The organism is Sneathia vaginalis (assembly GCF_000973085.1).
Classification (GTDB): Bacteria; Fusobacteriota; Fusobacteriia; order Fusobacteriales; family Leptotrichiaceae; genus Sneathia; species Sneathia vaginalis.
In genome coordinates, this window is sequence record NZ_CP011280.1 from 1,095,758 (window position 1) to 1,153,428 (window position 57,671).

At 28.3% G+C, this 57,671-nt stretch carries 56 protein-coding genes (1 of these 56 cut by a window edge); 21 read left to right on the forward strand and 35 right to left on the reverse strand.

All coding sequences use genetic code 11. The features are described from left to right. Window positions 1-137: 137 nt before the first annotated feature. The 7 genes from VC03_RS05410 to VC03_RS05440 all read left to right on the forward strand — a co-directional run bounded on the left by VC03_RS05410 (window position 138) and on the right by VC03_RS05440 (window position 7,349). The gene (locus VC03_RS05410; RefSeq protein WP_046329018.1) at window positions 138-929 is read left to right on the forward strand and encodes a YadA-like family protein; all 792 of its coding nucleotides are present in this window, start codon (window positions 138-140) and stop codon (window positions 927-929) included. Window positions 930-1,030: 101 nt separating this feature from the next. Continuing rightward, window positions 1,031-1,897 (forward strand): substrate-binding domain-containing protein, encoded by an 867-nt coding sequence (locus VC03_RS05415; protein ID WP_046329019.1) that lies wholly within the window; start codon window positions 1,031-1,033, stop codon window positions 1,895-1,897. Continuing rightward, entirely contained in the window at window positions 1,894-2,745 is an 852-nt protein-coding gene (pstC, locus tag VC03_RS05420; RefSeq protein WP_046329020.1) for a phosphate ABC transporter permease subunit PstC, read from the forward strand. Before VC03_RS05415 ends, pstC begins: the two co-directional genes overlap by 4 nt. After that, window positions 2,742-3,557 (forward strand): phosphate ABC transporter permease PstA, encoded by an 816-nt coding sequence (gene pstA, locus VC03_RS05425; RefSeq protein WP_046329021.1) that lies wholly within the window; start codon window positions 2,742-2,744, stop codon window positions 3,555-3,557. Before pstC ends, pstA begins: the two co-directional genes overlap by 4 nt. 2 nt (window positions 3,558-3,559) lie before the next feature. After that, on the forward strand, window positions 3,560-4,306 hold the full coding sequence (gene pstB, locus VC03_RS05430) for a phosphate ABC transporter ATP-binding protein PstB (protein WP_046329022.1): 747 nt from the start codon (window positions 3,560-3,562) through the stop codon (window positions 4,304-4,306). 11 nt (window positions 4,307-4,317) lie between these two features. Continuing rightward, window positions 4,318-4,977 (forward strand): phosphate signaling complex protein PhoU, encoded by a 660-nt coding sequence (phoU, locus tag VC03_RS05435; protein WP_046329023.1) that lies wholly within the window; start codon window positions 4,318-4,320, stop codon window positions 4,975-4,977. A 257-nt stretch (window positions 4,978-5,234) separates the two neighbouring features. Continuing rightward, complete coding sequence (locus VC03_RS05440; protein WP_046329024.1) at window positions 5,235-7,349, forward strand: hypothetical protein; 2,115 nt, start codon at window positions 5,235-5,237, stop codon at window positions 7,347-7,349. Between the two features lie 72 nt (window positions 7,350-7,421). On the opposite strand, the gene VC03_RS05445 is transcribed toward VC03_RS05440, so the two are convergent. Genes VC03_RS05445 through VC03_RS05470 form a run of 6 tightly spaced genes read right to left on the reverse strand, consistent with a single transcriptional unit; the run spans window position 7,422 to window position 11,863 of the window. Continuing rightward, window positions 7,422-8,417, reverse strand: a complete 996-nt coding sequence (locus VC03_RS05445; RefSeq protein WP_046329025.1) for an SIS domain-containing protein — start codon at window positions 8,415-8,417, stop codon at window positions 7,422-7,424. A gap of 11 nt (window positions 8,418-8,428) precedes the next feature. Then, window positions 8,429-9,406: an SIS domain-containing protein gene (locus VC03_RS05450; protein WP_046329026.1), complete on the reverse strand. Its 978-nt coding sequence runs from the start codon at window positions 9,404-9,406 to the stop codon at window positions 8,429-8,431. Between the two features lies 1 nt (window position 9,407). Then, entirely contained in the window at window positions 9,408-10,229 is an 822-nt protein-coding gene (locus VC03_RS05455; RefSeq protein ID WP_046329027.1) for a PTS system mannose/fructose/sorbose family transporter subunit IID, read from the reverse strand. Further along, the gene (locus VC03_RS05460; protein WP_046329028.1) at window positions 10,216-10,980 is read right to left on the reverse strand and encodes a PTS mannose/fructose/sorbose/N-acetylgalactosamine transporter subunit IIC; all 765 of its coding nucleotides are present in this window, start codon (window positions 10,978-10,980) and stop codon (window positions 10,216-10,218) included. The genes VC03_RS05455 and VC03_RS05460 overlap by 14 nt, the downstream gene beginning before the upstream one ends. Next, window positions 10,977-11,450: a PTS sugar transporter subunit IIB gene (locus VC03_RS05465; RefSeq protein WP_046329029.1), complete on the reverse strand. Its 474-nt coding sequence runs from the start codon at window positions 11,448-11,450 to the stop codon at window positions 10,977-10,979. Before VC03_RS05465 ends, VC03_RS05460 begins: the two co-directional genes overlap by 4 nt. Next, a complete protein-coding gene (locus VC03_RS05470) occupies window positions 11,450-11,863 on the reverse strand; it encodes a PTS sugar transporter subunit IIA (protein ID WP_046329030.1) in 414 nt (137 codons plus the stop codon). The genes VC03_RS05465 and VC03_RS05470 overlap by 1 nt, the downstream gene beginning before the upstream one ends. A gap of 183 nt (window positions 11,864-12,046) precedes the next feature. Between VC03_RS05470 and VC03_RS05475 the strand changes: the two genes are divergently transcribed. Both VC03_RS05475 and VC03_RS05480 read left to right on the forward strand, forming a co-directional pair. Next, window positions 12,047-13,294: a replication initiation protein gene (locus tag VC03_RS05475; protein WP_046329031.1), complete on the forward strand. Its 1,248-nt coding sequence runs from the start codon at window positions 12,047-12,049 to the stop codon at window positions 13,292-13,294. Between the two features lie 173 nt (window positions 13,295-13,467). After that, window positions 13,468-15,066 carry a hypothetical protein gene (locus tag VC03_RS05480; RefSeq protein WP_046329032.1) on the forward strand — a complete coding sequence of 533 codons (1,599 nt, stop codon included), beginning with the start codon at window positions 13,468-13,470 and terminating at the stop codon, window positions 15,064-15,066. Between the two features lie 129 nt (window positions 15,067-15,195). Here VC03_RS05480 and VC03_RS05485 read toward each other — a convergent pair whose 3' ends face one another. The 7 genes from VC03_RS05485 to VC03_RS05515 all read right to left on the reverse strand — a co-directional run bounded on the left by VC03_RS05485 (window position 15,196) and on the right by VC03_RS05515 (window position 21,697). After that, complete coding sequence (locus VC03_RS05485) at window positions 15,196-16,560, reverse strand: glycoside hydrolase family 1 protein (RefSeq protein WP_046329320.1); 1,365 nt, start codon at window positions 16,558-16,560, stop codon at window positions 15,196-15,198. Continuing rightward, window positions 16,550-17,857 carry a PTS sugar transporter subunit IIC gene (locus VC03_RS05490; RefSeq protein WP_200893819.1) on the reverse strand — a complete coding sequence of 436 codons (1,308 nt, stop codon included), beginning with the start codon at window positions 17,855-17,857 and terminating at the stop codon, window positions 16,550-16,552. The genes VC03_RS05485 and VC03_RS05490 overlap by 11 nt, the downstream gene beginning before the upstream one ends. Beyond that, entirely contained in the window at window positions 17,854-18,162 is a 309-nt protein-coding gene (locus VC03_RS05495; protein ID WP_046329033.1) for a PTS sugar transporter subunit IIB, read from the reverse strand. The genes VC03_RS05490 and VC03_RS05495 overlap by 4 nt, the downstream gene beginning before the upstream one ends. Beyond that, window positions 18,159-18,491 (reverse strand): PTS lactose/cellobiose transporter subunit IIA, encoded by a 333-nt coding sequence (locus tag VC03_RS05500; RefSeq protein ID WP_046329034.1) that lies wholly within the window; start codon window positions 18,489-18,491, stop codon window positions 18,159-18,161. The genes VC03_RS05495 and VC03_RS05500 overlap by 4 nt, the downstream gene beginning before the upstream one ends. Then, complete coding sequence (locus VC03_RS05505; protein ID WP_046329035.1) at window positions 18,488-20,371, reverse strand: BglG family transcription antiterminator; 1,884 nt, start codon at window positions 20,369-20,371, stop codon at window positions 18,488-18,490. The genes VC03_RS05500 and VC03_RS05505 overlap by 4 nt, the downstream gene beginning before the upstream one ends. Before the next feature lie 71 nt (window positions 20,372-20,442). Next, on the reverse strand, window positions 20,443-20,646 hold the full coding sequence (locus tag VC03_RS05510; protein WP_046329036.1) for an RDAC family protein: 204 nt from the start codon (window positions 20,644-20,646) through the stop codon (window positions 20,443-20,445). Continuing rightward, window positions 20,636-21,697, reverse strand: a complete 1,062-nt coding sequence (locus tag VC03_RS05515; RefSeq protein ID WP_046329037.1) for a M24 family metallopeptidase — start codon at window positions 21,695-21,697, stop codon at window positions 20,636-20,638. Before VC03_RS05515 ends, VC03_RS05510 begins: the two co-directional genes overlap by 11 nt. Window positions 21,698-21,770: 73 nt before the next feature. Between VC03_RS05515 and polA the strand changes: the two genes are divergently transcribed. Genes polA through prfB form a run of 4 tightly spaced genes read left to right on the forward strand, consistent with a single transcriptional unit; the run spans window position 21,771 to window position 26,371 of the window. Beyond that, the gene (polA, locus tag VC03_RS05520; RefSeq protein WP_046329038.1) at window positions 21,771-24,302 is read left to right on the forward strand and encodes a DNA polymerase I; all 2,532 of its coding nucleotides are present in this window, start codon (window positions 21,771-21,773) and stop codon (window positions 24,300-24,302) included. Next, window positions 24,303-24,983 (forward strand): AzlC family ABC transporter permease, encoded by a 681-nt coding sequence (locus VC03_RS05525; RefSeq protein ID WP_046329039.1) that lies wholly within the window; start codon window positions 24,303-24,305, stop codon window positions 24,981-24,983. Continuing rightward, window positions 24,973-25,296, forward strand: coding sequence for an AzlD domain-containing protein (locus tag VC03_RS05530; protein WP_052727716.1), 324 nt, complete (start codon window positions 24,973-24,975; stop codon window positions 25,294-25,296). Before VC03_RS05525 ends, VC03_RS05530 begins: the two co-directional genes overlap by 11 nt. After that, entirely contained in the window at window positions 25,283-26,371 is a 1,089-nt protein-coding gene (gene prfB, locus VC03_RS05535) for a peptide chain release factor 2 (RefSeq protein WP_046329040.1), read from the forward strand. The genes VC03_RS05530 and prfB overlap by 14 nt, the downstream gene beginning before the upstream one ends. Before the next feature lie 9 nt (window positions 26,372-26,380). Here the strand turns inward: prfB and VC03_RS05540 are convergent, their stop codons facing one another. The 15 genes from VC03_RS05540 to VC03_RS05610 form a co-directional block, all read right to left on the reverse strand. Beyond that, window positions 26,381-26,776 (reverse strand): gamma-glutamylcyclotransferase family protein, encoded by a 396-nt coding sequence (locus VC03_RS05540; RefSeq protein ID WP_046329041.1) that lies wholly within the window; start codon window positions 26,774-26,776, stop codon window positions 26,381-26,383. Further along, window positions 26,770-27,411 (reverse strand): pyroglutamyl-peptidase I, encoded by a 642-nt coding sequence (gene pcp, locus VC03_RS05545; protein ID WP_046329042.1) that lies wholly within the window; start codon window positions 27,409-27,411, stop codon window positions 26,770-26,772. The genes VC03_RS05540 and pcp overlap by 7 nt, the downstream gene beginning before the upstream one ends. 24 nt (window positions 27,412-27,435) lie before the next feature. Then, window positions 27,436-28,341 (reverse strand): DUF979 domain-containing protein, encoded by a 906-nt coding sequence (locus VC03_RS05550; protein ID WP_046329043.1) that lies wholly within the window; start codon window positions 28,339-28,341, stop codon window positions 27,436-27,438. After that, window positions 28,341-29,003, reverse strand: a complete 663-nt coding sequence (locus tag VC03_RS05555; protein WP_046329044.1) for a 5-oxoproline transporter, DUF969 family subunit — start codon at window positions 29,001-29,003, stop codon at window positions 28,341-28,343. Before VC03_RS05555 ends, VC03_RS05550 begins: the two co-directional genes overlap by 1 nt. Window positions 29,004-29,018: 15 nt before the next feature. Next, complete coding sequence (locus tag VC03_RS05560) at window positions 29,019-29,417, reverse strand: hypothetical protein (RefSeq protein ID WP_046329045.1); 399 nt, start codon at window positions 29,415-29,417, stop codon at window positions 29,019-29,021. Then, a complete protein-coding gene (locus tag VC03_RS05565; RefSeq protein ID WP_046329046.1) occupies window positions 29,398-30,288 on the reverse strand; it encodes a tyrosine-type recombinase/integrase in 891 nt (296 codons plus the stop codon). Before VC03_RS05565 ends, VC03_RS05560 begins: the two co-directional genes overlap by 20 nt. A gap of 1 nt (window position 30,289) precedes the next feature. Next, window positions 30,290-31,900, reverse strand: a complete 1,611-nt coding sequence (recN, locus tag VC03_RS05570; RefSeq protein ID WP_046329047.1) for a DNA repair protein RecN — start codon at window positions 31,898-31,900, stop codon at window positions 30,290-30,292. Next, a complete protein-coding gene (locus tag VC03_RS05575) occupies window positions 31,875-32,822 on the reverse strand; it encodes an alpha/beta hydrolase (protein WP_046329048.1) in 948 nt (315 codons plus the stop codon). The genes recN and VC03_RS05575 overlap by 26 nt, the downstream gene beginning before the upstream one ends. Then, window positions 32,819-33,739 carry an alpha/beta hydrolase gene (locus tag VC03_RS06620; protein WP_052727717.1) on the reverse strand — a complete coding sequence of 307 codons (921 nt, stop codon included), beginning with the start codon at window positions 33,737-33,739 and terminating at the stop codon, window positions 32,819-32,821. The genes VC03_RS05575 and VC03_RS06620 overlap by 4 nt, the downstream gene beginning before the upstream one ends. Beyond that, the gene (locus tag VC03_RS05585) at window positions 33,736-34,467 is read right to left on the reverse strand and encodes an NAD(+)/NADH kinase (RefSeq protein ID WP_046329049.1); all 732 of its coding nucleotides are present in this window, start codon (window positions 34,465-34,467) and stop codon (window positions 33,736-33,738) included. The genes VC03_RS06620 and VC03_RS05585 overlap by 4 nt, the downstream gene beginning before the upstream one ends. Beyond that, a complete protein-coding gene (locus VC03_RS05590; protein WP_046329050.1) occupies window positions 34,464-35,345 on the reverse strand; it encodes an alpha/beta hydrolase fold domain-containing protein in 882 nt (293 codons plus the stop codon). The genes VC03_RS05585 and VC03_RS05590 overlap by 4 nt, the downstream gene beginning before the upstream one ends. Before the next feature lie 75 nt (window positions 35,346-35,420). Then, on the reverse strand, window positions 35,421-38,072 hold the full coding sequence (gene adhE / locus VC03_RS05595; RefSeq protein WP_084710375.1) for a bifunctional acetaldehyde-CoA/alcohol dehydrogenase: 2,652 nt from the start codon (window positions 38,070-38,072) through the stop codon (window positions 35,421-35,423). 73 nt (window positions 38,073-38,145) lie between these two features. Then, window positions 38,146-39,294 carry an MFS transporter gene (locus tag VC03_RS05600; protein ID WP_046329052.1) on the reverse strand — a complete coding sequence of 383 codons (1,149 nt, stop codon included), beginning with the start codon at window positions 39,292-39,294 and terminating at the stop codon, window positions 38,146-38,148. A gap of 53 nt (window positions 39,295-39,347) precedes the next feature. Continuing rightward, window positions 39,348-39,680 carry an SdpI family protein gene (locus tag VC03_RS05605; protein WP_046329053.1) on the reverse strand — a complete coding sequence of 111 codons (333 nt, stop codon included), beginning with the start codon at window positions 39,678-39,680 and terminating at the stop codon, window positions 39,348-39,350. Between the two features lie 72 nt (window positions 39,681-39,752). Continuing rightward, a complete protein-coding gene (locus VC03_RS05610; RefSeq protein WP_046329054.1) occupies window positions 39,753-40,343 on the reverse strand; it encodes a hypothetical protein in 591 nt (196 codons plus the stop codon). A gap of 368 nt (window positions 40,344-40,711) precedes the next feature. Between VC03_RS05610 and VC03_RS05615 the strand changes: the two genes are divergently transcribed. The 7 genes from VC03_RS05615 to VC03_RS05645 are packed head-to-tail and all read left to right on the forward strand — an operon-like array spanning window position 40,712 to window position 48,671. Beyond that, window positions 40,712-41,683 carry an ABC transporter permease gene (locus VC03_RS05615; RefSeq protein ID WP_046329055.1) on the forward strand — a complete coding sequence of 324 codons (972 nt, stop codon included), beginning with the start codon at window positions 40,712-40,714 and terminating at the stop codon, window positions 41,681-41,683. Beyond that, a complete protein-coding gene (locus VC03_RS05620) occupies window positions 41,683-42,633 on the forward strand; it encodes an ABC transporter permease (protein WP_046329056.1) in 951 nt (316 codons plus the stop codon). The genes VC03_RS05615 and VC03_RS05620 overlap by 1 nt, the downstream gene beginning before the upstream one ends. Before the next feature lie 11 nt (window positions 42,634-42,644). After that, the gene (locus VC03_RS05625; protein ID WP_046329057.1) at window positions 42,645-43,745 is read left to right on the forward strand and encodes an ABC transporter ATP-binding protein; all 1,101 of its coding nucleotides are present in this window, start codon (window positions 42,645-42,647) and stop codon (window positions 43,743-43,745) included. Continuing rightward, window positions 43,745-44,677 (forward strand): ABC transporter ATP-binding protein, encoded by a 933-nt coding sequence (locus VC03_RS05630; protein WP_046329058.1) that lies wholly within the window; start codon window positions 43,745-43,747, stop codon window positions 44,675-44,677. Before VC03_RS05625 ends, VC03_RS05630 begins: the two co-directional genes overlap by 1 nt. Before the next feature lie 2 nt (window positions 44,678-44,679). Next, a complete protein-coding gene (locus VC03_RS05635; protein ID WP_046329059.1) occupies window positions 44,680-46,275 on the forward strand; it encodes a peptide ABC transporter substrate-binding protein in 1,596 nt (531 codons plus the stop codon). Window positions 46,276-46,286: 11 nt separating this feature from the next. After that, window positions 46,287-47,879 carry a peptide ABC transporter substrate-binding protein gene (locus tag VC03_RS05640; protein ID WP_084710376.1) on the forward strand — a complete coding sequence of 531 codons (1,593 nt, stop codon included), beginning with the start codon at window positions 46,287-46,289 and terminating at the stop codon, window positions 47,877-47,879. After that, the gene (locus tag VC03_RS05645) at window positions 47,880-48,671 is read left to right on the forward strand and encodes an HAD-IIB family hydrolase (RefSeq protein WP_046329060.1); all 792 of its coding nucleotides are present in this window, start codon (window positions 47,880-47,882) and stop codon (window positions 48,669-48,671) included. It begins immediately after the preceding gene. A gap of 38 nt (window positions 48,672-48,709) precedes the next feature. On the opposite strand, the gene rsmG is transcribed toward VC03_RS05645, so the two are convergent. The 7 genes from rsmG to VC03_RS05680 all read right to left on the reverse strand — a co-directional run bounded on the left by rsmG (window position 48,710) and on the right by VC03_RS05680 (window position 56,919). Beyond that, complete coding sequence (gene rsmG, locus VC03_RS05650) at window positions 48,710-49,351, reverse strand: 16S rRNA (guanine(527)-N(7))-methyltransferase RsmG (RefSeq protein WP_046329061.1); 642 nt, start codon at window positions 49,349-49,351, stop codon at window positions 48,710-48,712. Further along, the gene (gene mnmG, locus VC03_RS05655; protein ID WP_046329062.1) at window positions 49,345-51,234 is read right to left on the reverse strand and encodes a tRNA uridine-5-carboxymethylaminomethyl(34) synthesis enzyme MnmG; all 1,890 of its coding nucleotides are present in this window, start codon (window positions 51,232-51,234) and stop codon (window positions 49,345-49,347) included. Before mnmG ends, rsmG begins: the two co-directional genes overlap by 7 nt. Further along, window positions 51,231-51,881, reverse strand: coding sequence for a potassium channel family protein (locus tag VC03_RS05660; protein WP_046329063.1), 651 nt, complete (start codon window positions 51,879-51,881; stop codon window positions 51,231-51,233). Before VC03_RS05660 ends, mnmG begins: the two co-directional genes overlap by 4 nt. Window positions 51,882-51,889: 8 nt before the next feature. Then, window positions 51,890-53,224, reverse strand: a complete 1,335-nt coding sequence (locus VC03_RS05665) for a TrkH family potassium uptake protein (RefSeq protein WP_046329064.1) — start codon at window positions 53,222-53,224, stop codon at window positions 51,890-51,892. Window positions 53,225-53,267: 43 nt separating this feature from the next. Then, window positions 53,268-55,070 (reverse strand): peptidylprolyl isomerase, encoded by a 1,803-nt coding sequence (locus VC03_RS05670; protein ID WP_046329065.1) that lies wholly within the window; start codon window positions 55,068-55,070, stop codon window positions 53,268-53,270. A gap of 75 nt (window positions 55,071-55,145) precedes the next feature. After that, window positions 55,146-55,721 carry a hypothetical protein gene (locus tag VC03_RS05675; RefSeq protein ID WP_046329066.1) on the reverse strand — a complete coding sequence of 192 codons (576 nt, stop codon included), beginning with the start codon at window positions 55,719-55,721 and terminating at the stop codon, window positions 55,146-55,148. Next, on the reverse strand, window positions 55,711-56,919 hold the full coding sequence (locus VC03_RS05680) for an AAA family ATPase (protein ID WP_046329067.1): 1,209 nt from the start codon (window positions 56,917-56,919) through the stop codon (window positions 55,711-55,713). The genes VC03_RS05675 and VC03_RS05680 overlap by 11 nt, the downstream gene beginning before the upstream one ends. Before the next feature lie 121 nt (window positions 56,920-57,040). Here VC03_RS05680 and VC03_RS05685 point away from each other — a divergent pair, with 121 nt between their 5' ends. Further along, window positions 57,041-57,671, forward strand: the 5' portion of a protein-coding gene (locus VC03_RS05685) for a GTP pyrophosphokinase (RefSeq protein ID WP_046329068.1). The gene runs 65 nt beyond the window's last position; only the first 631 of its 696 coding nucleotides appear in the window; the start codon lies at window positions 57,041-57,043; its stop codon lies off the right edge, out of view.

A 57,671-nucleotide genomic window follows, 5' to 3' on the forward strand; every position in this document is an offset into this window, starting at 1 on the left:
AGTAAGGATATTGTGAAAGATAAGCATGTGTTCTATATTAAGTTAAATTATTGACAAATTTTTGTTTGAATTACACTTTTTTTTTTTTTTTTTTTTAAGAGTAAAATAGTATTTATCATGCCAAAAAAGGAGTATATATGAAAAAAGCAACAATAAGTTTAATATTTTTAATTGCAAGTAGTTTGACATTCACTAATCAATTACTTAATCCCAAACATCAATCAGGTAGTTATATAATAAATAATGATGTAGATACAAATAATCCTGCAAAATGGTCTCCATACCCTAGCAAAGCTGGACCACAACGACCAGTTACTATTGATACAACAGAAGCAGATAAAATAAGAAATGAAATAAAAAATAAAATTGAAAGTCTTGTAAAAAATGATAATGATAAGAGAGATATTGAAAATGCTCTTGAAATTGATAGCACAGATAATTTAAATAAATTAAAAAAAGCAAAAGAATATGCAGATATTCTATTTGAAGATTATGATAACAACATTCATTATCTTCGTAATATCTCTTTTCAACTTGATAATGATGATTTTGTGTATTTCATTAATCGTAAAAAAAGCATTGACCAAAAAATCGACACATTATCTAAAACTGCCAATCACGCTTTAGATGGTGTTTCATTAGCTGTTGCTATGGCTAATTTACCTACAGTATCAAGTGAATACAATCATAATATTTCTGCTTCATATGGTACTTATGCTGGTTCTCATTCATTTGCTTTAGGTCTTAGTGGACATATTGCTAATGATAGATTAAGTTACAAGCTATCTGGTGCTGTTAATACTAAAGGTAATCTTGCATTCGGTGTTGGAGTTGGTGTTAATCTTGGTAAGAAGAATCAATCTAATAAAGAATTACTTGATAGAATAGAAAAATTAGAAAATTTAGTTAAACAATTACAAAACAAATAAAATATGGTGCACCCGTTATGGGTGTATTTTTTTGTGAAAAAAATATTGATTCTTTACAATAAAATATCTTTTGATATAATACGGTTGAAGAAGGTGATATAATGCTAAGGAAAATTATTTTTCTATTCAGTATAAGTTTATTCCTCGCGTGTTGTATGCAGGATAAATTTAATCCTACTAAAGACATAAATGTCATCACAAGAGAGCAAGGCTCAGGTACTAGGGGTGCATTTATGGATATTTTCAAACTAGAATTGAAAGGTAAAAATCTTAAAAAAGATTTAATTACCAAACAAGCAAGTGTTGAGAATAATGCCAACACTATTATTCAGACTGTAAAGAACGACAAACATGCCATAGGATATGTTTCTTTAGGGTCAGCTAATAAGGATATTAAAATTTTGAAAGTCGATAATATTTACCCAGATATTGAGAATATTCAAAACGGTAAATATACTGTCGTCAGAAATTTTTCAGTGATCGTTAATAAAAGCGAGCACGATAATCCTTTATTCAATCATTTTATTTCATTCATTTTTTCAAATCAAGGACAAGAAATTATCAAAAAAAATTCATACATTCCTATTCCAAATCAATTTTTTTCAAATTATCCAACCCAGAAAGTAAAAGGAAAGTTAATTATCGGTGGATCAAGTTCAGTCTCACCACTTATGGAGAAAATAATAGAAGAGTACTGTAAGGTTAATAAAGATGTAAAAATCGAACTACAAATTAGTGATAGTACAATTGGTATAACAAAAACAGCAGAAAAGGTATATAACCTAGGTTTAGCTAGTAGAAGTTTAAAAGATGAAGAAAAAGCAAACCTAGAGGAAATAAGGATAGCGTTAGACCCTATTGTTTTAATTGTAAATAAGGAAAATACTACAGAAAGTCTCACTAAAAATGAAATAAAAAATATTTATTTAGGAAATATTAAAAAATGGATAGAGGTGACTGAAAAATGAACAAAGAAAAGGTAATGTCCTACGTTTTTTTAGCTATTTCAACTACAACAATATTATGCGTTGTATTAATTTGTTCTTTTCTACTAATTAATGGTTTCCCCGTGATAAAACAATTAGGTCTTAGAAATTTCATTTTCAATATTGATTGGGCTCCTACGGATATACCTGCAAGTTACGGTATATTACCAATGATACTAGGAAGTGTTGTAATAACAATAGGTGCTATTATCATCGGTGTACCTATAGGTATTATGACTGCAATATATCTTGCAAATTACTGTCCTAAAAAGATATATCCTTTTTTAAAAAACACCGTTGATTTATTAGCTGGAATACCATCAATAGTATTTGGTTTTTTCGGATTGGTAATGATAGTCCCATTTGTTAGAACAGTATTTGGATATACTGGTAAAGGAATATTAAGTGCATCAATACTATTAGGTTTAATGATTTTACCTACAATAATTTACATAACAGAAACTTCTATAACCACAGTACCCAAATTCTATTATGAAGGAGCATTAGCCCTTGGTGCTAGCCATGAAAGAGCGATATACAGTATAGTATTACCTGCAGCCAAGAGAGGTATATTCTCAAGTATAATCTTAGGTATAGGTAGAGCTATAGGTGAAACTATGGCTGTTGTAATGGTTGCTGGTAACCAAACTATTCTACCTACAAATATATTAAAAGGAGCTAGAACTCTAACAACTAATATAGTTATAGAAATGGGATATGCAACAGGATTCCACAGACAAACACTTATCGCAACAGGATTAATTCTATTTATTTTCATACTATTAATCAATTGTACTTTTGTATATTTAAACAGAAAGGATAACAAATGAAGATAAAAGACTATTTATTTAAATTTTTTGTGTATTCTTCTGCACTTTTAGCCTTTGGTATGTTTGTGTTTTTAATTATGTACATAGTGATAAACGGAATAAAGAATATAGATCTCTCTATTTTCTCAATAAACTATACTAGTGAAAATAGCTCTATTTTCCCATCATTTGTATCTACTATAGCCATAATCATACTAACATTAATGTTTTCAATACCATTTGGAATAGGTAGTGCAATATATCTAACTGAATATGCAAATAAAAGAAATAGGATTATTCAACTAATCTCTATTACTACTCAAACATTAGCTGGTATACCCTCTATTGTTTACGGTCTATTTGGAATGCTTTTTTTCGTTACAAAGCTTAAACTAGGCTTTTCAATAATATCAGGATCATTAACACTTGCGATAATGATTTTACCAATTATCATGGAAACAACAGAAAACGCATTAAACTCTGTTCCTGATAGCTATAGACAAGGTGCTTTTGGTTTAGGTGCTGGAAAATTAAGAACTGTATTTTCCATAGTATTACCTGCAAGTATGCCTGGTATACTTTCTGGAATAATACTTTCAATAGGTAGAATAATTGGAGAAAGTGCTGCCCTAATTTATACTGCAGGAACAGTAGCACAATTACCTAAAAGTATTTTTTCATCATCAAGAACATTAGCTGTACATGTATATAGTTTATCTAGTGAAGGCTTACATACCGATAAAGCATATGCAACAGCATTTATACTTTTAATACTAATACTAGGTATTAACTTACTTGCCAAAAAAATTACTAATAATTTGAAAAAGGGGTAAATATGGACAAAATACAAGTAAAAAATTTAAATCTCTATTACAACAAATTTCAAGCATTAAAAGACATTAATATCACAATAAAAGAGAATAAAATAATGTCCTTTATAGGACCATCTGGATGTGGTAAATCTACTCTTTTAAAATCTATCAATAGAATGAATGATTTAGTAGAAGATTGTAGAATTGAAGGTGAAATTTTATTAGATTCTAAAAATGTTAATGATATACAAGTTAATCAACTAAGAAAAAGAGTTGGTATGGTTTTTCAAAAACCAAATCCTTTTCCCATGAGTATATATGACAATATTGCTTTTGGTCCTAGAACTCATGGTATAACAAAAAAATCTGAGTTAGACTTTATTGTAGAAAGCTCTCTTAAAAAAGCTGCTCTTTATGATGATGTTAAAGATAGAATATACAAGTCAGCACTTGCATTATCTGGAGGTCAACAACAAAGATTATGTATAGCAAGAGCATTAGCTGTCGAACCTGAAGTTTTACTTATGGACGAACCTACAAGTGCATTAGATCCAATTTCTACTGGGAAAATAGAGGATTTAGTTAGAGTTTTAAAAGAAAAATATACAATAATTATGGTAACCCATAATATGCAACAGGCTATAAGAATAAGTGATGATACTGCATTTTTCTTACTAGGTAGAATAATAGAAGTCGGAAAAACTGATGATATTTTTAGTAACCCTCGTGATAAAAGAACAGAAGACTATATCACAGGAAGATTTGGATAGGAGTGAATAAAATGAGAGAAAAATATGATGAAAAATTAAACTTACTAAATGATAACCTTGTTAAAATGGGTGAAATGGTAAAAGAACAAATAGCCAATACTATACGTATCCTTGAGAATCAAGACAAAGAAATTGCTAAAGAAATTTTGCAAAATGAAAACGATATTAACTCAATGGAAAAAAATATAGAACGTTTATGCCTTAATTTAATATTACACGAACAACCCGTTGCCAAAGATTTAAGAACAATATCTTCAGCATTTAAAATGATAATAGACTTAGAACGTATAGGTGATCATGCAACAGATATTTCAGAAATAATACTTGAAACTAAAAAGACATTGAAAAATATTGAAAACTTTAAAAACTTCATTGCTATGTCTAATAAGACGACTGAAATGATAACTAACAGTATTAATGCATATATTAATAAGGATATTAACCTTGCTAATTTAGTTATTAAATCTGATGATGTAGTAGATGACTTATTCGAAAAAATAAAGAAAGAAATGATACATTTAATAAAAGATACTGATGAAGATGGAGAAAAAATAATAGAAGACCTATTAATAGCGAAATATTTTGAAAGAATAGGTGATCACTCAGTAAATATTGCAGAATGGGCGATATTTTCAATAACTGGAGAACATAAGAATTCAAAAATACTCTAATTCATGTTTTCAATTAAAAATTTTTCTTCAAAGTTAAAAAAGTACTTAATTCGATTTTTAAATATATAATGCATTAAACACGCTAAGTTCGATTGTGGTTAAAAAATAAACTTTTATTTATTTTCAAACCACTTTTTTTTTTTTTTTTTTAGACTAAAATATACTTGACTACTATAGAAATAATTAAAAAATTACTTTTTAAAAAGGAAGAAAAATTATAGAAAAAAACAATATTATTAGCAAGCGTGATTGCATCAATGACTACATTAGCAGTAGAATCACCAAAAGGATTTGTTGAAGGTACTGCTAAAGGTGGAGTAACATTTAGACAAAATGTAAGTAATGAAACTAAAATATCTGGTGATGTAGAAGAATTATCAGTTAAAGGTGAAGTAAAAGTTAATAGATTTACTTTAGGTGCTGTATTAGCTAACAAGGATCTTAAAGGTATATCAAAAGAAAATCCAATAACAACTGAAAAATATACTGATAATCTATTAGATCATTCAAGTGTATATGCTAAATATGAATTACCAGAATTTTCTGGAATTAAATCATATGTAAAAGGAACATTAAATCCTAAAGCTCCAACTGAAGATGGAAAACATAACTTCAAAAAAGGTAATGTTGAATTAGAAGGACAATTAGCTCACAGCTTCAGTAATGGTGCAGAAGTATCATTAACTTCAAAGACTAAATTCCCATTTGAAAAGAAAGATGGAGAATATGGTAAAGGTGTAGAATCAGAACACGTATTAAAAGTAGCTGCTAAAAAATTAAATAAATTTGAAGACTTAGAAGCAAGCTTAAAATTAAATCATACATACGCAAAAGAAGAAGCATTTAAGTTTGTTGATCTTTCAGCAAAAGGAACATATGCAGGATTAAAAGATACTAAGTTAACAGGTAAAGCAAACTTCAGATACCAAGTAAATGGAACATCAGATGTTAAAGACCTATTAACAGATGGACAAATCAAATTAAATAAAGATGCATATGCACACTCTTATGAATTAGATGGTAAATACACAGGAGTAAAAGACCTAGAATTAACAGCAGGAGCATTCGTACAACACGTACACTATGCAAATGCAGAATTAGGAGACTATGTTGCAAATCCATTTGAATACCTATATGCTCAAAGCTTAATTTCAAATGATAAAGACTTCTTCAAACACCATGCTGAAAAAATAGAAGCAGCTAAAAAAGAATTTGAAAAAGCTCAAGAAACTATAAAGAATACATCTAAAGAAGTTAAAGATGAATATCAAAAAAATGTGGATCTTTACGAAAAATTAGTAAGTGTAGAAACTAATTATTTAGATAATGTAGTTAAAAAAGCTACTGATGAAAAAAACAAATTAACAGGTGCTGAAAAAACTACTGCAGACCAATCATACAATGATCAAAAGAAGTTATATGAACTAGAAGATAAAATTGCTAAATTAAAAAATTTAAAAGATAATTATGAAAAAATTTATAATAATGCAAAGGCAGAAGTTAAGAATTCAGAATTTAAAAACTCTAAATTTAAAGAATTTACTGACGAAATTAGTAAATTAACTGATGAATATAATAAATTAGATGAAAAATTAAGTAATTTAGAAAATGCTGGAACAATTTTAGCAGATGCTGAATCTGATAAAAAAGATTTTGATACTGCAAAAAAAGAAAACGATAAAAACGATATGAAAAACGTACTTGGTGATTTAGCTTTTGTTAAACAAGCTGATGGAACATATTTAGATGTTAGTGACGATTCTTATGATGGCGAATATGGTGATAATGTAATATATGCAAATGAGCTATTTGATAAAATTAAAAATTCAGAATATGGTAATGCGCTAAAAATTGTAAATGCAGTTAATGATTTCTCAATCAGAGAAAAAGCATATAAACTTGAACTTGAAAGATACAAAGGTTTAAAAGCAAAATTAGACCTAGTTAACTTTGGATTCAAATTAGGAGCTAAATATACTGGTGTTAAGAACTTAACATTAACTGCTGATGGTGTATTTGGTGGAAGACATCACTCTGCATATGATCAATTACTTAAATTCCCTGCATACACAACTGGATATGTTAAATTACATGCTGGTGCTAAATATGACTTCAAGTTATTAAATGATAAATTAGTTGTAAGCCCAGAAGGTAATGTAACTGCTAAATTTACTGATATATATGCTGGAATATGCAATCCAAGCTTAGTATTAGCACCAAAGGTTTCTGTATCATACAAACCAATGGATGCATTAAAAGTTGCAGGATCAGTTGAATTACCAATTAACTTTGGATTAAATACATTAGGTGATTTCGGTTACCAAAGCACAAGCATTAAAGGTGCTTTAAACATGAAATATGAATGGAAATAAGTTATCAAACAAGTTTGATATATAATTGTTTTTTCTACCCCCTGGATTAGTCACCAGGGGGTTAAATTTTTATTAATAATCTAATCTTCTATAATATCTTCTGATTTCCATAGGGTGTCTTGTTTCTCTTTCCATATAGGCATCTATTCGATTTGTAACACCATGCATAACTAGATGAGATATATGTTTTCTAAATTTTTCTTTTATTCCTTTTAATTCATAGTTTTTAGTATCAATTATTGTATAATTTTCACATATTCTTGGTAAAAATTTAGCTACTCTTTCTGATAAATATCTATGATTATCCTCACCTATAAATACTGTAACTGGCGTTTCTTTAGTAACAATTTCAAACATTCCATGGAAAAATTCACTAGATCTTATTGATTTTGTTTTTATCCATAGTTGTTCTTCCCAGTAACACATTGCATATGAATATGTAGCACCCCATTGATTACCACTACCTATGAAATAGTGTATGGGATCATTACAATGTTTTTTAGCAAATTCTTTTGCAAATTCATCTGCTTCTTTTTCAACGTCAACTAGAACTTGTGGTAAATAGTTTTCTAGATTTTCATACAATTCTTCATATTCATTAAACTCATTATTGTTATACATAAATCTATCTGCAATCATGAAAAATTTTAATTGTTCGTTTGCCTTATATGTAATTACACTACTACATAATTTGTGAAGTTGTGTATTTTCATTATCAATAAATCCAATTATATTTGATCCAATTTCTTTTATTCTTTTAATTGCTTTTACTAGTTCTTCTGTACTTCCTGTTACTGAAGAAAAAATAACTATGGTTTTATCTGTAATTCTTTTATTAGGTGCAGCTAAGTATTCAGCAGCATTTTCAACAATTACCTCAATACTTGAATACTCTTTCATATGTTCAAATGCTTGCATACTAGATGCCCAAGTACCACCTATACCTATAAAGCAAATATTGTCGTAGCCTTTTTCACAAGCATTATCCACTATTTTATTTATATCGTTTCTTAATTTTAGTGCTCCTTTAACACTTTCTATTTGTTTTTCTTCATTAAATTTTAGCAATTTTACCCTCCTTATATTTTGCTTTTTAATACTTTATCGAAATCGTCAAATATTCTTTTTCCAAGATCTATTGATTTTAATTGTGAAATTCTATAACTTAAAACTTGTATTATTGTTGCCATATATATGCTTACAAACACAGTATTTTTTTCAAAACTAAATGTTTTCATAACATATTTTTCCATATATTCTTGTAACATCTTGCTTCTTATTTCATTACTATCTTTAATATTTAAAAACAATAATATGTGATCTTTATTAGCTTCTAAATATGGTCCATGCATAAATTGTTCTAATTCATAACCAATTGATGGAACTCTTACTGTTTCAGTGAATTTAGTTTCAAATTCTTTAGAAATACCATACAAGTCCCCATATGCAATACAACTAAATCTAGAACATTTTTTTAATTTTTCTCTTTCTTTATCACATAATGAATTAGCTATTTGAATAGCATTTGGTAAATCGTTAATTATATCACTTAGTTCCTTCTTATATGCAATTTTATCCACACTATTTGAATTTTCAATTGCCAATAGGTATAGATTTAAGACTGTTGAACTAAATCCTTTTGTAACAAAACCAACTGTTTCTTCTCCCATATTTAAATTCAAAAAATATTCACTTTCTTTTGCTAATTTACAGTTATCATTGCTTGTAATAGTTAAAATTTCTATATTTGTATTAGCTCTAATATATTCATATGCTTCTACGATAGAAGCACTTTTACCACTTTGTGTTATTAAAATTACTAAATCTATTTTTTTATCAATTTTTGAATAATGTACATAATTAAATGGTTCAACAATTGTAATAATAGCATCTAAAGTATTTTGCATAAAATATTTTGTTGCTAGTGCTGCATTTTTTGATGATCCTGTAGCTATTATTAATATATTCTTTTTGTTTCGTATATCAATATTTTTAAATTCTTCTAAAATTTTTGATAATACATTTTTTTCTTCTAAGATGTAATCGTACATTGTCATATTATAGCACCCCTAAAAATGCCATTATTATTCCAAAAATTGCAATTCCTAAAATAATAGATACTGGCTTGAATTTTTTACCTAGTAAGTAATATATTACTCCAAATGCTAATACTTGTGGAATACCTGGCATAATATCATTTAATATATCTTGTAACACAAATGGATTTGTCTTCCCTATTGTTAAAGGTATATTAATATCTATTAAACTTGCAGCCATACTTCCAACTACAAATACACCTAATATTGATGCTCCATAAGTTAATTTTGATAAATTACCTGATTTTTCAATATTTTTTAAACTACCTATACCAAATTTGTATCCTACAAAAGTTAATAAGTATCTTACAATTATATGTGGTATATTGAAGATTAATAGGAATAATATAGGTCCTAATATATTACCTTTAAGTGCTAGTGATGTTCCTATACCTGTAGCTACTAATCTTAATGTTCCCCAAAAGAATGAATCTCCTATACCAGATAAAGGTCCCATAAGTGCTGTTTTTATATTATTTACTGAATTTTCATCTAAGTTATTTTCCTTCTTATTTTCTTCTTCCATAGCTGCACTTATACCTAACATAAATGTACAAATATGTGGTGTAATATTGAAAAATTCTAGATGTCTTTTTAATGCTTTACTTAATTCTTCTTTTTTTGTATATATTTTTTCTAATACAGGTATTAATGCATATACATATGCTAAGCTCATTTGTCTTTCATAATTCCATGAAAATTCCATTTGAAATGATCTCCAAAATACTCTTTTAAGCTCTTTGTCTGTAATAACTTTATTTTCATTTTCGTTAAAAGTCTTCATCTGCTACACCTCCATTATTTGTTGCAATTCCATTTTTATTAATATTTACCATTACAACTGCTATAATAGCCCCTAAAATTGCCATACCTGTTAATGGTATCTTTAAGTACACAGTTATTACAAATCCTAAGAATAGGAATGGTGTTATTTCTTTGTTTAATAGTAATCTTGCAAGCATTGCAAATCCTAATGCAGGCATTATACCTGTTGCTACTGCTAATCCGTGTTTTATAAACTCAGGTATTGCATTAACTAATCCTGATACAGCTTCACTTCCAACTAAATATGATATAGTAACTATTAAACCTAACATTAATGATAGACCAAACCCTGCAAGAAGTTGCATTCTTTCTATACCTCTTACATTTGCTTCTTTTGCATAATCATCTGCCTTATGGTTTAATATTGGTATAAATAATCCTAAATAAACATTTTTCAAAATTAGTGTAAATGTAGCTATAGGTAATGCAAGAAGTAATGCTGTTTCAACACCTGCTCCTGATGATATCGCAAACGCAACACCTAATATACCTCCAGTTACTGGATCTGGTGGAATAGATGCTCCAACTGAAAATGAACCTATAAACGCTAATTCTAATGTTGCTCCCATAATAATACCCATCTTTATATCACCTAGTATTAGTCCTGTAATCATTCCAGTTACTAATGGACGTGATATTAGTGATGTTCCTAATGCATATTCGCATTGTGCAACAAAGGCAACTAAGCCTAGTAAAACTGCTGTCATCATATACTTTTATCCTTTCTATATATTTGTTTTTTATCTAATGGTAATTGTCGTATTTCAACTTCTATAGATTTTTCACATAATTTATCTAATAACTCTATTTCCTCTTCTGTTACATTTACAGCTTTAGAGATATTCTGTGTATTTTCAGTTGCTTTCGTACCACCTAAATTTATACTTTTCAAATTACAATTAACTGCAAGTTCATATGCATCCTTTATATTACTTACGATTATAATCAAATCATATTTAGAGGTTACTCCACTATTTATAGCATTAATAGAATCTGTTATGTTCTTTATAACCAACTTACAGCCTTCTGGTTTCGCTAATTTTAATGTAGTCTTATACACCTCATCATTAACTACTTTATCGTTTGCAATTAAAATACAATTACTTTGTAAATTTTTAACCCATGAAAACGCTACTTGACCATGTAATAACCTATGATCTACTCTTAGTAGTTGTATCATCAAAAATCCTCCTCACTTTCTTCTAATAATATTTTCTTACATTGTTTTAACTGATTTCTAGCTTCCATTACAGATAACTCTAATAATTCATTACAATTATCATTTTCTTGATCTGATACTAGTTCTATTAATAGTGAAAGATTTATACCTGTTACTAAAAATTTATCAACATCATTTACAAGACTAGACAAGTAATTGTTAACACTGCCACCAAAAATATCTGTACAAAATACTATTTTCTTATCCTTATACTCTTCAATAATATTTTTAACTGTTTTTTCTAAATTAAATTTTTCATCAACATAACAAGATACTGCAATTAAATTTTCTTGCTTACCTATAAGCATTTCAAGGCTATTCTTTATACCTTCTGCAAATTTACCATGTGTAATTACTACAAATTGTTTATCCATATACGCCTCCTTTACTAGTATCATACTTGATATAAAAATGAAGTCAAATATACTGTTTTTTTCGTTAATTAATTTTTTTAATATCTTCTTTTTACCAATATTCATGGTATACTATGAATAACAAACGAATTTACATATATATTTTTTTCGTTTTATTCAACTAAATTTTGAGGTGTTTTAATTATGAATAATGCAAATTACAAAATATTTTTTCCATTTTCTTACATAAAACTTTTTTACAACAGAAAATTTTCTAAAAATGATATTATCCTAAAAAACTATATCATAAAACAAATAATTACGAATCAAGAAAAAGAAATAACTCTTACACAAAAAGAAATAAATAAAATTCTAAAGCTAAATACATATGAAACTGTCGATGAATTTATGGATAAATTTAAAATTAAGCACTACACATTTCACATAGAAACTGATAATACCTATGATGGTTTCTTTAACATTTTAGATGGATTCATAAAAACTAACGATGTTTACAAGCTAATAATTTCTTCTACTTTTTTTGATATATTTACAAACCCAACTACAGAATTAAAAGAATACAAGCTAGATACATTATTAAAGTTTTCTAATACAAATATTTCTAGCCTTTACAGCTTTCTACAAAATTTTACAAAAGATGGTAAAGTTAGAGTGAACTTACAACAATTAAAATATATTATGGATATTGAAGAAAACAAATATACACGATTTTTTGATTTTGAAAAATTAATTTTAAAACCTTGCATAAATGAAATTGAAAAATATACAAATTTAAAGATTACATATTCTAAATTAAAGCAAAATAACAAAAGAAATGAAAAGGTAATGGGAATACTCTTTAACATTAAAGATTTAACTTCTGAAATTCTAGATAGAAGAATAAATAAAATTGGTGAGTTAATAAAAGTACACTGCAAAAATTATGATATAATTCTAAAATTCATAAAAAAGGAATTAGAAGAAAAAACGTTCAGCTATATTTTTGAAAACACTCAATACGCACTAATGCACCCTAAAAATAATTTTGAGCTTTCTTTAATATCAGCTATAAAATACAATTCCTACAAAAATGAATTCAATAAAAAAGTTCAAAGCTATTTGAATACATATAAAATAATTACATATGAAACATTACTATTAAACAATAAAACAGATTTCTATAATCTCTTCATTAAAGAACTAGGTAAATATGATATAAAGCAACTATCTAAAATTATACCCTTTTTGAAGCAATTATTTGATCTATATGACTATTCTATTACTCTTCCTTCTAGCATAAAGGAAAATAGATTCTATAACGAAATATTTTTAAGTTTAGATAAAAAAAATGAGTTCATATTTAAAGAAGGTGATGTGATAATTTTAGGAGAATATAACGGAATATTAAATAGCAATTTTTGTATATTACTAAAAATTTACTCTCAAAGTTAAAAAAGTGCTTAATTCGATTTGTGAATATATAATACATTAAATTCGTTAAGTTTGATTGTGGTTAAGAAATAAACTTTTATTTATTTCCAAACCACTTTTTTTTTTTTTTTAGCTAAAATATACTTGACTACTATAGAAATATTAAAAAAATCTTTTTAAAAAGGAGAAAAATTATGAAAAAGACATTATTACTAACTAGCTTAGTTGCATCAATGGTTGCAATAGCTGGAACAACTGGATCAGTTGAAGCATATAACGAAAATGAAGCTACATTTGTAAAAGGTGCAAAACCAACTTTCGTAGCAAAGAAAACAGGAGTTAAAACAGAAGTTAAAGTAGAAGGAACAGGATTTAGCTTTGGTGGAGAATTTAAAGCCGAAGATTTAGAATTAGGTAAAGTTACAAAAGCAAATTACTTAAATCATTCAAGTGTATGGGCTAAATATGAATTACCTGAATTAAAAGGAGTTAAATCATATGTTAAAGCAAGTGTTAGTCCTAAGTTTGATGAACAATTAAAGACATATGATTTAGCAGGATTACAAGCAAAATTATCTAATGCACAATCTGAACTTGCTGAAGCAGAAGCTAATTTTGACAATGTTGCAGATACTGAAGATAATAATTTAATTCAAGATGCATTTAATAAAGTTAGTACTGCAAGAAAAAATGTGAAAAATCTTGAAAGTGAAATACAAAATGCTAATAATTTAAAAACAATACCAGCTTATATAGATAAAGGAAGTGCAGAATTAGAAGGACAAGTAAGTTATAAATATAATGAATTTACATTTGGTCTAAATTCAAAGACTAACTTCCCATTGAGTAATGAAGAATATACATATGATGGATCAAAAACTCATAAGTCATCTGTTAAAGATTATGGAAAATTAGTTAAATCAACTCACAAACTATTCGTTGAAAGCGAAGAAGGTAAAGACGTATTCGTTAAAGGATTAAAAGACGTAAAAGCAAACGTTGAAATTAAGCATAACTACGCTAAAACAGTTACAAAAGCTGGAGATAGAGTAGACTATGTTTCAGGTGAAGTATCAGCAAAATATGATGCTGTAAAAGATCTTGAACTTGAAGGTAAAGTTGCATTTAAGAAGAATATATCTGCTGAAAAGATTGGAGACTATGAAGTTTTAGGAACCAAACTATTTAAAGAATCACCAGCTAGATACATACACTCATATGAATTAAAAGGAACATACACAGGTGTTAAACACTTAACATTATCTGCAAAACCTTTTGTTGCTCATGTAAATCTTTATAAAACAGTTACAGCTAACAAATTACAAAGATCTGACGTTGCTTTATACGGTATAGAACTTGGTGCAGAATACAAGATGTTAAATGACAAATTAACATTAACAGGTAAATCATTACTTGCAGGTAAACACGGTAAAACAATAAATGAAGCAGCAATAGCTGATGCTGACAAATTAGTTAAAATAAATGCAGGTGTATTTGTATTTGATACAAATGCTAAATATGACTATAGCGTAACAGATAAATTCACAGTAAGTCCTGAAGCTAATGCTAACTTAAAATTAGATGTATTTAAGTTAGGAAATTCTTTAGTTACTTTACCAGAATTAACACTAACACCAAAAGTATCAGCTGAATACAAACCAACTGACACATTAACATTAAAAGGTAGCGTAGAAGCACCAGTTAAATTTGGAGTAAATGCAATAAGTAAAAAGTTTGAATACAAACAAACACAACTTAAGACAAGCTTAAACTTAAAATATGAATGGAAATAGTTATCAACACGTTTGATATATAATTGTTTTTTCTACCCCTTGGGATTAGTCACCCGAGGGGTTAATTTTTTTCTTTTTTTTAGTATCTCAAAAAAATAGGAGTCACATAAAAATGTAACTCCACTTTTTCTACATATCTTCCCCATTTGATTGTATTACTTTATTGTACCAATAGAAGCTATCTTTCTTTATTCTTGATAAATCCTTAATATCTTTATTATCTCTATTTACATAGATAAATCCATATCTTTTATCAAATCCTTGGTGTGTTGAAATTAGATCTATTGCAGACCATGTACAATATCCAAATACGTCTACTCCATCATCAACGGCTTTTTTCATGTATTCTATATGTTCTCTTAAATAGTCTATTCTATAGTCATCGTGTACTTTACCATCTTCTAATTTATCATAAGCTCCTAGACCATTTTCAGTAACAATAAGTGGTAGTCTATATCTACCATATATTTCATTTAGTGTAATATAGAATCCTAGTGGGTCTACTTGCCATTTAAATTCAGTAAACTTCAAATACTCATTTACATATGACTTGTAATATCCTTTTTCTAAAAGAACACTGTCTAAGTCTTTTAACTTATCACTTTTTGCATCTGGATCTTCAACAGTGAATGAGTTATAGTAATTAAAGGCTATGAAGTCTGGTTTAGCTGCCTTTAGTATTTCCATATCACCTTTTTTAATATCTAACACATAGTTTTTATCATGTATATACTTTAACGCCATGTTATTATACACTCCAAAGCATGTAGCATCTAGATAAAGCCAATTTCGTATAGCATTACAATATTGACTAGCCAATACATCTTTAGGATTACATGATTTAGGATAAACTACTCCCACATTAAGTGCAGGCCCTATCTTTGCTTTAGGTAACATTTTATGGCATAGTATCATTGCTTTTGCTTGTGCTAAAAGCATATGGTGATTCTTTTGATAAACCATCTTATTTGACTTACCACCATCTATTTGTTCTGAATGAATTATCATAACATTTTGTTCATTTATTGTTAGCCAATATTTAACTTTATCTCCAAAGTGTTCAAACAATATCTTTGCATATTCTTCAAAGTATGATACAATTTCAGGATTTTCCCAACCACCTTTTTTTTCTAATTCATATGGTAAATCAAAATGATACATAGTAACTATTGGTTCTATACCATATTTTAATAGTTCATCTATTAGGTTATTGTAAAAATCAAGACCCTTTTGATTAATTTTTCCAAATCCATTTGGCAATATTCTTGACCATGCTATAGAGAATCTATATGCCTTTAATCCTAATTCACTAAAAAGTTTTACATCTTCTTTGTATCTATGATAGTGGTCAGAGCATACTTTAAAATCTGGTGTACCTTCTGGTACTTTTTTTACATCTTGTACACTAAGTCCTTTACCATCTTCATTGTATGCACCTTCTACTTGATAAGCACTAGTTGATGCTGCCCATAAAAAGTCTTTTTTAAAGCTCATTTTTTTCACCTTTTTCTCCTTGTTCCTTTTTGTATGCTTGTCTATCTAGACTAATTAAGAATGGAGCATAAATAGCTACTGAGATAATTATGATAACTACTTGAAGTAATGCTGTTCTTGGACCTCCAGAAATTAATCCTGATATGATAGGTGGTGTTGTCCAAGGTGGATTTACTCCTCCAAACAATGGTACTAGTCCAGATTTTATTGCTAAGTATGAAACAATTGATGAAATAACGGGAACTAATACAAACGGTATGAATAGTATAGGGTTATACACAATTGGAACACCAAACAATACTGGTTCATTAATATTGAATATTGCTGGAATAATACTTAATCTACCTATTTGTTTGTATTGTTCAGACTTAGCTCTAAATAGCATAGTTAATACCATACCCATAGTAATTCCTGCTCCTGTAACTGTAACAAAGCAGCTATTAAATTGATATGTAACAATATGTCCACCATTTGCTATTGTTAGTGCTTTACCTGATTTTACAATATCTAAGTTTGTAGATACAGCTGATAACCAAATTCCTGTCATAACTCCACCTACAACATTACTTCCATGTATACCGAACCACCATAGTAATGATGTAATAAATCCTATTACTATTACACCACCTAATGAATCAGTTAAATTCATTAATGGAACTTGTACTAAGTGGTAAACACAATCAACTAAGTCACCATTACTTACAACATGAATTATTGCATAGATTATTATTGATAATGTTAGTATGAAAAAGCTTGGTATTAGTGCTGCAAATGAGTTTTGAACACCTAAAGGAACGCTATCTGGCATCTTAATAGTAATTTTCTTATGTATAAATAAGCAGTATATATATGATGAAACTAAAGATACTATGATAGCAGCTATCATTCCACGTGAACTTAAAATATTTGCTAATGATAGTACACCTTCAACTTTTTTACCACCATCCATTACAAATTGATCAGATAATATTAAAAAGGCCATTATTGATGTTACTATGTTTCCAATAGGATCTACCTTATCATTTCTTGCATAGTAATATGATATAGTCGCAACGCATATTAATGCTAGCACATTAAATGTTGAATTAAAAACTTGATATAGATAAAAACTTATCCCCATATTTGCTAGTGCTTCTTTAATAGGTGTATAAGGGAATTCTGCGATCAATAGGAATACTGACCCAACTACTGTAGCTGATAGTATGGCAGTCATACCATCTTTTAATGCTACTACACCTTTTAAGTTAGAAAACTTATTTACTAATGGGATAACTTTTTTCATGAAAAACTCTTTCACTTTTTAGCCTCCTCTACTAATTTTAATGCTAATTTAAGAACATTTGTCCCATTCATCATTCCATAATCTTGCATTGGTATAACGGCAACGGGAACACCGTTTGATACTTTCTTTAAATCATCAAGCATGAACTCAATTTGTGGTCCCAAAAGAGCAACATCTGTATCTTTAACCTCATCTTCAAATTGTGTTGAAGAATATGCAGATATTTCTACATCTATGCCTTTTTCTTTAGCAACTTGCTTCATTTTATTCATAAGCATTGATGTTGACATACCTAATGCACAAAATAGTTTAATTTTCATATTTTTTCCTCCAATTCTTTTATTTTTTTATATACATCAATAATTTCTATTGCATTATCTTTTAGCATTAATGCCATGCTTAAATGGTCTTGAGCATGAACCATTAATATATTTGTTAAGCTCTTACCTGTCTTAGTTTCTTCTGTTAAAAGTTCATTTTGTATCTCGTGAGCATTTGAAAAGGCTTTATTTGCTTTTTTTATTTCTTCTTTAGCTGTATCAAAATCATATTCCTTTGATGCTTTAATTGCATTCATTGAATGAACTTTCGATTCCCCTGAACACATAATTAACTCCATTGCCTTTTCAGATATTTCTTCATATGTCATTTAGTATCTCCTCCTTCTTTAAGTAAATTCATGAAATTAGAATATGTTGGATTTTTTTGTAATCTCTCTAATTTCTCTTTAGAAAAAAACAAATTAAAAATATTAGAATAGATAATTTCACTATATCTATCAAAATCATTTATACAAACTAGAAGCACAATATTTACAAATTTTTTATCCCACTTTATCTTATTATCCAATACTGCAATCGCTACCTTATTAAAATTAAAATCCTTTGTCATTGGATGAGGAATTGCAATATTATTTAAAATCTCTGTAAATCCTAATTTTTCTCTTTCTAACACTTTTTGGTAAATAGGGAAAGTTGTGTTAGTGTGTTTTTTTATCATATTACATAATATTCTTATCACCTCATCTTTAGTAACAGTCTTATCTATATGTACAAAAAGATCTGAAGAGATAAAGAATTTTACCTTATCATCACCAATGAATAACTTCCTTATTTCATTTATTTCTTTTTCACTTAAGAAACAATTTACCTTATATACTTTTTTACCAACATCAACATCTAATTTCGTTGTTGTGAATAGTAAGTCATACTTATTTAAGTCTATAGATTTTAGTTCCATAACACCTACCGTATGTATACATTCTATATATTCAGAAAAAAGCTTCATGTACATATATTCCAAAAACTTAGAAGTTCCCCTACCTAATGGGCAGATTATTAGGACACGCTTTTTGTTTAATCTTTCGTTTTTTTCTATATACATCTCAAATATTACTGCTAAATATCCTATTTCATCTTCAGCTATATTACAGCCTATCTTTTTACTCAATATATTTGCCATATACAGTGCTATATTATATGAAAAAGGCATATTCTCCTTTATTTCATCTAAGATAGGATTAGTAAATGGTATATTAAATCTAAGTCTAATTGCTAATGGCACCAAATGTTTGTATAGATTGTCGTATAGCTCCTCATTTATTTTCAAGCTATATGTTAAATCGATATACTTAATTACCTCATCAATTAATTCATCTATTTCAATCGATCTTTCCTCACTTAACATAAAAGTTCTCTTTGAAAAGAAATGCAAAAGTATATATGAAATTTCATTCTCTGTTAACTTATATTTTGGATAATACTTCTTGTTTAGTGAGGTTATAAAGGAGATGATATTATCTGAATCTTTATATATTATTGAGTCGTTTATAAAGGTGGTTAGATACTTACCTTGTTCTATTCTTTTAAAGACTACATATATGGTAATCACTAAGTTTATATATGCAACATCAGAAAACACTAAATTATTATTTTGTATAAATTTCAATACATCTTTAGAAATTAGATTAAATTTTTCAGAAAATATATTCTTATGAAAGATATTTTTATTTAATTTTTCTTCTAAGAATCTTACAATATATCTTCTTATATCTATTTCTTCACCACATATGCTAAGACCATAGTATGGTGTTGATTTTAAATCTAGCTTATACTTTTTTAAGTTTTGCTTTATACTCTTTATATCACTAGATATTGTCCTATTAGATATATCTAATTCATAACTTAAATCATCAATTTTAATATATTCATTTGTTATTAATTTTGAAATTATGTAATTAGTCCTATCTAAGCTAGTATTTTGTATTTTTTTATTAAATTTGTCTGTATAATCTACTTTATTATTTTTTAACCTATAACCAACTCCTTTTTTTACATCTACATCTAGAATATTTCGCATATTATTTATTTTCTTTCTAACCGTTTTGTCAGAAATACCTAATATTTTTGCAAATTCATCGGATGTATGATAATTACCATCTTTTAAGATCTTATAAATTTGTAATTCTACATTCATACTTTCAACTTCCTTTTCTAAAACTAGTATAGCTTTATTTATTTTAAACTCCATAAAGTATATTCTGTTACCATAACGGTAATTTTTTCATGTAAACAAAAAAGTGCCCCCTTGGAGGCACCCATCTAGTCCTTATACACATACTTATTATCCGCACTCACACTTATCTTTATACCCCTATTTTCAAAGTGTTGGCGTATATTTTCTATTTCGTTTTTATCTTCTAGTTCTATAGCATTGCCTCCGCACGCATCTCTAAAATGTAATTTTGTTTTAATATTTTTTTGAAGTTCCAAAAACTCTTCTATAGTGAAATTCCTATTTCTCATACTTAGTTAACACCTCGCAACCATCTTTTGTAACTACAACATCATCTTCTATTCTAACACCTGCAATGCCTGGTACATATATACCTGGTTCTATAGTAAACACCATATTTTCTTCTAGTCTGTCATCAGTCTTTTCTGAAACATCTGGATATTCGTGTACATCAAGTCCTAAACCATGACCTAGTCTATGAGTGAAATATTCACCATATCCCGCCTCTTTTATTATATCCCTTGCTATCTTATCTACTTCACTGAATTTAACACCAGGTTTTGCAAATTTAATAGCTTCCATATTGGCTCTTTTTACTGTTTCATATATCTTTTCTGCTTCTTCACTAATTTGTCCAAATTTTAAGGTTCTTGTTTCATCTGATGCATAACCTTCATAATATACTCCAAGATCAAATAATGCTAAATCACCTTTTTGTAATTTAGTCATACCACTTTCTCCATGAGGATCAGCTGCATTTTTACCAAAAAGTACTATTGTATCAAATGACATTGCTTTTGCATATTTTTTCATTTCAAATTCTATTATTGCTTTTAATTCTAGTTCTGTTATACCTTCTTTTAGATTTTCTTTTGCTATGCTAATAGCTTTATCAGCTAAGCTTGCAGCTACTCTCATTTTTTCTAACTCAGAACTACTTTTGTACTTTCTCATGTCCTTTATATCTTCATCTATTCGTACACATTCTTCTATACCAAATATTTTTGATATTCTTTCTAATCTATCTACAACTAAATGTTCTTTTTCTATACCTACAGCTTTCAATTTACCTACTTTATTCATTAATAGCATATATCCATCTTCTGTATCTAGGTATTTCACAATTTCTATACTCTTGTCTACACTTCTTTTAGCATTTTCATATTCCATAGCTGGAACTAACATACTTACCCTATTTTTTTGTATGACTACCATAAGTAATCTTTCATGTGGGTCACAGCTCATATGTGTTAAATAGTACACATTAGTTGGATTTGTAACTAATATTGCATCTAAATTCTTTTCTTGTAATTTTTCTTGTATTTCCTCTATTTTTTTCATATTATCACCTATTCATATTATATCAAAAATTTGATATAATGAAAATGTATATTTAAAGAAAAAGGAATTAGAAATGAAGAAATTATTAATACTAGACACAAGTGCAATAATGTACAGATCATTTTATGCACTACAAAATTTGATAAACAAAAAAGGTATGCCTACAGGAGCAATATTTGGGTTTGTAAAGCAATTAAATATGGCTATAGAAGAAGTTAATCCCGACTATATTGCTGCTGCATATGACGTAAAAAAATCTACTCTAAAAAGAAGAGAATTTTTTAGTCAATACAAGGAAAATAGATTAACTATGCCAGATGAATTACTTTGTCAAGTTGATATTATTAAAGACATTATTGGATACTTTGGAATAAGATCTTTTTCAGAAGAAGGTTATGAAGCTGATGATGTAATAGCTTCACTAACTGAATTTGCACTAAAAAACTCTATAGAAGTACATATTTACACTGGTGATAAAGACATACAACAATTAGTGACTAAGGATAATAACGTATTCATACATTTACTAGGTAAAAATGAAGTTGTTTCTACCTATGAGGATGTTAAAAATATGCTCTATGTCTACCCTAACCAAATACCTGATTTTTTTGGACTTAAGGGCGATAAATCAGATGGTATACCTGGTGTAATGGGTATAGGTGATGTCAGTGGTAAAAATCTAATTGAAAAATATGACACCCTAGAAAATATATATATGAATATTGATGATATTCGTGGAAAATTAAAAGAAAAATTAATTAAAGATAAAGAACTTGCATTTATCTCACGTGATTTAGCAAGAGTAAAAAAAGACATAGACTTTAATATTTCATTATCTGATTTAATTAAAGAAAAAGATAATGTACAAAAATTAAAAGAAGTCTTTACTGAACTTGAATTAAACACTCTACTTCCTCTAATTAAAGAAGAAGAAATTAAAGTTAGTTATACAAAAACAGATTTTAATAATATATTAGAGCTTTGTAAGAATGCTAGTACATTAACAATATACATGGATGAAAACTACTTATCTATTCTTGTAGATGATAAGGTATATATCTGCAAAAATGAAAATGAAGATACCCTATTTTCTACTAAAATTGACTTAAAAAAGATTAATACTACTGCCAAAGTCATCATATTTGATGCTAAAAAGTATATGCATCTTGGTCTTAACTTAGTTAATTACTTTGATATTTTAATAGCTTCTTATGTAATAGATACACAAGATAAGTTTGAAGTTGAATTTATTATCGAAAAATATGCTAATATTCATACTGAACAATTTGACAAAAAAGCTCTAAAAAATATTACTGAAGAAAAATTAGAAGAAAAAAGTGCAAAAGTATGTTATGGGTTGTATAAAAGCTATGCTACCCTAGAAAAAAAATTAAAAGAAATTGATATTAATAATACATATGAAACAATTGAAAAGCCTTTAATTCCTGTCCTATACTCCATGGAAAAAAATGGGATAAAAATAGACAAAGGGGCTTTTGAAAAATTAAATTCTAATTTTAGTAAGATTTTAGAAACTGAAAAAGAAGCAATTTACAATCTTAGTGGAGAAGAGTTTAATATAGACTCACCTAGTCAATTGGCAAATATTTTGTTTAATAAGTTAAATATACATGGAGTTAAAAAGACAAAACGTGGTTATTCTACTGATGCAGAAGTTCTTGAAATCTTATCTAAAAGAGGTATAGAAATTGCTGATCATTTAATAGTCTTTAGATACTACAAAAAATTACTTTCTACCTATGTTGAACCACTACCTTTATACGCTGATAGTAACAATTTAATACATTCTAGCTTCAACGGTACAGGTACTGCTACTGGTAGACTATCTTCACAAAACCCTAACCTACAAAATATACCTACTAGAACTACTGAAGGTAATATGATTAGAAACTGCTTTATTGCAAACGAGGGTATGAAATTAGTTTCTTTTGACTACTCACAAATTGAATTAAGAGTATTAGCTGAACTATCTAATGACCAACACTTAGTTGATTCGTATAACAATGATGTTGACCTACATACACATACCGCTAAAAAATTATTCCCTAATTGTGAAATCACAAAAGAAATGAGAAATATAGGGAAAGTAATTAATTTTAGTGTGCTATATGGTAAAACACCTTTTGGTTTATCTAAAGAATTAAATATTCCTTTATCTGATGCTAAGCAATATATAGAGACATATTTTAAAACATATGATGGCGTAACAAAGTATCTAGATAGTATTGTAGAATTTTGTAAAAAGAACTTGTATGTAGAAACTCTATTTGGAACTAGAAGATATATCTATGATATACGTTCTAGTAATGCAAAAGTATTTGAAGAAGCAAAGAGAAAGGCAATAAATACCGTTATACAAGGAACTGCAGCTAATATTTTAAAAATTGTAATGATAAAACTACATAAATTAGGGTTTAGAATGTTATTACAAGTACATGATGAATTGATTTTTGAACTACCTTCTAGTGAGGCAGAAAAATTAAGTCTTGAGATTAAAGATATTATGGAAAATACTATAAAATTTACTAAAGTCAAATTAAAGACAAATTACAGTATAAGTGATAAATGGGGTGAATTAAAATAAATGATAAATAAATTTTTTAAAGGTATGAAAAAAGGTCTACCCATAGGAATAGCATATTTCCCATTTGCCTTCACATTTGGATTTATAGCTACAAATGTAGGAATTAATGCATTCAAGTCTGGTGTAATGAGCTTTTTATTATACGCTGGAACTAGTCAAGTATTAATAGTGAAATTATTAGAACAAAACTCTACAATGTTTCAAATTATACTTGCTAGTACTGTAATAAATGTAAGGTATATATTGATAAATATGCCTATATTAAAAAGGCAGGAAAATGAAAGTTTAATAAAAAGATTTATTAATGCCTTCTTCCTAACTGATGAATGTGTTTCATATATGATATTAAACAACATATATGATATACATGAAACAATAGGTTTTGGTTTTTGTGCATACTTATCTTTTGGTATTTCAACAATACTAGGGTCTATATTAGGTAGCTATATGCCACCACTATACACTCAATCACTAAACTTTATACTTTACGCAATATTCCTTTACCTATTGGTACAAGTTTTAATGAATAACTTAAAATATATCTTTGTTGTTTTAACAACAATAATATTAAAGTGTATTTTAGTATATATTGGGCTTAGTGCATCGCTTTCAATATTATTAAGTATAATATTAGGTGCTTTAATTCCATTACTATTAAAGGAGGAATATTATGGGGAATAAGTTATACATCTTAATAGGTATAATCACAGTAATTACAATATTTTTTAGAATATTACCTATATTCATACGTATACCAGATAACAAAAAAGTAAGTAAATTCTTTGAATTAATGCCTGTATCCATACTTACAGTGCTTGCATTCCCCGATATATTTACTTCTATTGGGACAAAATTAAGTGATATATTAATTTGTCTAGTTGCCATTGCTCTTGTAATATTCATGGCTAAGAAGAAAAAAAGTATGGGATTAACACTATTTCTATCTTTCATTTTGATAATACTACTAAAGGAGGTTTTCGTTGGAAAGTTTTGAAATTAAGAAAAATGTATCAAGCATTTTTTCTGATATTAAAGAGACATTTAAATTAGATGCCAGAAAAGAAGAATTAAAACAATTAGAAAATACTATGATGGAACCTGATTTTTGGGACAGAAAAGACAATCAAGAAATTTTACAGAAAATAAATATAATAAAATCTACTATAGACCATATTAATACAATTATAGAAACACATGATAATATTGAAGTATTAATTGACTTTGTTGAAAGTGGTGATGAAGGTTCAGTAAAAGAATTAGATAATCTATATGAAGAATTTGTAAAAATTACTCAAGATTTTTCTAATACTATGTTACTAGATGGTAAATATGATACATACAATGCTATAGTCAATATTAACGCTGGTGCTGGTGGAACTGAAGCTTGTGATTGGACTAATATGGTATTTAGAATGTATGAAAGATGGGCTAACAAGAAGGGATTTAAGTGCGAAGTACTTGATTTACTAAATGGTGAAGAAGCTGGTATTAAGTCTATAACCTTCAATGTTAAGGGAGAATATGCCTATGGCTTATTAGCCTGTGAAAAAGGTGTCCATAGACTAGTTAGAATATCACCTTTTGATTCTAATGCAAGACGTCACACCTCTTTTACAGCCGTTAATGTTATACCCGAAATTGAAAATGACTTGGATATAGACCTTAACATGAATGATCTTGAAATAGATACATATAGATCTTCTGGTGCTGGTGGGCAACACGTTAATACAACAGATTCTGCTGTACGTATAACTCATAAACCTACAGGACTTGTAGTTACTTGCCAAAATGAAAGATCACAAATAAAGAACAAGGAATCTGCTATGAAAGTCTTAAAAGCTAGATTATTTGAATTAGAACAAGAAAAGAAAAGACAAGAAATGAAGGATATTAAAGGTGAGGAGAATAAGATTGAATGGGGTAGCCAAATTAGATCTTATGTAATGCAACCGTATAAGCTAGTTAAAGATCATAGAACAAAGTATGAAGAAGCAAATGTTGATAAAGTCTTAGATGGCGATATAGATGAATTTATAGGAAGTTATTTAAAATTTAAAAAAATGAGCTAGGCCCAAAGCCTAGCTTATATAATCATTACCCTCTATTTTTTTACCTAATCTTTCAGGATTTTTAGCATTATCCATATTGTACTTATACATAAATGCTTCATCTATCTTTTTCATATTTTTATCATACACTTCTACAACGACTCTATTATACTCATTGTTTTTTAGATTTTTTTCATCATATCCTTCAAGTTCATCCATTTCTTTAAAATCATCCATAACTTCATATAGCTCACCTACTGAATATTCTGTATCACTATCTAAAAGTGCAGGATATCTCTTATCTTTTAATGTATATAGCTCACCACTAACATAGTAAGTTCCTAAATATTTTGCTTTACCCTCTAAATAATGATGGTTATACCCTTTTTTTCTTAATGATCCATAAACAAATAACTTTTCTAACATATTGTGCCTCCACTTATCTTTTTATCACTATCATTTTCTATTATCGCTTCTAATGCTAGTGTTAATGCTTTTACTATTGTAGAAATAGACATAGATGGTGTATTTGGTCTACTTATTACTTGTTCTGGTAAAAATGGTATGTGTATAAATCCTGATTTCTTATTAGGATATTTCTTGTCTAATAAATATTGTACTCCATATAGGACGTGATTACATACAAATGTACCTGCTGTATTTGAAATAGATGCTGGTATATTATTTTTTCTAATATTTTCAACTATTGCTTTTATAGGTAAATTTGAAAAGTATGCATTTTCTCCATCATCATATATTTTAGTATCTATAGGTTGATTCCCTTCATTATCTTTTATTCTATAATCATCTACATTTATACCTACACGTTCAACAGTAATATCTGGTCTACCTCCTGCTTGTCCTATTGATAATATTACATCTGGATTGTATTCCTTTATTGCTTCATCTATCTTTTCAAGTGATTTCATATATACTGTAGGTATTTCTAATTTAATAATTTCAACTCCTTTAATTTCATCTGGTAATTTTTTTACAGACTCTATTGCAGGATTAATTTTATCTTCTCCGAATGGATCAAACCCTGTTACTAATATCTTCATATCTATGTATTCCCCCTTTTAAAATTAAAATGCTAATGCAAGTATTAATAATATATGTACTACTATTAGTGCTAATGCTATTGGTAATTGTGCTTTAATAACTCCGTATTTATCCTTCATTTCTAAAATTGATGCTGGCACTATATTAAAATTAGCTGCCATAGGTGTAATTAAAGTTCCACAAAATCCTGCTGTCATTCCCAATGCACCTACTACTGTAGGGTTAGCACCTTGGTTAATAACAAAAGGTATACCTATACCCACAGTTATTACTGAAAATGCTGCAAAACCATTACCCATTATCATTGTAAATATTGCCATAGCTATTACATAAACTATTACACCTAAAACTATATTCCCTTGGGGTATAATAGTTGAGACTAAGCTAGATATTACATCTCCTACACCTGCTTTTGTAAATATTGAACCTAAGGCTGCTAAAAGTTGAGGTAATAGTGATGCTGCTCCAACTTGCATTACTAGTTTTGTTGTATCTTCTACTGTATCCCCTACATTTGGTTTGAATATTATTAATGCTAAGACTATGGCTATTATTGAACCTCCACCTATACTAATTACTGATGGTATCTTGAATTGTAATAGTAAAAATGAAGCTATACCTATTGCTAATGCTGGTATAAAGATCAAATTTCTAAATTTTTCACTATTAGCCATTCTAAGAGATTCACTAACATTTTTAAATTGTCCCATAGTTAATTTGTTAGTTACTGTTATTATCCCTAGAACAATAAGAAGTACACCTGTATATTCATAAGGAATATATTTACCAAAGATAAAAGTAATAGCTAAAATATTCCAAAATAGGAAGGTAGTAATCTTATTCTTTTCATTTTTTAAGCCTCTAAACCCTGTTAGTATACATACTATTCCACACAGCACATACATTAATTCAGATAAAATAACTTTCATTACTTTTTACCTCCCTTTTGTATCTTTTTATCAAATAATACAAATTGTATTATAGCTAAAATTACTGTAACTATACCTATAGGTATAGAATAAAAGGCTAGGCCCTTAAGTGTTACTTCTATACCTGCTTCTTTTAGTGTCCCAAGGATTAATAGTAAGCCTGCTGAACCAACAAAGATATTTTGTGCAAAGAAATTAGCATAATTTTCTACTCCTGCATTTAATCCTTTTAATTCTTCTTTTTCTTTTTCAGTTAATTCTCTTCCAACAGCTGCTTCACTCATAGGTAATATCAATGGACGTATAAATTGTATGTGCCCACCTATTCTAATTGATAATGCTGATGCAATTGTTCTTATAACCATGTAGATACTAAGAATTTTACCTGCTGTTGCATTACTTAATTTAGATATTAGTTTTGCACTTCTTTCTTTTAGTCCATTTCTTTCAAGCAATGCTATTACTGGTAATGATATGAAAAATATTGACATAAGTCTATTATCTATAAACGCCTTACCAATTATCCTCAATATCTCTAATATGTTCATTTTGGCTAATAAGCCTGTAACTATTCCTGATAGTAGAACTACTGCTAATACATCTAGCTTCAAACTAAATCCTACTACTATTATTACTATTCCTATAAGGACTAAATAATTCATAGTTATTCCTCCTTTTTATCTAAAAAACATTCTAATAAATATTATTAATTTTAATATTGTGTATACAACACTAAGTTCAATAGAGTCATATATACCATTATTATTAAAATTCCTATATTCACTATATGTTATTCCTATTATCGACAATACATATGTTATTAAATGCAAAATCCCAAATTTAAAAAATGATAAAACCAATATATCTAACGTTATGAAAATAAAGGGTAAAAGTATAAATTTACCTTCTTTAAAGTATAGCTTAATTAAAATATAGCTTAAAAGTATACTAGATAAAATTAACAGTATCTTAAATATATCAAACTTAAATGATAATATATATGTTAGTATGAATAATATCATAGAAATTTGTATATTTGATTCATTACCTAAATATTTAAATATCTTTATCTTCATCTTCTTCTCCCAATTGTATTTTATCGTAAATAGATTTTAACTTTGATTTTTCTACGTGAGTATAAATTTCTGTAGTCGTTATACCTGCATGACCTAATATTTCTTGTACAGTTCTAATATCTGCTCCATTTTTCAATAATATTGTAGCAACTGTATGTCTTATCATATGTGGATGTACATGTTTTTGTATATTACACATCTTTGCATGTTTAACTAGGCTTATATAAAAGCCCTGTCTAGTTGTTTTAGGAAAAACTTTAAAATCTCTTTTTCCATTTAAAAGCATTTCTCTTTCTTTGTATATATATTCTTTTAATATTTCTCCCATTTTTTTGTATATTGGTATGTATCTATACTTACTACCCTTACCTAAGACTCTAATAAATTTGTATTCACTATCTTCTACATCTTTAATTTCCAAATTAATTATTTCTGATATTCTAGCACCTGTTGCTATTAATAATTCTAGTATAATTCTATCCCTAACATTTTTAGCTTCATGATTGTATGTATCAATTAGTCTTTTTAATTCATCTTCATCTAATATATCAGGAAGTCTTTTTTGCTTTTTCATAGAACGTACAGTATTAGTTGGATCTTTTTGTATATATCTATTGGTGTATAGGAACTTATAGAAAGACTTTAGTGATGATATCTTTCTTTGTGTAGAATTATACTTATACATCCCTTTTATCTTTTCTATATATCCATATATATCATCTTTTTGTATTACATTGTATTTCTTATCTACTAATTTAAAAAAAGTCTTTAAATCTGTCCTATAGCTTTCTATAGTACGTTCTGAACTACCTTTTTCTAGTCTAAGATAATCTAAAAATTCATTTACATATACTAGATTTTCATTATCCATTCTACTCACTCATCATTTCTTTTACGTGTTCTACTAAGGCACTAGTAATATTATCTCCAGCAACTATTCTTGCAATTTCTTGTACTCTTTGTTCTGAATCTAATTTCTTTATCTTTGTTTCTGAATTTTTCTTGTATATCATAAATTGTTCCCTAGCTTTTGCTGCTATATTAGGTGAGTGTGTTACACATATGACTTGAACATTATTTGATAATTGTTTTAACTTATCAGCTACAAGCTTAACAGTTTGCCCTGAAATACCTGCATCAATTTCATCAAACACTAAAGTTTCAAGCTTATCAACTCTAGAAAATACTATCTTTAATGCTAGCATTATTCTTGATATTTCTCCACCAGATGCTATCTTAGCTAATTTTTGATAATCTTGATTCTTATTTGTTCTTATCATAAATTCTACATCATCTATACCTGAGGTATAGAATCCATCTTTGTTTTTAAAGTATATTTTGAATGAAGCTTCCTTCATATTTAGTTCTTTCAACTCAGTATTTACCATTTCTTCTAATTTTCTAGAAAAATCTTTTCTAAGCTCGCTTAATTTTTGGGCTTCTTCTATATATTCTTTTATGTATTCTTCTTTTTCTTGTTTAAGCTTTTTTATATTCTCATCTGAATATTCAAAATTAATTAATTTTTCTTCTAAGTCTTTCTTATACTTCAAGATGTCAGTAATACTTCCAGCATACTTAAACTTTAATTTGTTAATTTTATTTAATTTATCATTAATTTCTTCTATATCATCTTCTTCTTCTGGAATATATATTTCAGAATCTACTTCATTTAGTAATTCTCTAGCACTTTCTACTTTTTCTAATAGCTCTTGTATATTTTCATACTCACTTACTCCATGTAGTGGTCTTATACATTCTTTTAAACTAGGCAATATCTTCTCATTTAGATTACCTTGTAATATACTTAGTGCTTCTGTTATTCTACCTATGTCAAAGCTTTTTTTATACTTATACTCTAATTCTTCATCTAATCCTTCGTATAGATCTAATTCTGAAATTTCATTTATACTAAATTCATATAAGTCCTTTTTTTCTAAAATAGCTTTCTTTTCTTCTTCTAAGTCTTCAATTTTTTTATTAACATCATGTATCTTATTAACTATGCTTTTTAAATTAATTTTATTAGGTAAAAATTCATCAAGTAAAGACAAATGATATGATTTGTCTAATAGATATTGGTTTTCATGTTGACCAACTATATCAACTACTTGTTTTGTAATACTAGCTAGTGTTGCTAATGTTACTCTTTTGCCATTTATATTTATCTTTGTCTTACCATCTTTTGTAATTTTTCTGTATATTATTAATTCATTATCGCTAAAATCTATATCATCTACAAGTGTTTCTAAATTAGACTTTAAATTATCACTTATTTCAATAACACCCTCAACAGTTAAACTGTCACAATCTTTCATTATGTCATTTACATTAGATCTTTTTCCTAATAGTAAGGATATACCATCTAATACTAGTGACTTCCCTGCTCCAGTTTCACCTGTTATTACTGCGAAATTTGTATCAAACTCCATTTGCACATTCTTTATTATCGCTAAATTATTTATCGTCAACTCTTTTATCATTATATATTTCCTCCAAGAATCTTGAAATCTTATTTATCGAATCATTTGTTTCTTTAAATATATTAAATAATTGGAAATTATGTTGCATATTCTTATACCCTTTTATCCTTGCATCTACCCTATTTTTTATCATATTATTATACACTAATATTGAATCATCACTCAATATTTCATTTGCACCATAATGTATTAATGTTTTAGGGAAGTTATAGTAATCACCATATACTGGGGAAACATATGGATTTGTTAAATCTTTAACTTCACTTACATATGGATTATTATTTAAATATCTTGGATGCCAACTTACACCGAATAAGATATCATCATCAAATTTATTAACCCTACTTTTTACCTTGTTACTCAAATCTGTAAATGGTGATAAAAGAACTATACCATCTATTAAAGGTTTATTCTCATCTCTTCTTTTCAAAAGTGTTGATAGTATTAAATTCCCTCCTGAACTATCTCCCATTATTACTATTTTATCATAATGATTTAGTGCATAGTCTACGACATTATTAACTTCTATTGATTGGCTAGGATATTTTTTACCCTTATAGTCTACAAGTAGAATCTCATAATTGCTATTTTTTGTATTTTCTAGTATTCTTTCATTAAATTTAAAATATGCTGACTTTATATACTCAACTCTAAAAGCTCCACCATGTACATAAACTAGTGCATTTTTGCTGTCTTTTTTTCTGTATCTATAAAAGACGGTATTTCTAAATTTGTATGCATTTATACTATACCCTGGCTTATAGTCTACTGTATTTATTAATTTATCAACTGTATCATATATATCTATAACTTTTTCTTTATTGGTTATGACATTATTAATTAATATATCTGTAATCTTTAATATTGAACAAGATAACAGGGTAAAATTTAGGAAAATTATTAAAAATATTTTCTTTATCACTTATATATCCCTCCTAAAAATTTTGATACATTTTTTAATGCCTCATCTGTCCTATCGAATATACCGAATAATTGGAATACATGAACCATATTATCATATATTTCTAGTTTAGCATCAACCTTATTTTTCTTCATATTTTCATAAACTATTCTTGAATCATCTAGTAAAAGTTCTGTACTTCCACACTGTATTAATGTCTTAGGAAAATTATGATAATCTCCATACACTGGTGAAATATATGGATTAGTTTTATCTTTTACATCTTCTATATATGGATTATTCAATAATAGTTTAGGATAAGTCTTACCAAATAGTACATCTTTTGTAAAATTATCTTTTCTACTCTTTACCGTATTAGTTAAATCTGTCCATGGCGATAATAGTACTAGTCCATCTGGTAACTTTTTGTGCTCATCCCTTCTTTTTAAAATTTGAGATAATATTAAATTCCCTCCTGAACTATCTCCCATTAAAACTATTCTATCATATCTTTTTTGAACATAATCTAGTACATTTTCTAATTCCTTATTTTGTTCAGGATATTTTAATCCCTTATAGTCCAACAATATTATTTCATAATCCTTTGGACAATTTTCTAAAATCTTTTCATTCATTGTATAGTAAAAACTATTTACCGTTCTAATGTAAAATGCTCCTCCGTGTACATAAACTAAAACATTTTTACTATCCTTTTTCTTGTAGTTAAAAAATAGTGTATCTTTATACTTATACGGCACTAGTGTATAGCCATACTTTTTATCTATTGTTTCAATTAAGCTATATGCATACAATATATTTTTCAAAAATTGATCCTTATCTTGGACTATATCATTACTTAATATATCCAGTGACTTTATAGTCAAACTTGTACATGATGATAAAAGTAATAGCACTAAAAGCATTTTAATTCTTTTCATTTTTTACCTCTCCAATCGAGTTTTTTTCTTAGTATATAGTAAAAATTTTTATCTTTTGGTTCTATTAATTGAACATATTTATCAGAGTATTTCACATTAACTTGGGGGCAAAAATGTGATTTTTGCTTACCATCTATATATATTTTTGCATTTGATTTTACTACTAGATTTTTTTCTGGCAATATTAATGGCCTTGTTCCTAGATATTGAGGTGCTATTGCAACAATATTCATAACCTTTACACTAGGATGTATAATGCTACCACCTGCTGACATTGCATAAGCTGTTGATCCTGTTGGAGTTGAAATGATAAGTCCATCGCCTCTAAATCCACTAATTTCCTTGTCTTCGTCATATAGGACTAATTCTCCAACCCTATCAAATTTAAATGCTATTTCATTTAGTGCATAGTATTTCTTGTCATTTATACTACATTCTAATAAGTATCTCTTACTTAAGTTAAAGTTGTTATCCAATAACTCTTCTATTCTAGTTCTAAAATACTTGCTATCTATGTCAGCCATATATCCAACTCTTCCAAAATTTACAGCTAATATTGGAACCATATACTTTATTGCATATTTTAATGCCCTTAATATTGTTCCATCTCCTCCAAATGTTAGTATATATTCTGGATATTCATCTACAATTTGTATATCATACTCTTTTAATATTTCTAATTCCTTTTCTATTTTAATACCATCTTTTTTTACTATTAAAACTTTCATTTTATCCTCTTTATTGTTTCATCTAATACTTCTTTTGCACTGTCAACATAGCCCAAAATTTCTAAAAAGCCATGCCCCATTCCTTTATACTCTATGCACTCTATATTAAACTTATTACAAAAATCATCTATATCTAAGTTAAAATAATCATATTCAGCCTTAACAACTAATATTTTAGGTAATTTATTAAAGTCTTCCTTTTTAATATTTAATAGATTAATATACATAGAATCTTTGTTATACTCTTTGGGGAGATACAGCTTTTTCATGGTGTCTATAGAATATTTAAGTTGCATTATACTTGCCTTTGCATAAGTACAAGGTTCTTTTAGGTTATATTCTTTTATACTCCAATTAGCTCTTTTTTCTATTTGTATAACTGGATAATACATAAAAACATATGAAAATATGCTAGGATTTAATAGCACTACATCTAGTGCCAACATTGCACCTGCACTGTCACCTGATATATATACTGTTGTATAACCATATTTTTCTATATTTTCCCTTATTGTATCATATATTTCGTACATTATATACGGATATTGTTTTGTAGGTGCTAGTGTGTAGTCTATTGATATAACATCTATGTTGGTGTTATTCGCTATGTATTTATTACAATTTTGAATAGAAGTTACATCTCCAGCATAAAAGCCTCCACCATGTATTGAGAATATGACCCTATTTGTCTGACCTTTTGAGTATATATATACATTTTTTTCTTTTCTTACTTGTATATTTGGTGCTAAATCAATGCTACTATACCCTCCTACCATAGAACGTATCTTAGAAACATTTATACCCTCATACACAAATTCTTCATACTCTTTTTTTACTCTATTACTGAATGCCTTAATCATTTTTTCATCAATATCCATTTTTCACCTACTTTTATTAATTATACTATATCCAAAAAAAAATACTAGAATCATTGTTCTAGTATTTTTTCTATATTATTTTTTCTTTTTTGTTTCTTTCTTTTCGTGTGCATTAGTCATATCATACATTTTTTCATATTCTTCTGCACCATAGTAAGCTCTTAGATAAATTTCTTTTAATTCAGAAATTAGTGGGTATCTAGGGTTTGCTGGTGTACATTGGTCATCAAATGCTTCTAATGCCATTTGGTCAACATGTTCTAAGAAGTCTTTTTCAGGTACTCCCCAGTCTCTAATTGTCTTAGGTACTCCAACTCTTTCTTTTAATTCTTCTATGTGTTTAATTAATTTTTCTACTTTTTCTTCTCTAGTTTCTCCACCTAATCCTAAGAAATCAGCTATTTTTGCATATCTATTCTTAGTATCTGGATATCTGTATTGAGGGAATACTCCCATCTTAACTGGAGCATCAGTAGCATTGTACTTAATTACTTCTGTTAATAGCATACCATTACAGATACCATGAGGTATGTGGAATTGTCCACCTAATTTATGTGATAATGAGTGAACTATACCTAGGAATGCATTAGCAAATGCCATACCTGCTATACATGAAGCGTTAGACATCTTTTCTTTAGCCTTAACAGCTTTTACTCCTAATGCAACTGATTCTGGTAAGTATTGGAATACTAATTTAATAGCTTCTAATGAATATGGTTTAGTATATTCAGTAGCCATTATTGATACATATGATTCAATTGCGTGAGTTAATGCGTCAACACCTGAAGCTACTGTTAATCCTCTTGGCATTGTTAACATTAATTCTGGGTCATTTATTGCTACATCTGGTGTTAATTCATAGTCAGCTAATGGATATTTTATTCCAGTTTCATCGTCAGTTATAACTGAGAATGGTGTTACTTCAGATCCTGTACCAGCTGATGTTGCTATAGCTATGAATTTAGCCTTTATACCCATCTTAGGGAATGCAAATATTCTCTTTCTTATATCCATAAATCTCATTGCAAGATCTTTAAATCTAATATCTGGATATTCATAAAGTACCCACATAATCTTAGCAGCGTCCATTGCAGAACCTCCACCTAATGCAATAATTACATCTGGTTGGTATTCTCTTGCTAATTTAGCTCCTTCTCTTGTACAACTTAAAGTAGGATCTACACCAACTTCAGAGAATATTCTGTAATCTATTCCTATTTTTTCTAAAACAGTTGTAATATGGTTTGCATAACCTAGTTCAGCTAAAGTCTTGTCTGTAACTATCATTGCTTTTTTATGTTCACCTTTTAATTCTTCTAGTGCTTGAGGTAAACATCCATATTTAAAGTAAATCTTTTCTGGAACTTTGAACCAAAGCATATTTTCCCTTCTTTCTGCAATAGTTTTAATATTTAATAAGTGCTTAACTCCAACGTTTTCTGATACAGAGTTTCCACCCCATGATCCACAACCTAATGTCAACGATGGTTCTAATTTAAAGTTAAATACGTCTCCTATTGCTCCAAGAGATGCTGGCATATTTATTAATGTTCTTCCAGTTTTCATTCTTCTTCCGAATACTTCAATCTTTTCTTTTTCAGCTGGGTTTACATACATAACTGATGTATGTCCTAATCCACCTAATTCAATTAAAGCTGCTGCTTTTTCTATTGATTCATCGAATCCTTCTGATTTATACATACCTAAAATTGGTGATAATTTTTCATGTGCTAATTCTTCATCGAATGTTGCTTTTTCTATTTCTGCAATTAATACCTTAGCTAATTTAGGAACTTCGAATCCTGCTAATTTTGCAATTGCATATGCACTCTTACCAACTATTTCTGGGTTTAATGCTCCTGCTACACCATTTTTAAATAATGTCTTTCTTAATTTATTTTTTTCTTCATCAGTTAAGAAGTATGCTCCTCTTAATTGGAATTCACTCTTAACTCTGTCATATATATTCTTATCTACTATTAATGATTGTTCAGATGCACATATTACACCATTATCAAATGTCTTAGATAATAGGATGTAGTTTACTGTCATCTTTATATCACAAGTTTCGTCTATTATTACTGGTGTATTTCCAGATCCAACTCCTATAGCTGGTGTACCTGATGAATAAGCACTCTTAACCATTCCAGGACCACCTGTAGCTAAAATTAAGTCTGATTCTGCCATTAATTCTTTAGATAATTCTAGACTAGGTTCATCTATCCATCCAATAATATCATCTGGAGCTCCATATTCTTTAGCAACTTCTAATGCTATTTTAGCTGTGTATATAGTTGCATTTTTTGCTCTTGGGTGTGGCGATATTATTATAGCATTTCTTGTTTTAAGTGCTAATAATACTTTAAATGCTACTGTTGATGTTGGATTTGTTGTAGGTATAACCCCTGCAATTACTCCTATAGGTGTTGCAATTTTCTTAATACCATATGCTTTATCTTCTTCTAAAACTCCACAAGTTTTTTCATCCTTGTATTTGTTATAGATGTATTCTGATGCGAAATGATTTTTTATAACCTTATCTTCTACAACTCCCATTCCTGTTTCATCATGTGCAAGTTTTGCTAAAGTTATTCTTTCATCATTAATTTTTTGAGCTACTTTTCTGAAAATCTTATCAACTTTTTCTTGATCAAATGTTGAATATATTTCTTGAGCTTTTCTAACTCTACTCATAAGTTCTCTCAAACTTTGAATATCATTAACCATAATTCAAATCCTCCTAGTTAGTTATTTTTTTAACATACTTATTATATTACAAATATCTATTATTGTCAACTTATCAATTAACTTTAAATCTTTCCTTATTTAAAACTGAAATAACAAACCCTATAATCGATAATACAACTGCAAAAAGTAGTATTGCTCTTACTCCACTATTTTCAACTAAATATCCTGTAATTGTTGAACCTATCATAATTGAAAAATTAAATGATGATGATTGTAATGAATTAGCAACTTCAACTCCATTTGTAACTTGATGAGCTGTTGCAGTTTGAAATATACTACTTAATGATCCAAATTCTAGTCCCCATAAGAAGAACAATGTATGTAATACTATTAAATTTCTATTAAAGATAAATACTAGAAATACTACTGCTGTTATTACAAACAAAACTAGGACCATAAGGTGTAGATGTTTATCAATAAATTTCATAGTTAGAATTACAGAAATTATTGAACCTATTCCTATAAACAACTGTGCTGTTGCAATACTAGGATATGATGTATCTTTTATTAGATTAGTAATAAAGGTATAGACTCCATAGTTTGCACCTACTCCTAAAAATGTTAGGACAATAACTAAAAATACACCTGGATTTGTAAGCATGGTAAGAATTGAATTACTTTTATCCTTTTTTTCTCCTGCTATATCAGGTAATTTTAAATAACATAAAAAAGCTATTACAAGTAAAGCAATTCCTAATATTAAAAATATTGCCCTATAACTTAAAAGATTACCTATAATAGTCATAATAGGTAGTCCAACAGACATTCCTATTGTTATACCTGACATAATTATTGTAACTGCTCTTCCTTCTTCATCCTTATTAACTAATTTTATTCCATAACCTGTTATCATAGGCCAAAGTGTTCCTGCACAAAGTCCACCTAATAGTCTACCAAATAGCATAATATTAAAAGATGGTGCAAAACCTACAATTAAATTAGAAATTGAAAAACCTATTAAAAGTATAGTTAATAGTTTTTTTCTATTCCACGAAACAGTATATGAAATTAAAGGTATTCCAAAAATAGCAGATGCTAATGCATAGATACCTACTAATCTACCTGTTTCTGATATACCTATACCATACACGCTTCCTATTTGTGGTAAAAAACTAGTTGGCATAAGTTCACATAATATTGCCATTAAAGTTATACATGACATGAGTATAAGCAGTGGCAAACTTTTTTTATTTTTTTCCATAAAAACCCCTATTTTTTATTAAGTAACAAAAGGATTAACAAAAAGTTAATCCTTTACTTGTCAAATTTGTTATCAATATATATGCACATAAATACAAACGAACACGAACATATTACCGTTAACATAAGTGCATTCCATTCCATTGGTAATATATTAAAGTACAAAACTACTGAAACAAAAATAAATAAAACAACTCCTAAAATCATTGATATTTTCCCGCAAAGCATATTTATTCTCTTCCAATTCTCTTGATTCTTCATCGAATTTTTAGTTCTTATACCACATGCGTTGTTTATAGGACCATTTGCTATTTTTTTCCAATACGGATATGAAATAATCAACAATATTGGTATTAAGTAATCAATTACTAAAAAGAAGTATTTCATAAATCTCTCCCATCATTTGTTATCGCAACATATTATATTATATTTCACATATATTTTCAACTTGATAGGTTTTTATTTTTCTCTATGTAATTTTGCTGTGAACTTAAATTCTGCCATATCAGGTACTTTATATCCAGGTCCCATTGGTTTTGGTATGTATAAATAAGTGAACTTACCGTCTTTTTCTTTATACATTACAGACTTATCATAAGGCCCTACTGGATCAAATTTAACTACTTCATAGTCTTTATCTTCAATCTTTATCTTATTTTCACTTAATTTTGGATATACATGTGAGTGTAGGTATCCATATGTTGAATGGAAAAATTCTCCTTTATCTATATCCATCATTGTAACATTTGCCTTTATTATTAAATCACCTTTTTTAGTTTTAATAATATCAAAATTACCATTTCTATCTGCATAACCATATTTTGTTTTTACTATAAAGATTCTACCCCAACCCCAAACATATGCTACATCTAAGTTTGTATCTTTAGTTTTTGCAATAATTAATTTTAAAGGCAGATTACTTTTATCCTTATATGTCACATATACCTTTTCTGTTCCTTCTTTAAATTCAGGTCTTTTAAAATGTCCATGTGAAAATGAACTTACTGCTAAAGTTACTGTTGCTAGTAAAACTGTTAATATTTTTTTCATATATATATTTACCTCCTATTTTTTCCTATTATATATTACACTTTTCGTATAAGCAATATGCCTCATTCAGTTCCATATTTTTTTATTCCACATATGCTTGATAATTGCTAAAAGCCTTTAATTTCAAATTTTTTTAGTTTTTTTTACATTAAAAATTTTTATGCTTACATTACTTATATTTATACATAAAAGAAATTGAATAACTTTTCAGACTAATATTGTCAGTGTCTATAGCTTTTCTTTAACAGATTCTTATTTTTCTAATTTATATTTTTTCTAAATCATGATTTTCACTAATCTTGTATTAAAAAAATATATAAGCTATAATACCCATATATTTTTAAAAGCCTAATAGAGAAAGGAGAACTATGAAAAATATTTTAAAATTTTTAGTAAAGCGGATTATTGCCAGCTTTATTACCTTATTATTAATAATAACAATAACATTTGTATTATTACATAAATTACCTGGAGACCCATTTCAAGGTGAAAAAGCCATTCCGCCTCAAATTAAAGCAAATTTGATGGCAAAATACAATCTAGATAAACCTTTATCTACTCAATACAAAACTTACTTAGAACAGTTAAGTAAAGCTGATTTAGGATTATCTATGAAGGAAAGAGGTAGAAGTGTTAACTCAGTAATAAAGGAAAGCTTCCCTGTTTCAGCTGACTTAGGAATAAGAGCTATACTTTTTGGACTTATAGTCGGTATACCTCTTGGAATATTATCAGCATTATTCAGAAACAAACTTATTGACAGATTCTCAATGATTATAGCAGTAATAGGTATATCAGTACCAAGCTTCATAATAGCAGGTCTACTACAACTATATGCTGTAAATATACATAAAGAGATATTGATTAATAAGCTACATCTACCACTGGGTAGAATATTACTAACTGGTTGGGACAGCCCTGCTAAGAAGATATTGCCTGTAATAGCATTAGGACTATTCATAGTAGCAGAAATTGCAAGACTTACTAGAAGTAAAATGATAGAAATTATGGAACAAGACTATATTAAATTAGCAATAGCTAAGGGGGTTAGCCCATTTAAAATAGTAATGACACATGCTTTAAGAAATGCGTTATTACCAATTATTACAATAATATCACCTACAATAGCTGGTGTATTAACAGGTTCATTCGTTATAGAAACAATGTTTGGTATACCTGGACTTGGTAAATATTACATAGGAAGTATAATCGATAGAGACTATACAATGGTATTAGGTGTTACAGTCTTTTATGCAGCATTTTTAATACTTATGATGATAATAATGGATCTAGTTTATGCTTTAGTTGATCCTAAGATAAAAATTGGAGGGGGTAAATAATGGTTAAATATGACAGAGAAAAATATGTAACTACTCCTGAAGATTTCACATTTGTGGGTCCAGACAAGAATAAAAGAGAAGAAATTACTAAACCTAGCCTTACTTACTGGCAAGATGCATGGAGAAGATTTAAAAAGAATAAACTTGCTATGGCATTCTTAGTTTTCTTAGGTTTTGGACTATTCTTAGCCATCTTTGGACAACACATTACAAAGTATTCATACTTTGAACAAAATACAAAATTAAGATTCTTAACTCCACTAAAAGGAATAAAATTAGGACATTACCTAGGTACAGATACACTTGGACGTGACTTATTCGCACGTATATCACAAGGTATTAGAGTATCTATGGAATTAGCAATAATAGTAGCTGCTGTCTGTGTTGTTGTAGGTACTATATACGGTTCTATTGCAGCATACTTCGGTGGAATAGTAGATATGTTAATGGTTAGATTTATAGAAATAGTTATAGCTGTACCATCTATGATATACATCATACTTTTAATGGTTGTAATGGGTAACAGTGTTAAGACTATAGTAATCGCATTATCACTAACACGTTGGTTAGGATATGCCCTACTAGTAAGAGGTGAAGTTCTAAAATTAAAAGAAAATGAATATGTTATGGCTTCAACTGCTCTTGGTGCAAGTTTTACTAGAATAATATTCAAGCACTTAATTCCAAATACTTTAAGTGTAATAATAGTTAAACTTACTATGGACATACCATCAATAATATTCTCAGAAGCATTCTTAAGCTTTATAGGTCTAGGAGTTCCTATTCCTCAAGCTTCATTAGGTAACTTAGCAGCAGATGGTTTCAAAGAAATTAACTCACATGTTTACTTATTCTTAATTCCATCAATAGCTATATCACTAATTACTTTATCATTTAATATTATTGGAGACGCATTAAGTGATGCTTTAAATCCAAAGCTTAGAGATTAGAAAGGAACAAAATGGAAGAAAATAATATTTTAGAAGTTAAAAATTTAAGTGTTTCATTTAATACCTATGCTGGTGAAGTTAAAGCACTAAGAGATATTAGCTTTTCAGTAAAAAGGGGAGAAACACTGGCAATCGTTGGTGAATCTGGTAGTGGTAAATCAGTTACTGTACAAACTATAATGAGACTATTACCAACACCTCCTTGTGAAGTTAAACAAGGAGAAATAATATTCGATGGTGTAGACTTATTAAAACTATCACCAAAAGAAATGAGAAAATATAGGGGTGGAAGAATAGGAATGATATTCCAAGATCCTATGACATCACTAAACCCAGTTATTAAAATTGGAAAACAAATAATGGAAGGTATCTTAATACATAAAAAAGTTTCTAGGGCTGAAGCTAAAAAGTTAGCCATTGAAATGTTAAGAAAAGTTGGAATACCTAAACCTGAAGAAAGATTTGAACAATATCCACACCAATTCTCAGGTGGGATGCGTCAAAGAGTTGTAATTGCAATTGCACTAGCATGTGAACCAGATTTACTTATCTGTGATGAACCTACAACAGCTCTAGATGTTACTATACAAGCTCAAATACTTGATTTAATAAATGAATTAAAGAAATCATTGAATATAGCAGTAATACTAATAACTCACGATCTTGGTGTAGTTGCTGAAACTGCAGATAAGGTTATTGTTATGTATGCTGGTGAAAAACTAGAAGAAGCTAGTGTAGATGACTTATTCAATAATCCACTACACTCATATACTTGGGGATTATTAAAATCACTACCAAGATTAGACACTGATTCTAGTACAGAATTATTCTCAATTAATGGTACACCACCTGATTTATTAAACCCACCAAAAGGAGATCCTTTTGCAGCTAGATCTGAATTTTCATTAAAGATAGACTACGAAAGAAAACCACCTTTAGTTGAGGTTACAAAAAATCATTTTGTTAGATGTTGGCACTATACAGATGGTGCTCCTGAAATGAAATTCTTACCAGACGGAAATATATTAATGAAACCTAAGGTTGGAGATCCATATATCATTAAAACAAGTTTTTCAAACTTAAAAATAGCTAACATACAAGGAGGGAAATAATGGAAAAGGTATTTGAAATTAAAAACTTAAAAAAATATTTCCCACTAGAAGGAAAATCAGTATTAAAAGCTGTTGATGATGTTTCTTTAGACATATACAAAGGAGAAGTTTTAAGTCTTGTTGGAGAATCTGGTAGTGGAAAAACAACATTCGGTAGAACAATTTGTAGACTTTATGAAAAAACTTTCGGTAATATTTCATTATTTGGTAAACCCATTGAAAAGTATTCAAAAAAAGAATTTACTAAAAATGTACAAATGATATTCCAAGATCCTCAAGCTTCACTAAATCCAAGAATGACTGTTGGAGATATTATAGCTGAGGGTATGGATATACATAAGTTATACAAAAACAAAAGTGAAAGACAGGAAAAAATATATTCTTTATTAGAATTAGTTGGTTTAAGTAGAGAACACGCAAACAGATTCCCTCATGAGTTTTCTGGGGGACAACGTCAAAGAATAGGTATAGCAAGAGCATTAGCAGTTAATCCAAAAGTTTTAATCTGTGATGAACCTATATCTGCATTAGATGTTTCTATACAAGCACAAGTTGTAAACTTACTAAAAAAACTACAAAAAGAACGTGAACTAACTCTTATCTTTATTGCACACGATCTATCAATGGTTAAATACATATCTGATAGAGTTGCAGTTATGTTTAGAGGTAGAATCGTAGAATTAGGTAGTCCTGATGAAGTGTATAATAACCCAGTACATATTTATACTAAATCACTAATATCAGCTGTTCCTATTCCTGATCCCCATCATGATAGGAAAGCAAACCGTATAAATATGGACGAATCATATTTGAGAAGTCCTGTTGGTACCATGGAAGAATTGAAAAACATTATGCCTAACTCAGGGTTAATTGAGTACAAAAAAGATCATTATGTTGAAAAAGAATACATAGAAAATAACGGAGGTAAATAACTATGAAAAAACTTTTAGCAATATTTGTTTGCTTTTTAACACTGTTTAGTTGTGGGTCGAGCTCTACATCAAATGGTAAATATTTAACACTTAATTTATCAGAAGAAGGTAAAACGATAGACACAGCTTTACAAACAGACGTATCTTCAGGAGATTTACATCAATTTATAAGTGAAGGTTTAACAAAGATTGATCCTAAAACTAAACAACCAGTTCCTGGACTTGCTGAAAAATATGAAATCTCAGAAGATGGACTAACATATACATTCCACTTAAGAGATGGAATAAAATGGTCTAACGGAGAAGCTATTACAGCTAATGACTTTAAATTTGCATGGCTTCGTGCTCTAGACCCTAACACAGCTGCACCTTATGCATATATGCTATACCCTATTAAAAATGCTGAAAAATTCAATAATGGTAAAGCAAGCAAAGATGAAGTTGGTATAAAAGTAGTAGATGACAAGACATTAGAAGTTAAACTAGAAGCTGCAACTCCATACTTCTTATCATTAACTGCATTCGTAACATATATGCCAGTAAATGAAAAATTCTTTAATGAATGTGGAGATAAATTTGCACTAGAACCAGATAAATTACTTTACTCTGGACCATTCAAAATGGTATCTTGGACTCATAACTCAGAAATTAAACTAGTTAAGAATGAAAACTACTATGATAAAGACAAGATAAAATTAGATGGTGTTAACATTAAATTTATAGCTAACCCAGCTGCTGCATTAAATGCATTTAAGAATGATGAAATTGACTTTACAGCTTTAACTGCTGAACAATATGATGAATACAAAGATAATCCTAACTTACATAAAGTCTTAATGGCTACAAACTGGTATCTAGAATTTAATCATAAAGAAAAATTCTTAGGTAATACAAATGTAAGAAAAGCTATACTTCTAGCTATAAACAAAGAAGAATTAACACAAACAGTATTTAATGGAATAAATGATCCTGCATATACATTCACACCAAAAGGTGTTGGTATGCCTGGACTTAAAACTAATGACTTTGCGACTGAAATCGGTGTAAGTGCACCTAAATTCAACGCATCTGAAGCAAAAGCTTGCCTTGAAAAAGGATTAAAAGAATTAGGACTTTCTAAAGCTCCAGTTATTTCAATTATACTTAACGATTCTGGATTAAACAAAAAGATTGGTGAATCTATACAAGAATACTTAAGAGTTAACTTAGGTATTGAAGTTAAGATTGAAACTATGGCATTTAAAGAAAGACTTGCTAGAATGGAAAGCGGACAATTTGATATGGTATTAGCTGGTTGGGGTGCTGACTACCAAGACGCAATGACATTCCTTGACTTACTAGAATCTACTAATGGTAATAACCATGGTAAATATTCTAACCCTGAATATGATAAATGTATTAGACTTGCAAAGTCTACACCAAACAAGGAAGAAAGATACTTAGCTATGAAACGTGCTGAAGAAATAATAGCATCTGATATACCTATTGCACTATTATTCCAAGCAAAACACAACTACATAGTAAATGAAAAGCTAAATAACTTCTCATTCTCAGCTATAGGACCTGAATTCCTTATGAATTATGCTGACTTTAAATAGAGGTGAATTTTATGATTAAGAAATTTTTATTATCAATATTTCTTTTTATTACCCTGTTTTCTTGTGGGAGTTCTACTCCCACAGGAAAAGTATTAAATTACAGACTTCCTGAAGAAGGTAAAAGTTTAGACCCGCAATTGTTAACTGATCACACTGGTTGTAACATACACCAATTACTTAGTGAAGGTTTAACTAAACTTGATATGGAAACAAAACAACCTAAACCAGGTTTAGCAGAAAAATATGAAGTTAGTGCTGACGGTTTAACATGGACTTTCCACTTAAGAGATAATCTTAAATGGTCAAATGGTGATAAATTAACCGCAAATGATTTCAAATATGCATGGTTACGTGCATTAGATCCTAAAACTGCTTCAGAATATGCATTCATACTTTTCCCAATAAAAAATGCTGAAAAATTCAACGACGGAAAATGTAGTAAGGATGAAGTAGGAATAAATGTATTAGACGATAAAACATTAGAAGTTAAACTTGAAAATGTTACACCTTACTTCCCATCATTAACTTCATTTGTAACTTACTTACCTGCAAATGAAAAATTCGTAGAAGAAAAAGGTGAAAAGTACGCATTAGAACCTGAAGATATTTTATCTTCTGGTCCATTTATATTGAAAAAGTGGACACATAACTCTGAAATGTATCTAGAAAAAAATCCTAACTACTATGCAAAAGATAAAATCTCACTTGATGGTGTTAAGATTAAATTCATAATGGATAATGCTGCTGCATTAAATGCATTTAAGAATGATGAAATTGATTTTACTAATATAAGTTCTGAACAATATGACGAATTTAAAGATGACAAGAGATTAAAAGTTCTTCCTCAAGCTCAAATGTACTTCTTAATGTACAACTTCCAAAACAAAGTATTAACTAACTTGAAGATAAGAAAAGCATTTGATCTTGCATTAAATAAGGATGATATAAACAAATCTGCATTCAATGGTTTAAATTCTGTTATATACAACTTTACTCCACACAAAGTTGGTATGCCAGGTAATAAGACAAATGACTTTGGTAGTGAAGTTGGAGATGTTATAGAAAAATACAATGTAGATAAGGCTAAAGAACTATTTAAAGAAGGTATGAAGGAACTTGGTTTAACTGAATTCCCTAAATTATCTATAATCGTTAATGATATGGACAACAACAAGAAAGTTGCTGAAAATATACAAGAACAACTTAGAACAAATCTTGGTATAGAATTTGATATCCAAGTTATGACATATAAGGAAAGATTATCAAGACAAACTAATGGTGACTTTGATATAGCTCTTACTCGTTGGGGTGCTGACTATCAAGATGCTATGACATTCCTTGATTTATTCATGACTAAGAATGGTAATAACAATGGTAAGTATTCTAATCCAGAATATGATAAATATGTTCAATTAGCTAAAGCTGAACCAGACAAGGCTAAGAGATTTGAATACTTGAAGAAAGTTGAAGAAATAATAGCAAATGATGTACCAATTACTGTACTTTATCAAGTAAATAAATACTATGTTGTAAATGATAGAATTTCAAACTATGCTTTCTCTCCTGTTAATAGTGATATGTTCGCTGAAACGGTGATAAAGTAGATGAGTATTAAGCTTATTGCATTTGATTTAGATGGTACAATTTTTAGTAATACTGTTTCAGAAAAAGTTAAATTAGCTTTTTCTGAACTTGAAAAAAGAAAAATAAAGATACTTCCAATAACAGGAAGATCTCTACATTCTACGCTAGACATACTAGATATGGCTGGTATAAAGAATAACAAGGAATTGTCAGTTTTAACTACAGGAGCTCTTGTACAAGATTTAAACACAAAAGATATAAAAAATAAAAACTTTCTCAAATCATTAGACTTTTTAAAACTGAAAAAATATGAAAACTCGAATATTCATATAAGTGTTTATACTACCAAATTTTTGTACTACACTACTCTAAGTGAAGAGCTCCTAAATGATGCTTATGCTCTAAAAGATCCGCTACGTTTAATAACTGATACAGATTTTGAAGGTGACATATGCAGAATAAATTTTATGGGAAAAGAAGAACATTTAAATGAGTTTAAAAAGCTTTATGTAGATGAACTTTCAAAGGATTATTATGTTGTAAGTAATATACCTACTAGCTTAGAGATACTATCAAAAAAATCTAGTAAGGCTAATGGATTAAAGTTCGTAATGGATTACTATGGCTTTACTAAAGATGAAGTATTAGCAATAGGTGATGGTAATAATGATGTTTCTATGTTTAATGTCGTTACAAACTCTGTTGCTATGGGTAATGCTAGTGAATATGTAAAAAAACATGCAAAATATATTACATCCTCTATTGAAAATGACGGTTTCTATGTGATACTAAAAGAATTAGAGATAATATAAATAAAGCTAATCAAGTTAAATCTTGGTTAGCTTTTTATTTACAGTGGCTTTTTTTTAGGAACTCCCACTTTTCTTGGATACTTCTTATCTGTTATTCCCTTTTTTTGTATTTCTATTACAACTCTTTCATCTTTTGAAATAGGTAAATTAAATTTATGTATTGCCTTTACTTCTGATTTTAAAACCTTTAATGCATTCTTTGCTTGTTCTATCTCATCTGCACTTTGTTTTTGTGCTAAAAATCTTCCATTAACCTTTAAAAAAGGAACTTCATATTCTAATATTATTGATAGATGAGCTACACCTCTACATAAACCTACATCGAATTTTTCTCTATTCTTTTCTATTAGTTCTTCTGCTCTCAAAGTACTTGTTTTTACATTTTTTAATTCTAAGTCTTCTATTACATTGTTAATAAAGTCAATTTTCTTCTTAACTGAATCAACTAACAAAAACTCTTTATCTGGATTTAGAATGGCTAAAACTAAACCTGGAAAACCTGCACCTGTCCCTATATCTATTATCTTCTTATCTTCTTTTGTTAATAAATCATTTAAAAGCATAGAATCATAAAAATGTTTGTCTATAATCTCATCTTTTTCTCTAATTGCCGTTAAATTCATTACCTTATTCTTTTCCATTAACAATTCAAGATATCTTTTTAATTTTTCATTTAACATTTTAACCTACCATCTAAGTACATAATTAATACTGCAATATCTGCTGGTGTTACACCTAATATATTAGATGCTTGTCCTAGTGTATAAGGTCTTTTTTCTTTTAGTTTTTGTTTTGCTTCTCCTGTAATACCCTTCATATTATCATAATCAAAATCACTAGGTATCTTCCAATTATCAAGCTTCTTTGCTTTTTCTATCATTTGATATGCTTTTTTTATGTAACCTTCATACTTAACTACTACTTCTATTTGATATTCTATATCATCACGAAAATCAAGGTTATACCCTATTCCCATTTCTTTTACTATATTCTTAATATCTTCATAGCTTACCTTAGGTCTTCTTAAAAATTCCTTCAATGTTACACCACTTTTAGTAGTTTCTCCATATTTTTCAAGTAAATCTCTAAAAGTTGTGTTACTTATACCCACACTAGTCTTATCTAAGAATTCTACAACATCTTTTACTGTCTTTTCTTTTTCTAATACTTTATTATATTCTTCATCACTAACTAACCCTATATCATGTCCATACTTAGATAAACGTATATCAGCATTATCTTCACGGAGTATAAGTCTGTATTCTGATCTTGCTGTAAACATTCTATATGGTTCTTCTATTCTTTTAGTAATTAAATCATCTATCATAGTTGCTATATATGAACTATTTCTATAAAGTATTAGAGGTTCTTTATTCATTAGTGATAAACTAGCATTAATTCCAGCTATTAGTCCTTGTGCTGCTGCTTCTTCATAACCACTAGTTCCATTTATTTGACCTGCTAAGTATAGACCCTTTACTTTTCTAGTTTCAAGCGTATAATCTAATTCTTGTGCTGAAACAAAGTCATATTCAACAGCATATCCATATCTCATTATCTTTGCATTTTCCATACCTTTTATTGAATTAACCATTTGTTGTTGATAGCTTGCTGGAAAACTTGTAGATAAACCACTAATATATACTTCTGTTGTATCAAAACCTTCTGGTTCTAAGAATAAATGATGTGATGACTTATCACTAAATCTTACTATCTTATCTTCTATAGATGGGCAGTATCTAGGCCCTGTACTGTGTATAGTTCCATTATACATAGGTGCTTTATCTAGGTTATTTAATACTATATCATGCATAGTTTGGTTAGTTCTTGTAAGATAACATGATAGTTGTCTTCTTTTTAATACATCTTCATCTTTTGATGAGAATGAATACTTTAAAGGCTTTCCTATTTCACCTGGTTGTTCTTCTAATATATCAAAATTTATTGTTCTTCCATCTATTCTAGGTGAAGTCCCTGTTTTAAATCTTCTTACTTCAAGACCTAATTCAACTAATGATTTTGTTAAGTCCTTTGCACTTAACTCTCCCATTCTTCCACCTTCAAGTTTTTTATCACCTATGTATAGCAAACCATTTAAAAATGTTCCAGTTGATAGTATTAATTTTTTAGTTTTAAGTTCCAGACCATTTTTTGTCTTTATACCTGTAACCTTATTACCCTCGTGTAGTATTTCTGTTACTATATCTTGTATTATATCCAAGTTTTCTTGTTTTTCTACAGTCTTTTTCATGTTATTAGCATAAAGTTTTCTATCTGCTTGTGCTCTTAATGATCTTACAGCTGGTCCTTTTTTAGTATTTAGTATTCTCATTTGGATAAAGCTCTTATCCATATTCTTACCCATTTGACCACCTAATGCATCAATTTCTTTAACTAAATGACTCTTAGCTGGTCCACCAATAGATGGATTACAACTCATTTCCCCTATATTATCTAAACGTATAGTAAACATCGCTGTTTTAAATCCAAGTCTTGCACAAGCAAGGCTAGCTTCTATACCAGCATGTCCTGCTCCTACAACTATTACATCATATTCTATCATTTCATTAACGCTCCAATACCTTCTGTTTTACCTAATACTACTATTGTATCTTCTTCTTTAAATTTGTATTCTGGTGAAGGAGTAATATTAAATTCTCCTTGTGTTCTGATGGCTATAACATTGGTTGAATACTTATGTCTTAAATTTAGTTCTAATAAAGACTTACCTATGAATATCTTAGGCACTTTAATTTCAAATACTGAATATTCATTTGAGAATTTAAAATACTCTATTACTGTTGGTCTCATTACTGAATATGCTATCTTTTCACCCATTAATTCTTCTGGATAAACAACTTGATCTGCACCTAATTTTTCTAAAACCTTACCTTGTATTTTTGTTTCTGCCTTACATACTATATTCTTAACATCTAATTCTTTTAACATAAGTGTTACTAAGATACTGTCTTGTATGTTACTTCCTATACAAACAAATGCAGCATCAAAACTATCTTTAACTATATTCTTCAATGCATTTTCATCTTTTGCATCTAATGTTATTGCATCTTCTACTATTCCTTCATCTAATATACGTTGTACTGCTTCTTCATTTTCATCTAATGCTAATACAATATTTCCGTTTTCATATAAAGTTTTTGCTATTGCTCTTCCAAATTTACCAAGTCCTATTACTAGATAATTTTTCATCTTAACTCCTAACCTATTAAAATAGTTTCTTCTGAATATTTATACTTTCCTTCTTGCTTTCTCTTTCTTGAAACAGCATATAGGATGGTAAGAGGTCCTACTCTACCTATATACATAGTTATTATCAATATTATTTTCGTAATCACAGATAACTTTGCTGTTAGTCCCATACTTAATCCTACAGTACCAAAAGCTGATACTAATTCAAATAGTAGTGGCAAGAATCCCATTTTACTATCAAATATACTCATTAAAAATATCATGAATAATATATATGATAATGATAATATTAGTATAGCACATGCCTTATTAAACGTAGTCCATGATATTCTTCTTCTTCTATATTGTATATCTTCTCTTCCTGTTATAGAGTTTGTTATACCTAATAAAAGAACTCCTAAAGTTGTTGTTTTTAGTCCCCCTCCTGTTGACCCTGGAGAAGCACCTATAAACATTAAAAAGATATATATTATTATCGTAGGTAATGTAATACCACTTAAATTAATAGTTTGAAATCCTGCTGTTCTTAAAGTTATACTTTGAAAATATGATGCTAATATCTTATTTTTCAAGCTCAAACTTCCTAATGTTAAACTATTACTATACTCTAGTACAAATGTTAGAACTGTACCTAATATTATTAATATTATTGTCATATTTATTGCTATATGTGTACTATTAGAGATCTTACGTCTTACACCTTTAAATACATTGTATATATCAATTATGGCTGCAAATCCTAAACCACCTAGAATGATAAGGGTTGTTACACATAGATTTATTAGTAAACTTGATTGATATCCTTCTAGGTTATTAGAAAATAGGGCAAATCCTGCATTACAAAAAGCTGATATTGCATGGAATATTGAATAACCTATTGCATCCTTAATAGGCATTTTTCTAATAAATTCAATAAAAAGAATAAGTGCTCCTAAAAATTCTATACTAAATACCATTATAGATACTTGCTTTAGGTATCTAGGTATTTCTGTTAATATATTGTAGTTTATATCCTCACTTACTATCTTTTTGGTATAATATCCCATTTTACTAGATATACTAAGAATAACCATAGATGAAAAAGTTAATACACCTAATCCACCTAATTGTATTAGTATCATAATAACTATTTTACCAAATATTGTATATGTACTATGTACATCATTTACAACCAATCCTGTTACACATAATGCTGATGTAGCTGTAAATAGACTCTCTAAGAAATTCCCTATGTGTCCATTATTTAATGAAATAGGTAGCATTAAAAGAAATGCCCCTAAAAACATCATAATAATGAAGGATAAAAGTATTAACACATACGGACTTAATTTTATCTTTTTCATTTTCACTCCACTTTAAAACACAATAAATGCTCTAAATGAGCATTTATTGTGTTTCAGTCATGTTTAATTGTTTATTTGCAAAATCGAATGCCATTTCTACTCTTACTCTATCTTTAAATTCTTCAAAAGTAGCTGCCTTAAATGGTATTTCTTGAGTTTTTTGTATTATTACATAAGAATCATTTAAGTCTTTTTCTACTATATCTCCGACTTTCTTACTGAATAATTCATCCATTAATTCTTTTGAATATCCTACTTTTGGTAAGGCAGAATTTCTTTCAAGTAATGTAAATTGTTCTCTTATATCATACTTCTTATACTTATTTGTCTTATCTGTTGTAATCTTTTCCCAAGTTATCTTTCCAGATTTAAGATCATTTTCTACATTTATTACTTCTTTTTTAGCTTCATTCTTAGTTTCATTAGATGCAACTGGTTTTAAAAGAATGTGTTTTAATTTTGCTTTATTTGGATCATCCTTATCCTTATCTTCTACAAAGATTAGGTGGTATCCATACATTGTCTTAACTGGTCCTATTATTGATCCTTTAGGTGTATCTCTTACAACTTGGAATTCTGGAACTAGTTGTGATACATTTAACCATCCTAATTCTCCACCATTTGCCTTTGAACCTGGATCGCTTGATAATTCTTTTGCCTTTGCAGCAAAATTATTCTTATTCAATGTCTTTAATACTTCTTTTGCTCTTTTTTCTGTTTCTTTATCATCTTTTTCGCTAGACTTGTATGTTATACCTAAAATTTCACCAGATATTGTATTCTTTGTATCATATCTACTCTTATTCTTATCGAACCATGCTTTCATTTCTGCATCACTTGGCTTGTATGTATCAACTAAGTAGTAGTAATAGTTTTGTAATGCACTTTGTATTCTGTTTATTGGTGTTAAACCATCAAGACCCTTAACACCTTTTGAATTTGCAATCTTTTCTTTATCAACTAATTTTTGTATTTCAGTTTTTCTTTGTTCATTTACGAATTGTTCTATACCATCATAATATCCCTTAGGATTTTGTATAGCTTGTGAAGCGTAAAAACTTAACATATCTTTTCTAATAACTTTAACATCTGCTACTTCTATTTCTACCTTCTTTAAGTCATTGAACAGATCAATAATTTCTTTATTCTTAGTTGAAATTTTAGACTTGCTAAATAACTGTTCCATATTTGAATTGATTAAGAAGTCTAGATTTTGTTTGTAATACATATCTTCTACTTGTCCCTTAACTTCATCAAATTGTCTTGAAGCATATTCAGTGTATTTGAAACGATTATACATATCTTGTAATTGTTTGTCAGTAGGTTTAATTTTTTGTTTAAACTTATCAATTGTTTTTTGATATATTAAAGAATCTTTTATGTCTGCTTTTAAATCTTTTATTGTAGATCCTTTTTGTGCTAACATTAATGCTAATGTTTCCTTACCACCATACTTATTTTCTATTTCAGTTAATTTTGCATTAACATCAACTGTACTTACTTCTATTTTCAAATCATGAGACAATACTTTTACCATCGTATTATTTATAACAGAAGCTAAAGCCATTTCATTTACAACTTTATTCGGTATCTTATTATACCCCTTGTTAACATCTAATCCGTTGTTTTTGTATAACTCTTCTATATTTGCATTAAGACTTTTTACTTCTTTTTCATAGTCTTCTTTATATACTTTTTCTCCATCTAATGTGAATAAAACTTGCTTTCTATTATGAAAATATGCTGTTAAATATGTGTATCCAGCGTATGAAGCAGATAAAACTGCTGAAATAATTATTAATACAGTCATTATCTTCATATATTTGCTAAATTTTCTAAGTGCCATCTCGTCCTCCTAAATTGACTCATTATGTTAGTAATTATACCATTTTGTATTTAAAATTGCAATTGAGTGTTATTGTTAAGATTCATTTATTTTATTTATCCACTTTACATTAGAACCCTCAAATTTTTTTATAAATTCTTGAAAATTAGTAAATTGACCTAATCTTATTTTCATTTTATCATAGTTTTCTTTTGTTATTTTTAGCATCATTCCGTTGATTTGATTTTTATTACCTTCGTAATTTTTAACTCCTGTACATTTTTCTATTAATTTAGAATTTTCTTTTTTGATTGATGTTTTTATATTTTTATCCGTCCAATGTTTTATAACTATCTGCATAGTACAAGGATACGAAAAAATTATAACATCATTGGCTCTATTATGTATTTCATTTATTTTTTTCTTAATATTTTCATAATCTTTATCAGCATCGCAAAATACTAATACAATATCATATCTAGAAATATTGTACCAATATTGGTATCTAGATGATATATTCCCATTTCCTTTAGAGTCAACTAAGATAAAATCATAAATCTTATTCCAAACTTTTAACTCAATAAGTCTTTCTAAATATTTCTTTTCTTCTAAACCTTCACAAATAATACAAATTTTATATTTATTAAATTTAATGTTTGGTTTAACTGCCATTATTATCATCTTCTTTTATATCAAGTAGCACTTCTATCAAATTAGGTTCTGGCAATGCCCCTAACATTCCTCTTTTGTATTTTTCTATTATATCACTTGTATCTCTAATACCTTCTTTTGCTTTAAAGTCTGCTAAAGAATAAACATATACACCAGTATTGTCCTTATGCACAAACCAAATTTGTTCTTTTCTAAAGAGTTTTTTACAATCCATCAAGTTAATATCATGTACTGTGAAAATTAATTGTGCATTTTTATTTAATTCATTATTGAACATAGAAACTATTGCCCGCGTAAGTACAAAATGTAAACTACTGTCTAACTCATCAACAACTAAAATTTTACCTTCTTCTATCGCTTCTATAATATAGCTAGCAAGAGCTGTAACTTTCTTTGTTCCTAAAGAATCATACTTTACACTAGAAACTTTAATCCCATTGTATGTAGATAATAATTTTTCAAAGCTTCTAGATGTATCGCCTTCACCTATATTATCATATTCTATTTTGTCTAAATAAAGATCTGCATTTTTAATAAACTCTATAACTTTTTGTTGGTTATTTCCTCCATTTTTAATAAGCTCTATTGTATGCGTAATAGGAATTAAAGTCATATCTATAACACAAATTTTATTTGCAAATCCTATTAGAATTTCTTTCATTCTTTTTACATATTCAAATCTTTCATTATCAATAACATTAAAAATTAAAATAGGTGCTGATATATTCTTTATTTCATCTTCAATTTTTTTATCTATACTCTCATAAATATTATTAATTCTATCTTTTTTTAACCAACATATTTCTTTTTCATTTCCATAGCTATCTTTAACAATTTCTGAAAATTTTTCATAAATATATTTTCTTACCACAGTATCGTATTTAAAGTCAAAACTATATTTTTTACCTTCATGTAAAAATATTACTCCTAATTCACAAATATTACTATTAGAGAAAAAATTTTTTTCTAATATGTTTTCTTCGTTTAATAGTATTTTTTTTATAGCTAAAATACATTTAACTAAACATGTCTTACCTGAATTATTAGTTCCATATATCCCAGCTGTTTTTAATATATTGAAATTATTTTCTTTGTACACATTAAAACCAAATTTTTTATTTCTCATATCAGCTTTCATAGAGAAACTAACTTCTTTTTCAAAAATATAACAATTTTTAATTTTTAAATCTATAAACATAATCCACCGCCTTTTACAAATATTATACCATAAAATATTTTTTGTGCAATATTTTTACATAAAATATATATTACATGTTTTATTTTTTTATGCTAAAATATACACAAAGGTGGTGGATTAAATGTTAGATTTTACTGTTTTTGAACAGCTAGCTATTTACTATGAAACTCTTGATACAGAGCAATTTGAGGTGATTTTAAAAAGTTCATATCCTTATCAAAGAATGATATCAGAATATGAATGTGCACTGTTAGAAGTTGAAACAAAACTAAAAGTTTTAAATTTAGAATTTTCTGTAAAAAAGGAAAGTAACCCTATAGAAAGTATAAAAAGCAGGATAAAAACTCCTACTAGTTTTATTAACAAATTAAAAAGACGTAATATCAGTTTAAATAAGCAAGATATTGAAGATAATATATTTGATATTGCAGGTATTAGAGTAATATGTCACTTTGTTGATGATGTATATAGCATAATAGAATCTCTTAAAAATCAATATGATCTTAAAATATTTGAAGAAAAAGATTATATAAAAAATCCAAAACCTAATGGATATAGAAGTTACCATCTGATAGTTGAAGTCCCTGTTTTCTTATATGAACAAATGATATATAGAAAAGTGGAAATACAATTTAGAACCATAGGAATGGACTTCTGGGCTACAACAGAGCATAAGATACGTTATAAGAAGAATATAAAAAATACTGAAAAAATACAAAAAATACTATACGATTGTGCCGTTTTAAGTGCAC

Coding starts and splice junctions, on each gene's coding strand:
- VC03_RS05675 (WP_046329066.1), bottom strand. CDS start 55,721: ATGGCAGTTAAACCAAACATTAAATTTAATAAATATAAAATTTGTATT.
- VC03_RS05410 (WP_046329018.1), top strand. CDS start 138: ATGAAAAAAGCAACAATAAGTTTAATATTTTTAATTGCAAGTAGTTTG.
- pstB (WP_046329022.1), top strand. CDS start 3,560: ATGGACAAAATACAAGTAAAAAATTTAAATCTCTATTACAACAAATTT.
- VC03_RS05635 (WP_046329059.1), top strand. CDS start 44,680: ATGAAAAAACTTTTAGCAATATTTGTTTGCTTTTTAACACTGTTTAGT.
- VC03_RS05415 (WP_046329019.1), top strand. CDS start 1,031: ATGCTAAGGAAAATTATTTTTCTATTCAGTATAAGTTTATTCCTCGCG.
- pstA (WP_046329021.1), top strand. CDS start 2,742: ATGAAGATAAAAGACTATTTATTTAAATTTTTTGTGTATTCTTCTGCA.
- VC03_RS05525 (WP_046329039.1), top strand. CDS start 24,303: ATGATAAATAAATTTTTTAAAGGTATGAAAAAAGGTCTACCCATAGGA.
- VC03_RS05515 (WP_046329037.1), bottom strand. CDS start 21,697: ATGAAAAAAATAGAGGAAATACAAGAAAAATTACAAGAAAAGAATTTA.
- VC03_RS05550 (WP_046329043.1), bottom strand. CDS start 28,341: ATGAAAGTTATTTTATCTGAATTAATGTATGTGCTGTGTGGAATAGTA.
- VC03_RS05605 (WP_046329053.1), bottom strand. CDS start 39,680: ATGAAATACTTCTTTTTAGTAATTGATTACTTAATACCAATATTGTTG.
- VC03_RS05440 (WP_046329024.1), top strand. CDS start 5,235: ATGACTACATTAGCAGTAGAATCACCAAAAGGATTTGTTGAAGGTACT.
- VC03_RS05460 (WP_046329028.1), bottom strand. CDS start 10,980: ATGATGACAGCAGTTTTACTAGGCTTAGTTGCCTTTGTTGCACAATGC.
- VC03_RS05455 (WP_046329027.1), bottom strand. CDS start 10,229: ATGAAGACTTTTAACGAAAATGAAAATAAAGTTATTACAGACAAAGAG.
- VC03_RS05665 (WP_046329064.1), bottom strand. CDS start 53,224: ATGAAAAAGATAAAATTAAGTCCGTATGTGTTAATACTTTTATCCTTC.
- VC03_RS05505 (WP_046329035.1), bottom strand. CDS start 20,371: ATGGAGTTTAAAATAAATAAAGCTATACTAGTTTTAGAAAAGGAAGTT.
- adhE (WP_084710375.1), bottom strand. CDS start 38,072: ATGGTTAATGATATTCAAAGTTTGAGAGAACTTATGAGTAGAGTTAGA.
- VC03_RS05585 (WP_046329049.1), bottom strand. CDS start 34,467: ATGAAAGTTTTAATAGTAAAAAAAGATGGTATTAAAATAGAAAAGGAA.
- VC03_RS05465 (WP_046329029.1), bottom strand. CDS start 11,450: ATGATACAACTACTAAGAGTAGATCATAGGTTATTACATGGTCAAGTA.
- VC03_RS05645 (WP_046329060.1), top strand. CDS start 47,880: ATGAGTATTAAGCTTATTGCATTTGATTTAGATGGTACAATTTTTAGT.
- VC03_RS05670 (WP_046329065.1), bottom strand. CDS start 55,070: ATGGCACTTAGAAAATTTAGCAAATATATGAAGATAATGACTGTATTA.
- VC03_RS06620 (WP_052727717.1), bottom strand. CDS start 33,739: ATGAAAAGAATTAAAATGCTTTTAGTGCTATTACTTTTATCATCATGT.
- VC03_RS05560 (WP_046329045.1), bottom strand. CDS start 29,417: ATGAAGATAAAGATATTTAAATATTTAGGTAATGAATCAAATATACAA.
- VC03_RS05640 (WP_084710376.1), top strand. CDS start 46,287: ATGATTAAGAAATTTTTATTATCAATATTTCTTTTTATTACCCTGTTT.
- VC03_RS05540 (WP_046329041.1), bottom strand. CDS start 26,776: ATGTTAGAAAAGTTATTTGTTTATGGATCATTAAGAAAAAAAGGGTAT.
- VC03_RS05475 (WP_046329031.1), top strand. CDS start 12,047: ATGAATAATGCAAATTACAAAATATTTTTTCCATTTTCTTACATAAAA.
- mnmG (WP_046329062.1), bottom strand. CDS start 51,234: ATGATAGAATATGATGTAATAGTTGTAGGAGCAGGACATGCTGGTATA.
- VC03_RS05450 (WP_046329026.1), bottom strand. CDS start 9,406: ATGACAATGTACGATTACATCTTAGAAGAAAAAAATGTATTATCAAAA.
- VC03_RS05500 (WP_046329034.1), bottom strand. CDS start 18,491: ATGACATATGAAGAAATATCTGAAAAGGCAATGGAGTTAATTATGTGT.
- VC03_RS05565 (WP_046329046.1), bottom strand. CDS start 30,288: ATGGATAATGAAAATCTAGTATATGTAAATGAATTTTTAGATTATCTT.
- VC03_RS05590 (WP_046329050.1), bottom strand. CDS start 35,345: ATGGATATTGATGAAAAAATGATTAAGGCATTCAGTAATAGAGTAAAA.
- VC03_RS05555 (WP_046329044.1), bottom strand. CDS start 29,003: ATGAATTATTTAGTCCTTATAGGAATAGTAATAATAGTAGTAGGATTT.
- pcp (WP_046329042.1), bottom strand. CDS start 27,411: ATGAAGATATTAGTAACAGGGTTTGATCCATTCGGAGAAGATAAAATT.
- rsmG (WP_046329061.1), bottom strand. CDS start 49,351: ATGTTAAATGAAAAATTAAAAAGATATCTTGAATTGTTAATGGAAAAG.
- VC03_RS05470 (WP_046329030.1), bottom strand. CDS start 11,863: ATGGATAAACAATTTGTAGTAATTACACATGGTAAATTTGCAGAAGGT.
- VC03_RS05495 (WP_046329033.1), bottom strand. CDS start 18,162: ATGAAAATTAAACTATTTTGTGCATTAGGTATGTCAACATCAATGCTT.
- VC03_RS05660 (WP_046329063.1), bottom strand. CDS start 51,881: ATGAAAAATTATCTAGTAATAGGACTTGGTAAATTTGGAAGAGCAATA.
- recN (WP_046329047.1), bottom strand. CDS start 31,900: ATGATAAAAGAGTTGACGATAAATAATTTAGCGATAATAAAGAATGTG.
- VC03_RS05615 (WP_046329055.1), top strand. CDS start 40,712: ATGAAAAATATTTTAAAATTTTTAGTAAAGCGGATTATTGCCAGCTTT.
- VC03_RS05600 (WP_046329052.1), bottom strand. CDS start 39,294: ATGGAAAAAAATAAAAAAAGTTTGCCACTGCTTATACTCATGTCATGT.
- VC03_RS05630 (WP_046329058.1), top strand. CDS start 43,745: ATGGAAAAGGTATTTGAAATTAAAAACTTAAAAAAATATTTCCCACTA.
- VC03_RS05610 (WP_046329054.1), bottom strand. CDS start 40,343: ATGAAAAAAATATTAACAGTTTTACTAGCAACAGTAACTTTAGCAGTA.
- VC03_RS05680 (WP_046329067.1), bottom strand. CDS start 56,919: ATGTTTATAGATTTAAAAATTAAAAATTGTTATATTTTTGAAAAAGAA.
- phoU (WP_046329023.1), top strand. CDS start 4,318: ATGAGAGAAAAATATGATGAAAAATTAAACTTACTAAATGATAACCTT.
- VC03_RS05485 (WP_046329320.1), bottom strand. CDS start 16,560: ATGAGCTTTAAAAAAGACTTTTTATGGGCAGCATCAACTAGTGCTTAT.
- VC03_RS05530 (WP_052727716.1), top strand. CDS start 24,973: ATGGGGAATAAGTTATACATCTTAATAGGTATAATCACAGTAATTACA.
- VC03_RS05625 (WP_046329057.1), top strand. CDS start 42,645: ATGGAAGAAAATAATATTTTAGAAGTTAAAAATTTAAGTGTTTCATTT.
- VC03_RS05480 (WP_046329032.1), top strand. CDS start 13,468: ATGAAAAAGACATTATTACTAACTAGCTTAGTTGCATCAATGGTTGCA.
- polA (WP_046329038.1), top strand. CDS start 21,771: ATGAAGAAATTATTAATACTAGACACAAGTGCAATAATGTACAGATCA.
- VC03_RS05620 (WP_046329056.1), top strand. CDS start 41,683: ATGGTTAAATATGACAGAGAAAAATATGTAACTACTCCTGAAGATTTC.
- VC03_RS05510 (WP_046329036.1), bottom strand. CDS start 20,646: ATGAGAAATAGGAATTTCACTATAGAAGAGTTTTTGGAACTTCAAAAA.
- pstC (WP_046329020.1), top strand. CDS start 1,894: ATGAACAAAGAAAAGGTAATGTCCTACGTTTTTTTAGCTATTTCAACT.